56 protein-coding genes and 2 pseudogenes (1 of these 58 running past the window's edge) are annotated in these 57,671 nt (G+C 40.2%); 34 read left to right on the forward strand and 24 right to left on the reverse strand.

From position 1 onward, the window contains the following. The 5 genes from AC1DVB_RS02965 to AC1DVB_RS02985 form a co-directional block, all read right to left on the reverse strand. Positions 1–1,107: C40 family peptidase (locus tag AC1DVB_RS02965; protein WP_477588122.1), on the reverse strand; the 1,107-nt coding region annotated here is incomplete at its 3' end. Positions 1,108–1,393: 286 nt separating this feature from the next. After that, positions 1,394–2,230: a TIGR03943 family putative permease subunit gene (locus tag AC1DVB_RS02970; protein ID WP_063577236.1), complete on the reverse strand. Its 837-nt coding sequence runs from the start codon at positions 2,228–2,230 to the stop codon at positions 1,394–1,396. A 14-nt stretch (positions 2,231–2,244) separates the two neighbouring features. Then, complete coding sequence (locus AC1DVB_RS02975; protein WP_396020054.1) at positions 2,245–3,132, reverse strand: permease; 888 nt, start codon at positions 3,130–3,132, stop codon at positions 2,245–2,247. A gap of 356 nt (positions 3,133–3,488) precedes the next feature. Beyond that, on the reverse strand, positions 3,489–4,112 hold the full coding sequence (locus AC1DVB_RS02980; protein ID WP_454862058.1) for a DNA-3-methyladenine glycosylase: 624 nt from the start codon (positions 4,110–4,112) through the stop codon (positions 3,489–3,491). Positions 4,113–4,227: 115 nt separating this feature from the next. After that, entirely contained in the window at positions 4,228–5,793 is a 1,566-nt protein-coding gene (locus AC1DVB_RS02985; protein ID WP_057275643.1) for an MDR family MFS transporter, read from the reverse strand. A gap of 287 nt (positions 5,794–6,080) precedes the next feature. On the opposite strand from AC1DVB_RS02985, the gene proC reads away from it, so the two are divergent. Next, a complete protein-coding gene (gene proC, locus AC1DVB_RS02990; RefSeq protein ID WP_230134996.1) occupies positions 6,081–6,887 on the forward strand; it encodes a pyrroline-5-carboxylate reductase in 807 nt (268 codons plus the stop codon). Between the two features lie 82 nt (positions 6,888–6,969). Continuing rightward, complete coding sequence (locus AC1DVB_RS02995; protein WP_477588125.1) at positions 6,970–8,337, forward strand: FAD-binding oxidoreductase; 1,368 nt, start codon at positions 6,970–6,972, stop codon at positions 8,335–8,337. A 255-nt stretch (positions 8,338–8,592) separates the two neighbouring features. On the opposite strand, the gene ald is transcribed toward AC1DVB_RS02995, so the two are convergent. The 6 genes from ald to AC1DVB_RS03025 all read right to left on the reverse strand — a co-directional run bounded on the left by ald (position 8,593) and on the right by AC1DVB_RS03025 (position 15,027). Further along, the gene (gene ald, locus AC1DVB_RS03000; protein ID WP_034315093.1) at positions 8,593–9,726 is read right to left on the reverse strand and encodes an alanine dehydrogenase; all 1,134 of its coding nucleotides are present in this window, start codon (positions 9,724–9,726) and stop codon (positions 8,593–8,595) included. 171 nt (positions 9,727–9,897) lie between these two features. Further along, positions 9,898–10,719, reverse strand: a complete 822-nt coding sequence (locus AC1DVB_RS03005) for an EcsC family protein (RefSeq protein WP_053533926.1) — start codon at positions 10,717–10,719, stop codon at positions 9,898–9,900. Positions 10,720–10,771: 52 nt separating this feature from the next. Continuing rightward, positions 10,772–12,028 carry a PucR family transcriptional regulator gene (locus tag AC1DVB_RS03010; RefSeq protein ID WP_057275647.1) on the reverse strand — a complete coding sequence of 419 codons (1,257 nt, stop codon included), beginning with the start codon at positions 12,026–12,028 and terminating at the stop codon, positions 10,772–10,774. 128 nt (positions 12,029–12,156) lie between these two features. After that, the gene (locus AC1DVB_RS03015) at positions 12,157–13,155 is read right to left on the reverse strand and encodes an inorganic phosphate transporter (RefSeq protein WP_057275648.1); all 999 of its coding nucleotides are present in this window, start codon (positions 13,153–13,155) and stop codon (positions 12,157–12,159) included. A 15-nt stretch (positions 13,156–13,170) separates the two neighbouring features. Further along, on the reverse strand, positions 13,171–13,791 hold the full coding sequence (locus AC1DVB_RS03020) for a DUF47 domain-containing protein (protein ID WP_034315087.1): 621 nt from the start codon (positions 13,789–13,791) through the stop codon (positions 13,171–13,173). Between the two features lie 237 nt (positions 13,792–14,028). Further along, on the reverse strand, positions 14,029–15,027 hold the full coding sequence (locus tag AC1DVB_RS03025; RefSeq protein ID WP_057275649.1) for an inorganic phosphate transporter: 999 nt from the start codon (positions 15,025–15,027) through the stop codon (positions 14,029–14,031). Between the two features lie 397 nt (positions 15,028–15,424). On the opposite strand from AC1DVB_RS03025, the gene AC1DVB_RS03030 reads away from it, so the two are divergent. Together AC1DVB_RS03030 and AC1DVB_RS03035 are read left to right on the forward strand one after the other, a co-directional pair. Beyond that, a complete protein-coding gene (locus AC1DVB_RS03030; RefSeq protein WP_477588129.1) occupies positions 15,425–16,255 on the forward strand; it encodes an aldo/keto reductase in 831 nt (276 codons plus the stop codon). A gap of 473 nt (positions 16,256–16,728) precedes the next feature. Continuing rightward, complete coding sequence (locus tag AC1DVB_RS03035) at positions 16,729–16,983, forward strand: GlsB/YeaQ/YmgE family stress response membrane protein (protein ID WP_170946860.1); 255 nt, start codon at positions 16,729–16,731, stop codon at positions 16,981–16,983. A gap of 1,353 nt (positions 16,984–18,336) precedes the next feature. Here the strand turns inward: AC1DVB_RS03035 and AC1DVB_RS03040 are convergent. After that, on the reverse strand, positions 18,337–19,248 hold the full coding sequence (locus AC1DVB_RS03040; protein WP_377330976.1) for an RluA family pseudouridine synthase: 912 nt from the start codon (positions 19,246–19,248) through the stop codon (positions 18,337–18,339). Positions 19,249–19,480: 232 nt separating this feature from the next. Here AC1DVB_RS03040 and AC1DVB_RS03045 point away from each other — a divergent pair, with 232 nt between their 5' ends. Then, a complete protein-coding gene (locus AC1DVB_RS03045; RefSeq protein ID WP_057275650.1) occupies positions 19,481–19,888 on the forward strand; it encodes a DUF5365 family protein in 408 nt (135 codons plus the stop codon). Positions 19,889–19,955: 67 nt separating this feature from the next. Here AC1DVB_RS03045 and AC1DVB_RS03050 read toward each other — a convergent pair whose 3' ends face one another. Continuing rightward, positions 19,956–20,426: a thioredoxin family protein gene (locus AC1DVB_RS03050; protein WP_057275651.1), complete on the reverse strand. Its 471-nt coding sequence runs from the start codon at positions 20,424–20,426 to the stop codon at positions 19,956–19,958. Between the two features lie 124 nt (positions 20,427–20,550). Next, positions 20,551–20,850, reverse strand: a complete 300-nt coding sequence (locus tag AC1DVB_RS03055; protein ID WP_235568085.1) for a disulfide oxidoreductase — start codon at positions 20,848–20,850, stop codon at positions 20,551–20,553. 190 nt (positions 20,851–21,040) lie between these two features. Between AC1DVB_RS03055 and AC1DVB_RS03060 the strand changes: the two genes are divergently transcribed. Together AC1DVB_RS03060 and AC1DVB_RS03065 are read left to right on the forward strand one after the other, a co-directional pair. Beyond that, the gene (locus AC1DVB_RS03060; protein WP_034315073.1) at positions 21,041–22,588 is read left to right on the forward strand and encodes a carbon-nitrogen hydrolase family protein; all 1,548 of its coding nucleotides are present in this window, start codon (positions 21,041–21,043) and stop codon (positions 22,586–22,588) included. A gap of 157 nt (positions 22,589–22,745) precedes the next feature. Further along, positions 22,746–24,476 carry a phospho-sugar mutase gene (locus AC1DVB_RS03065; RefSeq protein ID WP_454862060.1) on the forward strand — a complete coding sequence of 577 codons (1,731 nt, stop codon included), beginning with the start codon at positions 22,746–22,748 and terminating at the stop codon, positions 24,474–24,476. A gap of 102 nt (positions 24,477–24,578) precedes the next feature. Here the strand turns inward: AC1DVB_RS03065 and AC1DVB_RS03070 are convergent. Continuing rightward, a pseudogene (locus tag AC1DVB_RS03070) lies at positions 24,579–24,928 on the reverse strand (transposase); the annotation flags it as partial. Positions 24,929–25,344: 416 nt separating this feature from the next. On the opposite strand from AC1DVB_RS03070, the gene AC1DVB_RS03075 reads away from it, so the two are divergent. Then, positions 25,345–25,872 carry an NADPH-dependent FMN reductase gene (locus AC1DVB_RS03075; protein ID WP_477588133.1) on the forward strand — a complete coding sequence of 176 codons (528 nt, stop codon included), beginning with the start codon at positions 25,345–25,347 and terminating at the stop codon, positions 25,870–25,872. Between the two features lie 130 nt (positions 25,873–26,002). Here AC1DVB_RS03075 and AC1DVB_RS03080 read toward each other — a convergent pair whose 3' ends face one another. Beyond that, positions 26,003–26,245, reverse strand: coding sequence for a YhdB family protein (locus AC1DVB_RS03080; protein ID WP_048689737.1), 243 nt, complete (start codon positions 26,243–26,245; stop codon positions 26,003–26,005). A gap of 132 nt (positions 26,246–26,377) precedes the next feature. Between AC1DVB_RS03080 and AC1DVB_RS03085 the strand changes: the two genes are divergently transcribed. The 16 genes from AC1DVB_RS03085 (at position 26,378) to arsC (ending at position 41,307) form a co-directional block, all read left to right on the forward strand. Then, positions 26,378–27,346, forward strand: a complete 969-nt coding sequence (locus tag AC1DVB_RS03085) for a M14 family zinc carboxypeptidase (protein WP_095678242.1) — start codon at positions 26,378–26,380, stop codon at positions 27,344–27,346. A gap of 49 nt (positions 27,347–27,395) precedes the next feature. After that, entirely contained in the window at positions 27,396–27,716 is a 321-nt protein-coding gene (locus AC1DVB_RS03090) for a DUF3889 domain-containing protein (protein WP_057275655.1), read from the forward strand. 228 nt (positions 27,717–27,944) lie between these two features. Further along, positions 27,945–28,826: a radical SAM/SPASM domain-containing protein gene (locus AC1DVB_RS03095; RefSeq protein ID WP_057275656.1), complete on the forward strand. Its 882-nt coding sequence runs from the start codon at positions 27,945–27,947 to the stop codon at positions 28,824–28,826. 584 nt (positions 28,827–29,410) lie between these two features. After that, positions 29,411–30,253 carry a MurR/RpiR family transcriptional regulator gene (locus AC1DVB_RS03100; RefSeq protein ID WP_057275657.1) on the forward strand — a complete coding sequence of 281 codons (843 nt, stop codon included), beginning with the start codon at positions 29,411–29,413 and terminating at the stop codon, positions 30,251–30,253. 63 nt (positions 30,254–30,316) lie between these two features. After that, complete coding sequence (locus AC1DVB_RS03105; RefSeq protein WP_057275880.1) at positions 30,317–31,465, forward strand: M20 peptidase aminoacylase family protein; 1,149 nt, start codon at positions 30,317–30,319, stop codon at positions 31,463–31,465. Continuing rightward, positions 31,458–32,252 carry a GNAT family N-acetyltransferase gene (locus AC1DVB_RS03110; RefSeq protein WP_477588137.1) on the forward strand — a complete coding sequence of 265 codons (795 nt, stop codon included), beginning with the start codon at positions 31,458–31,460 and terminating at the stop codon, positions 32,250–32,252. Before AC1DVB_RS03105 ends, AC1DVB_RS03110 begins: the two co-directional genes overlap by 8 nt. Before the next feature lie 13 nt (positions 32,253–32,265). Beyond that, complete coding sequence (gene menC / locus AC1DVB_RS03115) at positions 32,266–33,378, forward strand: o-succinylbenzoate synthase (protein WP_477588139.1); 1,113 nt, start codon at positions 32,266–32,268, stop codon at positions 33,376–33,378. Between the two features lie 130 nt (positions 33,379–33,508). After that, positions 33,509–34,588: a YkvI family membrane protein gene (locus AC1DVB_RS03120; RefSeq protein WP_454862063.1), complete on the forward strand. Its 1,080-nt coding sequence runs from the start codon at positions 33,509–33,511 to the stop codon at positions 34,586–34,588. A gap of 163 nt (positions 34,589–34,751) precedes the next feature. After that, positions 34,752–36,167 (forward strand): SpoVR family protein, encoded by a 1,416-nt coding sequence (locus AC1DVB_RS03125; protein ID WP_063577218.1) that lies wholly within the window; start codon positions 34,752–34,754, stop codon positions 36,165–36,167. 166 nt (positions 36,168–36,333) lie between these two features. After that, entirely contained in the window at positions 36,334–36,819 is a 486-nt protein-coding gene (locus tag AC1DVB_RS03130) for an arsinothricin resistance N-acetyltransferase ArsN1 family A (RefSeq protein WP_057275662.1), read from the forward strand. A 22-nt stretch (positions 36,820–36,841) separates the two neighbouring features. Then, positions 36,842–37,039 carry a hypothetical protein gene (locus AC1DVB_RS03135; RefSeq protein WP_239860415.1) on the forward strand — a complete coding sequence of 66 codons (198 nt, stop codon included), beginning with the start codon at positions 36,842–36,844 and terminating at the stop codon, positions 37,037–37,039. A gap of 71 nt (positions 37,040–37,110) precedes the next feature. Then, positions 37,111–37,566, forward strand: coding sequence for a MarR family winged helix-turn-helix transcriptional regulator (locus AC1DVB_RS03140; RefSeq protein WP_239860417.1), 456 nt, complete (start codon positions 37,111–37,113; stop codon positions 37,564–37,566). A 64-nt stretch (positions 37,567–37,630) separates the two neighbouring features. After that, positions 37,631–39,010 (forward strand): FAD-dependent oxidoreductase, encoded by a 1,380-nt coding sequence (locus AC1DVB_RS03145; protein ID WP_454862064.1) that lies wholly within the window; start codon positions 37,631–37,633, stop codon positions 39,008–39,010. Between the two features lie 187 nt (positions 39,011–39,197). Continuing rightward, positions 39,198–39,539 (forward strand): ArsR/SmtB family transcription factor, encoded by a 342-nt coding sequence (locus AC1DVB_RS03150; RefSeq protein WP_057275669.1) that lies wholly within the window; start codon positions 39,198–39,200, stop codon positions 39,537–39,539. Positions 39,540–39,556: 17 nt separating this feature from the next. Continuing rightward, positions 39,557–40,855 (forward strand): arsenic transporter, encoded by a 1,299-nt coding sequence (locus AC1DVB_RS03155; RefSeq protein ID WP_239860428.1) that lies wholly within the window; start codon positions 39,557–39,559, stop codon positions 40,853–40,855. 32 nt (positions 40,856–40,887) lie between these two features. After that, positions 40,888–41,307, forward strand: coding sequence for an arsenate reductase (thioredoxin) (gene arsC / locus AC1DVB_RS03160; protein ID WP_063596739.1), 420 nt, complete (start codon positions 40,888–40,890; stop codon positions 41,305–41,307). 82 nt (positions 41,308–41,389) lie between these two features. Here arsC and AC1DVB_RS03165 read toward each other — a convergent pair whose 3' ends face one another. Next, positions 41,390–42,166: a SurA N-terminal domain-containing protein gene (locus AC1DVB_RS03165; RefSeq protein ID WP_095678231.1), complete on the reverse strand. Its 777-nt coding sequence runs from the start codon at positions 42,164–42,166 to the stop codon at positions 41,390–41,392. A gap of 380 nt (positions 42,167–42,546) precedes the next feature. On the opposite strand from AC1DVB_RS03165, the gene AC1DVB_RS03170 reads away from it, so the two are divergent. Next, positions 42,547–42,744 carry a hypothetical protein gene (locus tag AC1DVB_RS03170; RefSeq protein WP_187050534.1) on the forward strand — a complete coding sequence of 66 codons (198 nt, stop codon included), beginning with the start codon at positions 42,547–42,549 and terminating at the stop codon, positions 42,742–42,744. A gap of 204 nt (positions 42,745–42,948) precedes the next feature. Continuing rightward, positions 42,949–43,287, forward strand: a pseudogene (locus AC1DVB_RS03175) (HD-GYP domain-containing protein). An 85-nt stretch (positions 43,288–43,372) separates the two neighbouring features. On the opposite strand, the gene AC1DVB_RS03180 reads toward AC1DVB_RS03175, so the two are convergent. Genes AC1DVB_RS03180 through AC1DVB_RS03190 form a run of 3 tightly spaced genes read right to left on the reverse strand, consistent with a single transcriptional unit; the run spans position 43,373 to position 45,909 of the window. Continuing rightward, entirely contained in the window at positions 43,373–43,927 is a 555-nt protein-coding gene (locus tag AC1DVB_RS03180; protein ID WP_239860429.1) for a TVP38/TMEM64 family protein, read from the reverse strand. A gap of 1 nt (position 43,928) precedes the next feature. After that, complete coding sequence (locus AC1DVB_RS03185; RefSeq protein WP_239860431.1) at positions 43,929–44,606, reverse strand: response regulator transcription factor; 678 nt, start codon at positions 44,604–44,606, stop codon at positions 43,929–43,931. Continuing rightward, entirely contained in the window at positions 44,584–45,909 is a 1,326-nt protein-coding gene (locus AC1DVB_RS03190) for a HAMP domain-containing sensor histidine kinase (protein WP_230136010.1), read from the reverse strand. Before AC1DVB_RS03190 ends, AC1DVB_RS03185 begins: the two co-directional genes overlap by 23 nt. A gap of 1,007 nt (positions 45,910–46,916) precedes the next feature. On the opposite strand from AC1DVB_RS03190, the gene AC1DVB_RS03195 reads away from it, so the two are divergent. After that, positions 46,917–47,387, forward strand: a complete 471-nt coding sequence (locus AC1DVB_RS03195) for an Lrp/AsnC family transcriptional regulator (RefSeq protein WP_187050538.1) — start codon at positions 46,917–46,919, stop codon at positions 47,385–47,387. Positions 47,388–47,421: 34 nt separating this feature from the next. Here the strand turns inward: AC1DVB_RS03195 and AC1DVB_RS03200 are convergent, their stop codons facing one another. The 4 genes from AC1DVB_RS03200 to AC1DVB_RS03215 all read right to left on the reverse strand — a co-directional run bounded on the left by AC1DVB_RS03200 (position 47,422) and on the right by AC1DVB_RS03215 (position 50,653). Then, positions 47,422–47,973 (reverse strand): chromate transporter, encoded by a 552-nt coding sequence (locus tag AC1DVB_RS03200; RefSeq protein ID WP_095678229.1) that lies wholly within the window; start codon positions 47,971–47,973, stop codon positions 47,422–47,424. Then, positions 47,973–48,560 carry a chromate transporter gene (locus AC1DVB_RS03205; protein ID WP_034315014.1) on the reverse strand — a complete coding sequence of 196 codons (588 nt, stop codon included), beginning with the start codon at positions 48,558–48,560 and terminating at the stop codon, positions 47,973–47,975. Before AC1DVB_RS03205 ends, AC1DVB_RS03200 begins: the two co-directional genes overlap by 1 nt. 424 nt (positions 48,561–48,984) lie before the next feature. After that, complete coding sequence (locus AC1DVB_RS03210; protein ID WP_454862065.1) at positions 48,985–49,857, reverse strand: DMT family transporter; 873 nt, start codon at positions 49,855–49,857, stop codon at positions 48,985–48,987. A 586-nt stretch (positions 49,858–50,443) separates the two neighbouring features. Then, positions 50,444–50,653 (reverse strand): hypothetical protein, encoded by a 210-nt coding sequence (locus AC1DVB_RS03215; RefSeq protein WP_057275681.1) that lies wholly within the window; start codon positions 50,651–50,653, stop codon positions 50,444–50,446. A 660-nt stretch (positions 50,654–51,313) separates the two neighbouring features. Between AC1DVB_RS03215 and AC1DVB_RS03220 the strand changes: the two genes are divergently transcribed. The 7 genes from AC1DVB_RS03220 to AC1DVB_RS03250 all read left to right on the forward strand — a co-directional run. Continuing rightward, positions 51,314–51,676 carry a group I truncated hemoglobin gene (locus AC1DVB_RS03220; protein WP_063577207.1) on the forward strand — a complete coding sequence of 121 codons (363 nt, stop codon included), beginning with the start codon at positions 51,314–51,316 and terminating at the stop codon, positions 51,674–51,676. A 282-nt stretch (positions 51,677–51,958) separates the two neighbouring features. Continuing rightward, the gene (locus tag AC1DVB_RS03225) at positions 51,959–52,630 is read left to right on the forward strand and encodes a GntR family transcriptional regulator (protein ID WP_057275683.1); all 672 of its coding nucleotides are present in this window, start codon (positions 51,959–51,961) and stop codon (positions 52,628–52,630) included. A 478-nt stretch (positions 52,631–53,108) separates the two neighbouring features. Next, entirely contained in the window at positions 53,109–54,575 is a 1,467-nt protein-coding gene (locus AC1DVB_RS03230) for a 4-hydroxyphenylacetate 3-hydroxylase family protein (protein ID WP_477588146.1), read from the forward strand. Positions 54,576–54,603: 28 nt separating this feature from the next. Next, positions 54,604–55,395: a carbon-nitrogen family hydrolase gene (locus AC1DVB_RS03235; RefSeq protein ID WP_053533966.1), complete on the forward strand. Its 792-nt coding sequence runs from the start codon at positions 54,604–54,606 to the stop codon at positions 55,393–55,395. Further along, positions 55,392–56,069 (forward strand): DUF2848 family protein, encoded by a 678-nt coding sequence (locus AC1DVB_RS03240; RefSeq protein ID WP_194719360.1) that lies wholly within the window; start codon positions 55,392–55,394, stop codon positions 56,067–56,069. Before AC1DVB_RS03235 ends, AC1DVB_RS03240 begins: the two co-directional genes overlap by 4 nt. A 1-nt stretch (position 56,070) precedes the next feature. Next, a complete protein-coding gene (locus tag AC1DVB_RS03245; protein ID WP_191929009.1) occupies positions 56,071–56,787 on the forward strand; it encodes a cupin domain-containing protein in 717 nt (238 codons plus the stop codon). A gap of 502 nt (positions 56,788–57,289) precedes the next feature. Continuing rightward, positions 57,290–57,671, forward strand: the beginning of a protein-coding gene (locus AC1DVB_RS03250) for an FAD synthetase family protein (protein ID WP_328119292.1). It continues 440 nt past the right edge of the window; only the first 382 of its 822 coding nucleotides appear in the window; the start codon lies at positions 57,290–57,292; its stop codon lies off the right edge, out of view.

The raw sequence follows: 57,671 nt of genomic DNA on the forward strand, positions 1-57,671 counted from the left end.
TGATACACCTTTAGATGTCGAAGCATTCAGCATTTGACCGTTACCGGCATAAATTCCTACATGATTGATTACTCCATCATTATTGGTATCGAAAAATACTAAATCCCCTTTTTGCAGGGCCTTTGAGGATACAGCTTTACCAACGTGTGATTGGGCCACTGAATTTCGAGGCAAGGAAATACCTGCACTTTGGAATGCTCTTAATGTGAATGAAGAGCAATCAAATACATCAGTGCGTGAAGTGCTCGCACCGTAAACATACTTGGCTCCCAAGTATTTAGCGCCAGCTGCCAAAACTTGATCTGCCTTGTTGGATTTGGACGGTTTATTAATTGCAGATGCCGAGGCCTTCCCTGAAATCCGGATGGTTTGGCCGATACGAATACGATCTGAATTGGAAATGTTAGGGTTTATTTTAAGTAAGGCACTAAGGGAAAGGTTATATCTTTTAGCGATTGTTGATAAGGAATCCCCTAATTTAACGACATAAACGCCTGTTGTATTTTTACCTTTATCCGGATTGCTGGTAATGGCATTAACCTTCAAGACCTGACCTGGAAAAATGAGAGTGCTAGTCAAATGATTCATAGACTTTAATTGTTGGACAGTCATATTATTGACTCTGGCAATTTTGCCCAGGGTATCCCCGGATTTGACTTTATATGTAGCATTTGAACTATTTTTAGCCGAAGGGCTGGATCCGGACGTTTGTCCGGAAACCCGGATGGTTTGGCCAATATATATCCGGTCCGAACTAGAAATATTAGGGTTTAACTTAAGCAGGGCACTAACGGATACATTATATTTATTGGCAATTTTAGATAAAGAATCCCCAAGTTTAACCACATATTTTTCGGTTTTATCTTTACTATTATCTGTATGGTTGTTAAGGGTATTAAATTTCAAGACTTGGCCGGGAAAAATAAGGTTACTAGTCAAATGGTTTTGAGATTTTAAGTGCTGGACAGTTGTATTATTGGCTTTAGAGATTTTATCCAGGGTGTCCCCTGATTTAACTTGATAAGAACCAGCATAAGCAGAAGTGCCGGCGATTAGGGTACCTATAATGGTCCCCGCAAGAATGAAAGAGTTTTTAGAATTGTTCATTTAGGAAAGTTCCTCCTGATGTGGTAAAAAAATATCTAGCATTTATATTATAAAGGTATGGAATATAAAAAACATGACCCATATAAATAAAATTCAACTTTTTCGTCATTTTTGGGTAATCTTGCTACAGGTGAATGGGCATTTATGGGATTTAGGTGGAGTGTTAGAGGGCCATGCTGTAATTTCGCATAAATGGATAAAAAGAGCATTTCATAAAAATGGAGGTTTTAGGTGATTAAAAAGAAAGGTAAGGATGGCATATCCTTACCTTTCCATGATTCATTTTTTAATATTGTCTATAAACATAGGGATCATCCGGTTCAGCGATTTTACTATGTGATGATACTTTGAGCAGGGGAATGGTTTTCTTGAATGGCTGATAATAAATGGATTCCAATTCACCTGTCACGGAATACCACTCATCATTTTTAGGATGCATTCCTTCAGGAAATTCGATTAACATACCGAATACCCCAGAGTCAGCGACACAATGAATGACCCCAAAACGAAACAGGAATACCTGGTTTTTGGCTAGCTCATCTGAATTGTACGAAAATCCGGTTAACGTTATTTGTTTGCCAGTGAACTTTCCAGGAGAGTAATAGATGGCTTCTAAATCGTTTAGATAGTTTTCATCTGTTAATTGGAGACTATCACGATCGACCAGGCCTTTGAGAGAGTTATCCATTAAAGTTAAATAGTCATCCTTGCCATAATAAAGACTCGTATCCGGCTGCAGGAATTGATGCTGGCTATATTCATCCGAGTCTTCATATACAGGGAAATGAAAACCTTTTTTTTCTACAATATTGGAGTCCATAGTGGCAACAGGCAAAAAGAGACCGGTTAAAATGGGAATGAAGTATAGGAAGTAAGTAAGGTTCCTTTTCCATTTCTTATTTTCCCGGGAGTGATCATGTCCGCACTGACAATCAACACCTTCTTCTTGATTACCTTCCTTAAAATATAAATAAGATCCCATTAAAGTGAATATTGCCAGTATATAGATAGCAATCTGTGAAACATATGAATATTCCATATTAATGTATTTCGATATATTCCCTGAGGCGTGTAAATGCATGAATAAAAAAGTAAGTCCAAGTAATATGAATAATCTTCCCATATAAAACACCCTCTTTAAGAAATAAACAATAAAGTTAGGCCTAAGACGGAAATAAATATATAGGCCATCAAACATAAAACGAATTTTGTTTTGAAGGTACCTAAAAGCATGATCGTATTTTTAATATCAAACATGGCCCCAAATACAAGAAAAGCAACTAGTGAAGAGGGAGAGAAGGTACTTCTAAAAGAACTTGCAACAAAGGCGTCCGCTTGGGAACACAAGGACATGACATAGGATAAAGCCATCATGACTGCATTCCCTGATAGTTTACCTTGACCGATTTCAAGCAATAGGGATGTTTTCAAAAAGGTTTGAATGGCAGCCGCCAGCAATGCACCAATGATTAAGTATTTTCCAACAGAAAAGAACTCTTCAATCGAATGTTTGAACATCCCCGTTATTTTGTCTTTAAATGTAAGTTTATGGTGATGTATTTGTATATGTTCGATATGTTCCTGTTTAAGCTGATTTGTCTTAAATTGAAAAGACAGGATGAATGCAATGATCAGGACGACCGCGAATGCAATTCCGCCACGATAGAAAACCATGCTCCAGCTATTGCCAAACGCTATATAGGTGGAAAACAGGACGATCGGATTGAGAATGGGTGCAGATAGCATAAAGGCAATGGCCGCTGAAAGAGGAACCCCTTTAGCGATCAAACGGCGGGTGATCGGGACGATCCCGCACTCGCAGGCAAGAAAAAAGACTCCTGCACCTATTGCGGATAGAACAGATAAGATCGGATTTTTCGGAATGATTTTTGCAATCATCTCTTCCGACACAAAAATTTGGATGATTCCAGATATAAGGACTCCCAGTAAAATGAAGGGAAGAGATTCAATTAGGATACTAATAAAAATTGTATTCATTTGCAAAAGGGCCTGAACGTTCATCATAAACCACCTTCCATATTGCTGACTTAACTATATTAGGTTCGTAATAGAAGGAAGTCAATTTATTATTACTGGGGAAATAGGCTGGAAGATGAATGGGTAAGGAAATTATGGAAATTGATTTATGGGATATTGAGGGGACTTGAATAATCTAATGTATAAGTTTGGCAGAAATTAAACTTCAATTAAAGTCTTGTTCCTTTTGAGGCTAGGGCTGTCATTAGCTATTTTCATAATACTTTCATATACGATACTTGATATGGATTTCGGGATGCTTACCGACAAAGCAAAATCCCCTCTAAGTTGTGTAACATACACAGAATTACAATGTTCGCTTAGAGGGAATAACATCATGGAGACTATTTTGGTCCCCTTTTATTAATTAAGTTCTTACGGGATATAAATGGATTGTCGGTAATCCAGAAACGCCAAGGGTAATCCTTTGCTTCCCCGGAGTTGTCGATTCCGACGCGGGGACCGCTGGATATGTGGCCAGGCCTTTTTCCGGCAGCCAGATATAACGGGGGATCGGTAAAAGATCGGCCATAATCATCCATGGTGATGCCTAGTGCCTTTGTTAGCTTCCCTGGTCCATCGGTCCATTTACGAATATCGGCAATTCCGCGTCTTTCATGCATTAACTCGAGCCCTGAATACGGTTCAATCGCGCGAATTAAAATGGCTTCCGGATTTTCAGGTCCGCCGCTTACGACATTGACCAGTGTATGTGTGTGCATGACGTATGTATAGATCAAACCGGAATTTCCGAACATCACTTCCGTCCGTTTTGTCCGTCTATTTCCAAAACTATGTGCTGCCCTGTCCCCAGGTCCCATGTAGGCCTCTGTTTCAACAATGAATCCAGAAGCGGTTCCTTCCGCTGTTTCTTTTACGATCAGGCAGCCAAGAAGGGATTTCGCCAGTTCAAGCGTGGGCTGCTGATAAAAATCAGCAAGCAAAATTGAATCGTTTATCTTGTCCATAGTATCACCCCATTTAGTCTCATATAGGTAAAATGCCCTTATCAATGAAAAAGAAACATAGGATTGAAGGGATGAAAAAGGCCGGCTGATTATATCAGCCGGTCCCGAGCCTGTTTTAGCCTAATTCTTTTTCCGTTTCTTGATCTCTTTTGATTCGGCCCGAACCCACGGAAAGTGCCACTAATATCCCTGCGGAAACGAAAAAGATACCGGTGATGAAAACACTGGAGAATGCATCGATCCAAGCATTTTCTATCGTTTTAACAAGGACATTGCTGACTTCTGCGGGCATTTTTAGGTTTTCGGGATAAAGCATGATGTTGAATAACGTATCCGTTTTATCGGCTAATGCTTTCAGTGCCTCATGCAATATAGGGTCTTTTTGACTTACGACCGCATCATCCATATTTTGCTGGAGATTGTGATTCATGACAGCATTCAAAATCGTGATGCCCATCGTTCCACCTATTGAGCGGAAGAAGGTTGAAGCCGCTGTAACCGACCCTAGCTGCGATTTTGGAAATTCGTTTTGAACGGCAATCATCAATGTCGGCATGACAAGCCCCATACCTATCCCAAGGATGGCCATGAATGAGTACGCAGTGAATATAGTCGTACTGCCGTCCATCATACTCATTAGGAAAAAGCCAAGCGTCGCAAAGGCCATTCCAAAGGTAAGCACGGTACGAAAACGGAATTTCAAAAGTAACCGCCCGCCAATGATGCTGGAAAGAATCATACCGATCATCATCGGAGTCATGGTCGATCCCGCTTTTGTTGGTGAAACTCCCAAAACGCCTTGCATGAACAGCGGGACGAACATGATTGCCCCAAACATGCCAAGGCCAAGCAGGAATCCTAAAATATTCGTGGTGGAAAAAACTCTATTTTTAAAAAGGGTTAAATCAAGGATCGGTTCGACCGCTCTTCTTTCAAAAATGATGAATAGGACAATGAAGACAATGGTGCTGCCGAAAATCAAGATAGATTCCAGTGATAACCATTCGAATTTATCACCACCGAAGGTCAAGCCAAGCAATAACAGGATAATACCAGGAATCAAAGTGAAGATTCCTAGATAATCGATATTCACTTTCTCAGTTTTCCTTATCGCTTCATGTTTCAATCCTACATAAATCAAAATGGCCGATAGTAAGCCTGTCGGTACATTGATCAAAAAAATCCAATGCCAGCTGATATGGTCAACGATCAGGCCGCCCAGAAAAGGGCCGATGACAGAACTTAATCCAAAAAGGGCTCCGAATACACCCTGCCATTTGGCTCTTTGTTCCGCAGAGAATATATCGCCGATGATTGTTTGGGACAAAGGCATGATCATTCCGCCGCCGATTCCCTGCAGACCTCTGTAGATGATCAATTGCTCCATCGAAGTGGCTGTGGCACATAAAAACGAACCGATCGTAAATATGATTGTGCCAAGCAGATAAAGGGAACGCCTGCCATATAAATCAGATAGCTTTCCAACAATGGGTACAACAGTCGTTGAGGCTATTAAATAGGCAGTCGTTACCCATGCAAAGATGGTGAATCCATTCAATTCCCCGATAATTGTCGGCATTGCCGTACCGACGATCGTCTGTTCCAATGAACTGAAAAACATTCCTATGATCAATCCTGTTAAGACAAGCTTGGTATTGACCGCTTTTTTTTCCATTTGCATAGCATTTCTCCATTTCTATAACTGTATTTCTTATTCGTTTGTGACTAATAGGTCAAAATTATAAATCTCTTATGACCAATTAGTCAACATTTTTTTTTTGCAAAAGAATTCAATTACTTGACTATAGTGGGTAAAGGTGAATATACAAATTCATCCATATCACTTTAAGTAATTCGACCAGAAACCACCAAATCCTTCCTGTTTAATATCTCCAACGTGTTTCCATTTATCATATCCGATATAATAAAGTGGGAACATAGATGAACTTATGATTGGAAGTGTAAGATATGAATAAAAAAATCGGGTTTATTGGATGCGGCAAAATGGGTGAGGCAATGCTTGAGGGCATGCTGCATGCAGAGGTCATTTCACCTGAAGGAATAATGGTCAGTACTTCGAGTGCGGAGACCAAAACTAAAATCACCACGAAATATAACGTTAGAGGTACTTTGGATAATAAAGAGGTTGCCGGTTTTGCCGATTTTCTCTTTCTGGGGATCCAACCTGCCATGCATAAGCAAGTACTTGAAGAAGTGAAGAATCATGTTAAAGAAGACACCGTTATCATTACTATGGCAGCAGGAATCACTGTATCTCTAGTTGAGAACAGCTTCGAAAAAAGAGTGAAGGTAGTCCGGACGATGCCAAACACTCCTTCGCTTGTCGGTGAAGGCATGACTGCCATGTGCATCAATGATGAAATTACCGATGATGATATAGAGGATGTGACTGCACTGCTGAATAGTTTCGGTAAAACGGAAATCCTGCATGAAGATTTGATGAACGCAGTTCCGGCCATCAGCGGTTCGTCGCCTGCTTATGTTTATATGTTCATCGAGGCGCTGGCTGATGGAGGGGTCCGTGATGGCATTCCACGAAAACAAGCATACCGAATGGCAGCACAAGCTGTAATGGGAGCTGCTAAAATGGTACTGGAAACGGAAAGACATCCTGCTGCTTTAAAGGATGATGTCTGCACGCCGGGCGGATCAACGATTTCTGCGGTAGCGGCTTTAGAAGAGAATCAGCTAAGATCCAGCATTCTGCAAGCAATGAAGGCCTGCACGGATAAAACGAAAGGTTTCAGTAAATGAAGAAAGATGGATTGCCTATTAGCGGGCAATCTCATTCGCGAACCATTTTCAGAATGTTCGGGGAAAAGAGGAGGCTGTAATAATGAAAGGTTATATAGAAGAATTAAGGAAGATACTTTCGGAAGAACAAGTAACGGTGAATGAAACTTTATTGGAACAGCACAGCCATGATGAATCATATCACAGCCCACATTTACCGGATATGGTCATATATCCAAGGGATACTGCAGAAGTAAGCGCAGTCATGTGTTATGCGAATGAGCGTGAAATACCAGTCATTCCTTTTGGGTTAGGATCAAGTTTGGAGGGACATGTCGTTCCAGTCAAAGGGGGTATTTCCCTGGATTTGTCCTTGATGAATCAAATATTGGAAATCAGGGAAAATGATTTCCTTGTTAAGGTCCAACCGGGTGTGACAAGGACGCAACTTAATAAAGAATTAAAAAAATACGGTTTGTTCTTTTCCGTCGATCCTGGCGCCKATGCTACATTGGGTGGGATGGCAGCTACGAATGCAAGTGGGACGACCTCGGTCAAATATGGGATAATGCGCGATCAAGTCAGGGATTTGGAGGTGGTTTTAGCAAACGGTGAAGTGATTCATTCCGGAAGCTTAGCGACAAAATCATCTTCAGGCATTCATTTGAATGGCTTATTTGTCGGCTCTGAAGGTACGCTGGGTGTATTTACTGAACTGACATTGAAGGTATATGGCATCCCTGAAGTCACAATGGCCGGAAGAGCCTCATTTCCAACCGTCGAACAGGCAGTATCTGCGGTTAATGGGATCATGCTTGCTGGAATCCCGATTGCACGAATTGAATTGGTGGATGCCGAGTCCATAAAAAAAGTTAATCAATTCATGGATAAATCCTATGATGTCCAACCAACTCTATTCCTCGAGTTTCATGGGAATTTTGCCGGACTGGAACAGGACGTCAAATTTGCCAAGGAAATCGTAAGTGATTTTGGCTGTGGAGATATCCAGTTTGAAACCGATTCAAAAGCACGGAACGCCTTATGGGAAGCGCGCCATAATCTCGCGTACGCTTTCATTCATAGTTCACCCGGAAAAAAGCTGATGGTGACCGACGTAAGTGTGCCACTACATGAATTATCGAATGCCATACTGGATACAAGGAAGAAAGTCGAACAATCCAAAGTGGAGGGGGCGATTGTAGGACATGTAGGTGACGGGAATTATCACGTATTGTTCATGATTGATTTGAAAAATCCTGAAGAAGTTAAAGAAGCGAAGAGGTTAAATGAAGAAATCGTCGAATATGCATTAACAAAAGGCGGTACATGTACGGGTGAACATGGGGTAGGACTTGGAAAATCGAAGTATCAGCGAAGGGAGCATGGAGCTGCTTATGAAGTGATGAAAACGATCAAACAGGCTTTGGATCCGAAAGGAATAATGAATCCTGGAAAGATTTTCATAGATTAAGAGGAATATTCTATTTTGTATGATTAGTAAGGACATCAACCGGGAAAAGGGCAGACTTGATCAAGAAGTGGCATATCTTATATCTCCGGAAAAATCGCCCGTCCGAGCAGATAATCCAACCCATATGAGGATAATTCGACCCTTGTGCGGAATATCCCGGCCTGATCCAGATATCATACGAAGAAGCTCAGCTTCATCGAGGCCCTCGACCAAAAAAAATAAGACTCCAGACAAGATTCTGGAGTCTTATTAATATTAAGCGTTAATGTTATTCGGGTTTAAGGCGTTTTCAACACTTACGTAATTGTAGCCAAGGTCTGTGGCAACTGCTTCGAACGTGATTTCACCGTTGGCCACATTGACGCCTTTTGCAAGAGCATCATTTTCAAGGATCGCTTTGATGGCACCTTTATTTGCAATTTGAAGTGCAAATGGTACTGTTACGTTAGTTAAAGCTACTGTAGAAGTTTGAGGCACTGCCCCTGGCATATTCGCCACTGCATAATGAACTACTCCATGTTTAACATAAGTAGGGTTATCATGTGTTGTTATGTGGTCGACAGTTTCAAAGATACCGCCTTGGTCGATTGCAACATCGACAATGACTGAACCTGGAGACATCGTTTTAACCATTTCTTCAGTAACGAGCTTAGGAGCTTTAGCACCTGGAATCAATACGGCACCGATTACTAAATCGGCATCTTTGACTGCTTCTGCAATATTATAAGGGTTGGAGATGAGTGTAGTCAGTTCATTTCCGAAAATATCATCAAGCTGACGAAGGCGGTCAGGGCTTAAGTCAAGAATGGTAACATCTGCGCCTAAACCAATAGCGATTTTAGCAGCATTCGTTCCAACCATTCCTCCGCCGATTACAGCGACTTTACCGCGTTTAACTCCAGGAACTCCGCTTAAGAGTATTCCTTTACCGCCGTTATTTTTTTCAAGGAACTGAGCACCGATTTGTGCAGCCATGCGGCCTGCAACTTCACTCATTGGTGTCAATAATGGAAGTGTGCGGTTTACTGCAACCGTTTCATAAGCAATGGCCAAGACACCGCTTTCTTTTAGTGCCTGAGCTAGTGCCGGTTCTGCCGCAAGATGTAAATATGTGAAAAGGATTAAATCTTTTCTGAAATATTTATATTCAGATGAGATAGGTTCTTTTACTTTCATGATCATTTCTGTACTTGCCCAAACGCTAGCAGCGTCCTCGACTATAACAGCACCAGCTTCTTGATATGCTTCATTTGTGAAACTGCTTCCTAGACCTGCGTTCATTTCGATTAATACTTCATGTCCTGCATTGACTAATGCCACGACCCCAGCTGGAGTGATAGCTACACGATTTTCATTGTTTTTAATCTCTTTTGGAATTCCTATTCTCATCTTAATCCCTCCAATAATATGTTTTACTATTTGTATCACAAGTATAGTTGGAAAAAGAAACAGTTAGTATGTGGAAATCAGAAAAATGAAAAAGGTGTATTTGTGGAATTCCACAAACGCAGTTTCAAAAACCATGGACTTGCGAGGATCAAGACCTTTGTAAAGCTGAAATCAATTCTTTGCAATAGGTTCTTGAATGCGCTCTAAAATCCTTCTTTTCTTGTAAAGCATGATTCCCGTATCGGCGATATCGGCAATCATCGAACGATTTGTAATGGCGCCAAATATTATTCCGGCAACAGGAACCATTTGCAAAAGCTTTTTCCAGCCAAACTGATCGCGGTATGTATAAACGACTTCTCGCCATCCCTGGAGTTCGGATGCTATTTCCCTTTTTGATTGGGAATCCGTCTGGTTCATTTTCGACAATTCATTTAATAGAGCCTTTTTGCCGACAACATCCGATGTTGTAAATTGCAGACATTTGACGATGAAAATACGTTCTTGGCGGTCTCTAGGATTGAAGCCATATGTGATGGCGATATCCTGAAGGGTTTTGATGGACATCCCGAGAAGAAGTGGGATATCGATGGCCAAGGTGAAGATTCCGCCAATCCCGGTAGTGGCACCTTGAACCGTTGCCAATTTGCTGCCTGAAGTTTTAATATCCTGACTCACGCTATCCATGATATGGAGGGGGATGCTTGAAACATCTTCCAGGTCATTAATATTCAACTCGGGAACCTTGGCTTGCAGCTGACTAAGTATATGGGCTTCTTTCGTTAAATATTTTCCGCCATTCTGAATGTAGCTGCCGATTTCATCAAGCATGACACCCAATTTTTTTTGAATGAAATCTGGTGTCAACTTATCCAATAGCTTGAAGGGGATGCGCCCAATCCGTTCCCAAAACCATAGTCCTTTCTGATCTTTCTCCCATTTTTCAATGATTGTTAATTCTTTTTCAAGTTCTTCTTTTGTTTCTAATTTCATATGATCAACCTTTCCACACTTCTTTTAGTATTCCATATCTGGGAATATATCATTAATTTTTTTTGGAAAATTCATCATATTGATTAAGTTTAATGTTAAGAAAGAGGGACATTTTTTGAATTGGATCTTTTAATCGAATATTTCCCACTTCAGAGATTCTTTTTAATCGGTAATTCAATGTATTTACATGAATATGAAGATTTTTTGAAGCTTCATTTGGGTTGCAGTCTTTCTCTAGATAGACGGTGAGTGTTTGCAGCAATTCCGTCTGGTTTTTCATATCGTATGCTTTAAGTTTAAGGATGGAAGGATGAACACGACGCTGTTTGTTGCTTGCGAGTGATTCAATCATTTGAAACATGCCAAGTTCTTCATAATGTAAAATGAGTGCCATGTCATCAGGGAATATATTCTTCATTTTTAGGGTGTATAGAGCTTCTTCGTAACTTGATTTAACATCCATTAAGTTTTTATACATATTGCCAGCCGTTCCAAGGATATGCTCAACACCGAAACGCCGTTTCATCTCCAGAATGAAAAAAGGGATGAACTCATAAATCGATGAAGTGAAAGAAGGGCTGTTTTCCTGGTTGGCTCCCGCGAAAAGAATGAGCTTGTTATGGTCAATGGCAAATAAGGAACTGTTTATCTTTTGAGTGGTCGTTAACATATATGAAATGTAGCGCTCCACTTCGCGATTGATCTCTTTAGGAAATTCGAATACCAATATGGAAAAAACCACTGGAACATGGATTGAGAATTTCTTGTAATTTTCAATTATTTCCGATTCTTCTTGGTAGTGCCCGGTCAACATGCGCCATAGAAACTCTTGATGACCTGCTTCTTTCCTTTTCTTTTTCAATTGCAATTGCTGTAACTGGTTCTTTGCCTCCTTGGCAGCGAATTGCAGAAATTTCATATCTTCTTCGGTGAAAGGTTCATTTACTTCCAAGGCCCAAATGAATCCAAGTACTTCATTATTTTTCCGGATGGAAACCGCAACCCTGTTACCAAGACCGACATCATTGATGGCCCCGATTTTAATGGGGGCATCTTCCTTCAATAACGCAGGGATGAAGCCATCTTTCCATAAACTGTTGATGACCTTTTCAGGGACACGTCTTCCGATTATGGTCATGATACGGGCCTGATCCGTCGTATCATCGTGAGTGCTATAGGCAAGTAAGCGGTGGTTACCGTCCTCGATTGTAATGGGGCAACCTAAAACAGAACTGATTCTATCGGCAAACTCCATCATATCTCCATAAAGGTCTTTAAAAATATCTCTATTTTTTTCGAATTCCTTCATTTTTATTTTGCCCCTCGCTAAAAAAAATTCCTTCTCCTTGAATTTTAAACGATTTCCTATTGATAAGCATAGATAAATCCTTGTAAAACAGAAAATCCCTACCGATGGAAACCGGAAGGGATTTTATTTTAGAATAAGAAGTTAATTAAAAGATAAAGCAAACCAGCTAATGTTGCCGAGATGGGAATGGTAATGAACCAAGTGATGATCATTCTTTTTGCCGTTCCCCATTTTACGCCCTTGACACGATGCGCAGACCCAACACCAAGGATTGAAGACGATATAACATGGGTTGTACTGACTGGCATGTGTATTACAGTCGCACCGAAAATGATAAAGGCTCCGGTTAAATCGGCTGCAACACCATTGACCGGGCGGATTTTCATGATTTTGCCGCCAACGGTTTTAATGATTTTCCATCCGCCGACGGAAGTTCCAAGTCCCATTGCGAGAGCACAGGAGAACTGAACCCATAAGGCGATATCGGTACTTGATGCATAACCATTTGCAATAAGGGCCATCGTGATGATACCCATCGCTTTTTGTGCGTCGTTCGTTCCGTGGGTATACGATTGAAGTGCTGCAGTAGCAATCTGTATAGTCCGGAATTTTTGGTTTGTTTTTGTCAGGTTATTGTTTTTAAAGACAACTTTAAAGATGCTGTATACGATAAACCCGATTACAAAAGCAATTAACGGGGAGAAGATCAAAGCTTGAAGAATTTTCATGAAACCTTCCCATTTAATTCCAGCGAATCCCGCTGCAGCAATGGCTGCACCAGCAATCGAACCGATCAATGCATGGGAGGAACTGCTTGGTATTCCGTAATACCAGGTTAGAAGGTTCCATATGATAGCGGCAAGCAGAGCAGCCATAATTACATATGAACCATTCGGAAGCGTGAACGGATCCACGATATCCTTCGTTATGGTCTTCGCCACTCCAGTAAATGTCATGGCACCGACGAAATTCATGACGGCTGCCATGATGATGGCATGCCTCGGCTTCAAGGCCTTTGTTGAAACGGCAGTCGCTATTGCATTGGCTGTATCATGAAAACCATTAATGAAGTCAAATGCTAAAGCAAAGAAAACGATTAATATTGTTATAATTAATAAAGTATCCATTTATTGGGGTACTCCTTAGGCGTTTTTCATTATGATTGTTTCAAGTGTATTGGCCACCGCTTGACAGTGATCGGCAATCTCTTCAAGGCTTTCGTAAATTTCTTTATATTGAATGATCCTGATTGGATCTTTTTCAACTGTAAACAAGTTTTTGATTGATTGACGTTGGATTCCGTCACAAACGGATTCAAGATCTTTAATTTTGATTGCATGTTCACGTATCAATGGCAATTTTTTAGTGGATAGTGTATCGACAGCATTTTCAATCTCATAAGTACACTGTTTGATTGCATCCACAAACTTAAGCATATACTCATCTGCATTTACAATTGAGTACATTTCGAATAATGCCGCACAGTGTTCCAAACCGTCTATGACATCATCCATTCTCATGGTTAATTCAAGGATATCCTCCCGTTCGATAGGAGTGATGAAAGCATTGTTCAGCTCTTTGATCACATTATGAACCATTGAATCGCCTTTATGCTCATAGTCTTTCATCGTATCTGAAAATACTTTTAGATCGGAGATATTTTTGAGTTTATAATCCGCGAAATAGTCAGCACCTTCTTTAAGGTTTTGAGCGATGTTAAAAAGCATTACAGCGAATTTGTCTTTTTTTGATTTAAAAGCCATGTTAAAGCCTCCCAATTAGTCATGCAAATTTACGCACTTTAGTCGTACGCTTAGTATTAACAAATTGATTGTAACGAATTCATGTAGGATCCGGGAAGGTTTTTCGACGAAAATTTACAAAATCTTAATAAAACTTTACATAAAAAAACAAGGAAAATTAAAAAAAGGGAAAAACCTGCATTTATAAGGGGGTATTTGTAAAAAAAAAGCCTTTCCGATATGGAAAGGCAAAAGGTTCTATAAAAATAAAGCAATCAAATAGTAAATGACTCCAGCTAAGGAAGCAGAAATTGGCAATGTAATGAACCAAGTGACCAACATGTTTTTTGCGGTTCCCCATTTTACCCCTTTGATGCGATGTGCAGAACCGACCCCAAGTATGGAAGAAGAAATGACATGTGTCGTGCTGACCGGCATATGCAGGAAGGTTGCACCGAAAATGATCGCTGCTCCAGTCATATCGGCAGCCACACCATTAACCGGGCGGATTTTCATGATTTTACCGCCAACGGTTTTGATGATCTTCCAACCTCCGATCGATGTACCAAGCGCCATGGCTATTGCGCAAGATAATTGTACCCAGAAAGGAACTTCAGAGGTAGAGGCATATCCGTTAGCGATCAAAGCCATCGTGATGATACCCATGGATTTTTGAGCATCATTCGTCCCATGTGTATAAGACTGGAGAGCCGCCGTGACAATTTGTATTCTCCTGAATCGTGTATTGGTTTTTCCTAAATTATTATTTTTGAATACTACCTTGAAGATACTGTAAACAATGAATCCAAGCGTAAAGGCAAGGATGGGAGATAGGATCAATGCTTGTACAATTTTAGTGAATCCATGCCATTTAATAGCATCGAATCCACTGGCCACGATGGCCGCTCCAGCTATTGAACCAATGATCGCATGGGAGGAACTGCTTGGAATGCCAAAATACCAAGTGATTAAATTCCATATTATTGCCGAAATTAGTGCAGCAAGGATAACATAAGAACCATTATTCAATGTGAAAGGATCGACGATATCCTTTGTAATGGTATGCGCTACACCGGTAAAGGTCAGTGCTCCCAATAAATTCATGACCGCAGCCATGATGATTGCATGACGTGGTTTAAGTGCCTTGGTTGATACGGCTGTAGCGATGGCGTTAGCCGTATCATGGAAACCATTGATAAAGTCAAAGACCAAAGCAAAAATAATAATTAGCACGGTTAAGATGAGAATGCTATTCATACATGGAGGACTCCCTTGATTTCAAGTATGTAAAGTGTATATAGATTATGGCCGATGAATGGGCACAGGACAGCTTGCCACTCCTCAATATATAGCATGGGAGTTTTAGTTTTGATTATTCTTAAAAGATGGCACCTTCTTTTTTACATGGTTTAAAGTCGAACTATACTATTGTAACGAATTACATACCTATTAGGATAGATGTTTCGTCATTTTTTTACAAAATATTTAACTTAATGAATGATTAAAAGGTAAAAATGCATCCTTTAATACATATAAATGGTATTTAAGTGTTGTTTTCGCGCTCAAGGGACTTTATAAATGCCGATGCTTATGGTTAGAAATAGAAGGTGGAGGGATGTATAATTGGTAAATAAAAGTAAGGGGGAATGATGGAATGATTTCGAATATTGGGGAAACGATCACCTTACATAATGGAGTTAAAATGCCACAGTTGGGTTTCGGTGTATTTAAAGTGAAAAACGGCAATGAAACGGTTGAGTCCGTCAAAAAAGCGGTCGAAGTCGGTTATCGTGCGATTGATACAGCGGCCATTTATGAAAATGAAGAAGGTGTAGGCCAAGCGATTCGGGAATGCGGAGTGCCACGTGAAGAATTGTTCATAACCTCCAAAGTGTGGAATACCGAGCAAGGATATGATACGACGCTCAAGGCATTTGAAGATAGTTTAAATCGACTTGGATTGGAATATTTGGATTTATACCTGATCCACTGGCCGGGAAAAGATAAATATCCGGAAACCTGGAGGGCCTTGGAGAAGCTTTATAAGGATGGAAAGGTGAAATCAATCGGTGTAAGTAATTTCCATATTCATCATTTGGAAAATTTACTTGCAAACAGTGAAGTGAAGCCGGTCGTCAATCAAATTGAATTGCATCCACTTTTGACTCAAGTCGAAATTCGTGATTACTGTGCAAAACATGAAATAAAGGTAGAATCTTGGAGCCCGCTAGGCAGAGGGAACCTTTTGGAAGAGCCGACAATTAATCATATAGCAAAGAAGCACGGGAAAAGTCCAGCACAAGTGTTGATTAGATGGCATTTGCAACATGATCTAGTTGTAATACCTAAATCGATTACGCCATCCCGTATCAAGGAAAATGCACAGGTATTTGATTTTTCATTGAGTTTAAATGAAATGAATCAAATAGATGCCTTGAACAAAAATGAACGTTTCGGCAGCAATCCCGATGAACTTTTGTTCTAAAAAGAATACTGCAAATGATAGGAGGGTGTCCCGATAATGGGGCATCCTTTTTCTTTTTGCTTTATGAACATAATTGAGACGAATGCTGCTTATACTAACTATGTGACAAAGTTAAGCCTATGGTATACCCGTTTAATATATCTGATAATCCTGTTTTTATTGCCAAATATTTTTAAAAAAAATTAGGTTTTAGATTAATTAAACGGGGAAAATAATGAGTACAGCAGCAAACAAAAAGAAAAAAATCACTAACACGAGGATTGTCCAATCAGTTACTCAAGGGCATAGCTAGCTAACACTACCCAATAACTAAACATTCACATTCATTAGATATTGTGCGAATCGGCATCATACCATTTGAATGTAAAGGTTAAAAGTACTGAAAAAAAGCATGACAATATGGAAGTGATTTAATTTCTTGGAGTCTGCTGCAGAAAATCAAAAAATAACTAATTTGAAGGAGGAAATATATTATGGGATTTTTATGGTCATTAATTATCGGAGGTATCATCGGTTGGTTAGCAGGTATGATTGTTGGACGTGACGTACCATTTGGAATTATCGGTAACATTATCGCTGGTTTTGTTGGTGCATGGTTAGGTTCATTAATTCTTGGGAACTGGGGACCTTCAGTGGCAGATTTCGCTATAATTCCAGCATTGATTGGTGCAATCGTATTTGTCTTCATCTTAAGCCTTATCTTAAAAGGCATGAGAAAAGCTTCATAAATACAAAAATAAAGCTGGCCCAAGTGGCCAGCTATTTTTTTATGCCAAAATGAACGGATTTCGTCCCAACATGTGTATATTTCGGCCGTGTAGCGTAAAAAAAACTCGACCCAACATGCAGAAAATCTGTCCGCTGAAAAAAAGTATGAGCGACAATTGGGATAATATTAATGAAGAAATAAGAACACCGTCCCGGTATGTTACGATGTTACTGTCACAAATTCGAAATTAATGGAGTTTGCAAAAAAGTGTTGATCTCCACTTCAGGCACTCGCTTTCCGCGGGCGGTCCGGGAAGCCTCCTCGGCGCACTTGCGCCTGCGGTGTCTCCCCTGGACACGTATTCCCGCAGGAGTCTCGTACCTTACGCTCCAATCAACTTTGTTTTACCTTTTAGATAGAGCTCCATTTGACTAAAAACTCGATAATAATTGATTTTTCCTACAGCACATTTTTGAGTATTTATATAATTGAAATGTTGATTTCCTCTCCAGGCACTCGCTTTCCGCGGGCGGTCCGGGAAGCCTCCTCGGCGCTTTGCGCCTGCGGTGTCTTCCCTGGACACGATTTCCCGCAGGAGTCTCGTACCTTACGCTCCAATCAACTTTGTTTTACCTTTTAGATAGAGCTCCATTTGACTAAAAACTCGATAATAATTGATTTTTCCTACAGTATTTTTGAGTGTTTATAGAATTGAAATGTTGATTACCTCTCCAGGCACTYGCTTTCCGCGGGCGGTCCGGGAAGCCTTCTCGGTGCTTTGCGCCTGCGGTGTCTTCCTTGGACACGTATTCCAGCAGGAGTCTCGTACCATACGCTCCAATCAACTTTGTTTTACCTTTTAGATAGAGCTCCATTTGACTAAAACTCGATAATAAATGATTTTTCCTACAGTATTTTTGAGTGTTTATAGAATTGAAATGTTGATTTCCTCTCCAGGCACCCGCTTTCCGCGGGCGGTCCGGGAAGCCTCCTCGGCACTTTGCGCCTGCGGTGTTTTCCCTGGACACGATTTCCCGCAGGAGTCTCGTACCATACGCTCCAATCAACTTTGTTTTACCTTTTAGATAGAGTTCCATTTGACTAAAAACTCGATAATAATTGATTTTTCCTACAGTATTTTTGAGTGTTTATAGAATTGAAATGTTGATTACCTCTCCAGGCACTCGCTTTCCGCGGGCGGTCAGGGAAGCCTTCTCGGTGCTTTGCGCCTGCGGTGTCTCCCCTGGACACGTATTCCCGCAGGAGTCTCGTACCATACGCTCCAATCAACTTAGTTTTGAAATTTTTAGCTAGATCTCTTTTGTGCAAGCTCGAACACCGTCCGAAATGGCACGGTGTTTTTTATTTCTGTTTAAATGTTGAGATTGAATATTTCAGGTCTATCAATGAAAGGAGCTTCAACGATCATTTTTTCTTCTGAAATGGGATGGATGAATTCGATTTTCCTTGCATGCAGGGCTTGACGTGGAAATGTCTTTTTTCCGCCATACAATGTATCTCCGGCCAAGGGATGGTTCAAATGACTGAAATGCACCCTGATCTGGTGGGTTCGGCCGCTTTCCAGGGTGCAGCTGACGAGGGTCAAGTTTTTCTTGGAATCACGGTTAAGCACCCGATAATGGGTGACTGCCGTCTGGCCAGTAGGGGAAACCCTTCGTCTAGTGGCATGGTGGCGGTCACGTCCAATTTTTTCTTTGATTTCTCCTTCATCCTTTTTAATGTTTCCTTCGACTAAAGCTAGGTAAGTCCGCTTGATTTCCCTTTCTTCCAACATTCTATCCAGCATGGACCCAATGAGGCGGTTTTTGGCAAAAAGGACCGCACCGGTGGTATCTTTATCAAGCCTATGAATATGCTTGATCATACAGGTCTGGCTGGTTTTTTGAAGATGGTGTGCGACTCCATTGAGGAGGGAGTGTGCATCACCCGGTTGAGAAGGGTGGGTTTCCATTCCAGCCGGCTTATTGGCTATCAACAACACATCATCTTCATATAAGATGGTAATTCCTAAGTCTGCAGCTTGAACTGTTTCATTTTCAGCGTGATCCAATAAGGGGATGCTGATCGTATCTCCTTCATTGAGGATAGTTGACCAGGTGACGTAATTCCCGTTCATTGACACTTCTTTACTCATCCTCCATTCATGCACTAATTTTTTCGGGGCCTTCCAACGCTCCCTGAAAAGCTTTTCTAATGTTAATCCATTCCAACTTTGGAGAACATCAATTATTAAATGTTGGTTAGTTATTTTGAAATTTTCCAATTTAACTCCTACTTTCGACTCGTTTGGTTGTGCCTGAATGAAAAAAATCTATAATAATTATGGATATGGTATAAAAAAGTAACCTTGGGCCTATTGCTAAGATTTTCGGTGGTGGAAATTACCACATATTTTTTACAATATTTATGTTATTCTATGGGGAAAGAAATCCCTTGTCCTAGAATATACATATAATAGATAGGTCTAACGGATCTGAAAAAAGGTGGTTTTTTTAGTGAAGACGGTCTTTTCTTCAACGGAAGAACAAGAGCAAGAAATAGCGAGTCTCGTGTCTCGTTTCTACGAATCTGTATTTCCAAAGTACTTTACGGAAAGTGAAATCCTTCATTTTCGTGAGATTGGCGTTTTAGAGCCCAATCAAAGTTCTGTTACTTACTTGGCAACATTAAGAGACGCATTTCAAGTAATGACATGTCTTCAAGTCCTTATGTCGATATTAGACAAACAAAAGAGGGTGATGGAACCTAAGTCTGAAGAATTGTTCCAACATAACATCACTCTATTGAATGAATGCGGAATATTCTTCCCCTTTTATTATGACCATTTTTCAAGTATAAACCTTGAAGCGAATAATGAAATGCAGATGATGGACATCCAGGTGGCGAATCAATATTTAGTATAAGGTAAAAAAAATGAGCCGGCTATAACGGGAGAAGCATTTCCGTTAGGGCCGGCTCATTTTTTCATCCTTAATTAATATCGTGGTCCTCGAACCATTTCTCGAACGTTACTTCATCTTTAAATCCGACGATTCGTTCTTGTTCTTTGCCATTTTTATAATGAACGATGGTAGGAGTCTTTTTGATGCCATAGTCGCTCCATCCTTGTTCAAACTCCAAAAGATTAAATTGAACAAGATCAATACCCAATTTCTCTGCCAAAGGTGCCACGACTGGTGTGGTTTTTTGACTGATTGAGTTCGTAGGACTATAGAAATAAACGGTCACGTCTTTACTATCTTGGAGGTCCTGCTCCAACTCTACAGGAAGAATCAAATTTTGATAATTGGGGTCATCCAGCTGATCGACAGTAGCGGGTTTAAGCTTATCCTTGCCGTATGGATTTCCTTTTGATTTTTCTTCTTTTTTCAAGTTTGTAAAAACGCCCAGCAGGACAAAAAGGGCGACGATTATCACTAAAAATATAGCCATTTTCTTCATTAAGCTGCAACCTCCTTGGATCTTGTCCATACGATGTAAAAATAATGACGAATGCAGTCAAGGCTAGAACGTGATGGTGATGAAACCAATACGTTTATATATTATCCTGTACCAGGAACCCTTCTCATGCAAGGGTGTGGTCGGGAAAGAATGAATCCTTTTGTATCAAGTAATGGTACGTGGAAATGAATGCACCGATAGCGGACGATATCATGGTATAAAAACTGATCCAATAATCTTTTCGAATGATTGCAATTCCTGATATGACCGTAAAAGGATACATGATGATCCGCTGATACCAACAGAGTGCACAAGGTTCGTATTGCTTAATTTCAGAAAAATATAAGCTTCCAAACATCGCAATGATGGAAGCAGCCCAGGCTGCAAATAATAAGTTTTCCACACTGCGTTTTGTATTGTTCATGGTTCCTCTTCCCCATCTCTTTTTACTCTCATGAAAAGTATAGTATGTAAGGACCGCGTCTGTAAAATATATATTCTTTTAACGGACATTCAGAATGTTATTATTTGAAATCAATGGGTAGGTTCGGTTGTTTTAATTTTTGAATAAGGGGTATAATTCTTATGGAAGAGATTAAAGGAGTCTGAGGAAAATGCCTAATTTGGACCTGCATAAATATGAAAAAATAATGGAAATACGTAATATGAGGCTAGGAGACATAGATGAAATAATTGCTTTGCAGTCGAGTTGCTTTCCGGGAATGGTTCCCTGGAAGCGAGATCAGCTTGAGAGCCATCTGGCAATTTTTCCAGAAGGGCAGTTTGTGGCTGAATATGATGGAAAAGTGATTGGCTCATGTTCCAGCCTCATTATTAATTTTGACGAATATGATGACCGCCATACATGGGATGATGTAACCGATAATGGGTACATCACGAATCATAATCCGGACGGTTATAATTTATATGGAATCGAAGTCATGGTCCATCCTGAGTTCCGCAGGATGAAAATTGGTCAAAGACTATATGATTCAAGGAAAGAACTTGTTGCCCACTTGAATTTAAAAAGCATCATAATCGGGGGCAGGATTCCCAATTACCATAAACATGCGGAGGAACTCTTACCAAGGGAGTATGTAAAAGAAGTTCAATTGCACAAAATATATGATCCGGTTCTTTCGTTCCAGCTTTTAAATGGGTTCACGCTTATGAGGATCAATCCGAATTATTTGCCGGACGATCTGCAATCCAATAAGTATGCTACGCTCATGGAGTGGAATAACGTTGATTATCAGCCGAAAACAAAACGTTATTATAAAACATCGGAACCGGTACGGATTTGCGTCGTGCAATACATGCTGCGTAAAATCGATTCATTCGATGACTTCGCTAACCAAGTCGAGTATTTCACCGACGTTGCTTCGGATGCCAATGCAGATTTCGCCGTGTTCCCGGAGTTGTTCACAACCCAGCTGATGTCTTTCTTGAATGAAAGATCACCAAGCTTGGCTGTCAGGAAACTGTCGGATTTCACGGAGCAGTACATTGAATTGTTTACCACTTTAGCTGTAAGGTATAACGTCAATATCATCGGCGGTTCCCATTTCGTTAAAGAAGATGATGATAATATCTATAATATCGCTTATTTATTCCGCCGCGATGGAACGATTGAAAAGCAATATAAAATTCATATTACACCGAATGAAAGAAAATGGTGGGGGATTAACGCAGGTGACCGCGTTCGTGTCTTTGATACGGATTGTGGTAAGATCGCCATACAAATTTGTTATGATATTGAGTTCCCGGAACTCGCCCGGATTGCTACCGACATGGGAGCCAAAATCATATTCACTCCATTTTGTACAGAAGACAGGCAAGGCTACCTGCGAGTTCGCTATTGTGCCCAGGCCCGTGCCGTGGAAAACCAAATTTATACCGTCATTTCCGGAACGGTTGGAAATCTCCCGCAAACGGAAAATATGGATATCCAATATGCCCAATCGGGAATCTTCTCTCCTTCGGATTTCGAATTTGCACGTGACGGCATAGTCGGGGAAACCAGCCCGAACCTTGAGATGGTCCTGATTGGCGATGTCGATTTGGAGATCTTAAGGCGGGAGCGTCAGTCCGGTACTGTAAAGCAATTGAAAGATCGCCGTCATGATATTTACCATCTGCATTACAAAGATGGCGGGAAATAATTAGGAAGAAAACAGCTCGTGATGTGAAGAACACTGGGATTAGGTTCTTTTCATTACGAGCCTTTACTTCATTTATTGGAATAAATATGATAATTTTGTATATGTAAGGCAGATACATAATAATTACAAATAAGGCGTTTGGGAGGAGATGTTGGAGATGGATTGGAAATCTTTATACACTACTTGGGCAGGGTACCAGAATTTAAATGAGGAATTACGTGTCCTCCTTGAGGAAATGCAGCGGGATGAAGCACAACTCGAAGATGCCTTTTATAAAAATTTAGAGTTTGGAACAGGCGGAATGCGTGGGGAAATCGGAGCGGGAACGAACCGGATGAATCTTTATACTGTAAGGAAGGCAACGGTTGGGTTGGCTCAATATATCTCTTCGTTTGGGGAAGAAGCAAAAGGAAGAGGGGCTGTGATTGCTTATGATTCGAGACATAAGTCCCCGGAATTTGCACTCGAAGCGGCTAAGACCTTGGCTACATTTGGGGTGAAGGCTTATTTATTCGATGAATTGCGTCCAACTCCAGAATTGTCATTTGCGGTTCGCGAGCTGAATGCTTTTGCTGGAATCGTCATCACGGCGAGCCACAATCCGCCTGAATATAATGGTTACAAGGTTTATGGGTCAGATGGGGCACAATTGCCACCGGAAGCAGCAGATCAGGTGATCGGCTATGTGAATGCCATTGAAAGTGAGCTTGAAATTCAGGTTGAAGAAGCTGAAGTCCTTAAAGGGCAGGGCCTCATCGAAATGATTGGTGAGGAATTGGACGCTGCCTATAATCGTGAGCTGCTGACGGTTCCCGAGAACCCGCAGCTTGCCGAGGAAATAGATGTGTCAATCGTCTTTACGCCGCTTCATGGAACGGCAAATAAATCCGTTAGGCGGGCACTGCAAAGCTTAGGATATCAAAATTTGCATATCGTTAAGGAACAGGAATTGCCGGATCCGGATTTTTCGACAGTTCAGTCTCCAAATCCAGAGGAACCAGCTGCATTTGAAATGGCCATTGAGCTTGGAAACAAGGTGGAGGCGGACTTATTGATAGCAACGGACCCAGATGCCGATCGGCTTGGAATTGCCGTTAAAAACGAGATGGGTCAATATGTTGTCCTGACTGGAAATCAAACAGGTGCACTTTTCCTGGACTATTTACTGTCCCAGAAAAAAGAGAAAGGAAAGATTCCCCAAAATGGAGTCGTCTTAAAAACCATCGTCACTTCGGAAATCGGTCGGACGATTGCCGAGTCATATGGATTGAAGACGGTTGATGTACTTACCGGGTTTAAGTTCATCGCCGAGAAAATAAATCAGTATCATGAAAGCGGGGAAAGTAGCTTCTTGTTCGGATATGAAGAAAGCTACGGTTATCTGATTAAAGACTTTGCACGTGACAAGGATGCCATTCAAGCTGCAGTGCTTGCTGTCGAGGTCTGTGCCCATTATAAAAAGCAGGGATTGACACTATATGAAGGGTTGCTGAATGTGTTTGAAAAGTACGGATTTTACTTGGAAGGTTTGCGTTCATTGACTTTAAAGGGCATTGAGGGAGCGAAACAGATTCAAGGAATATTGAATCAATTCCGTCAAAATCCTCCTTCCCGAATAGCTGGCATTCCGGTAGTCATTGAAGAAGATTACCAAAGCAGCAAGAAGCGGACATTACTTTCAAATGATGAAGAGTTGATCGAGCTTCCGAAATCAAATGTATTAAAGTATTTCCTTGAGGATGGTACATGGGTTTGCCTGCGTCCTTCAGGCACCGAACCGAAAATTAAATTCTATTTCGGTGTCCAAGGCAAATCAATGCAAGAAGCTGAGTCCAAGTTATCGGGAGTCATGGAAGATTTCATGAGCAAGATTGAAGCATTGGTTTAAATGTATGAAAGCTAAACGAAAGACTTCCTCGGTCTTTCGTTTCAGTTTGTAGACAAAAGGGGTTCGGAATTAAAAATTCCGGACCCCTTTTAAAATTCCCTTTTTAAAGCGTCGTTCATAATTTTTCCCGAACGTTGAGAAATGAGGTGCTTTATAATGGAAACCCATAGCCTAAGAACCAACGGTAAGCCATATTTGTTTCAACTTCTTCAATCGTTTTACGCATGGAACGAATACTGAAGGTATATTGAAAAACGTCAGAGTTTAACTAAAATACCTGGATCAATACTAGGGCGTCCTACCTCTGAATACATATCTATCACCAAGTCATAAATAAAAGTGAAGTCAATGGAAGCCTCCATTTTACGAACCAAATGATTCGCCGGCACCAGTTGATCTAAAGTAATTATTTCAAGTTGATCTCGCTGATTAGAATGATGTTTCGAAAGCATCCTCATCATCTCAAGTTTTAATAGTTCTATTTTAAAACAAAAAAGACTGTAGGCAAATGAAGTCCTATCTGAAATTTTAAACATAGTGATTGGAGCGGGTGTGCGAGACTCCTGCGGGAATAGCGAGTCCAAGGGAGACCCCACAGGCGCAWGTGCGCCGAGGGCGGACCGCCTGCGGAAAGCGAGTGCCCTACGTTCCAATCAACGTCAAAATTTGTACAAGTAAAAAAAACTGTAGACAAACTCGATTTTCATCGAGCTTGTCTACAATCTGAACGAAAGACTTCCTCGGTCTTTCGTTTTTTTTGATTTTTAGTTGAATGAAAAATCAAAATTCTAGGAAATTCCGTTTCGGTTTTGGTATACTGTATTGGCGACTGATCTCGGAAACATCGGGAATAATGGAGGTTTAATTCATGAAATTAGTAATCATTAATGGTTCACCACGTAAACAAGGGCGTACAGGGATTGCCTCACGCTACATATCCAAGAAATACGGAGCGGAACTTATTGATTTAATCAATAGCGAAATCCCTTTATATTCAGGTGAAGGTGAGCAATATCAATTGGAAGTGATTCAAGGGCTCAGGAAAAGCATCGAGGAAGCTGATGGCGTAATTCTGACCTCTCCGGAATATCATGGTTCCATGAGCGGAGCCTTGAAAAATGCCTTGGATTTTTTAAGCAGTGAACAATTCACGCATAAACCTGTCGCCCTATTGGCTGTCTCCGGGGGAGGAAAAGGCGGGATCAATGCCTTGAATTCCATGAGGACAGTGGGTCGAAGCCTTTATGCAAATGTGATCGCCAAACAATTGGTTCTGGATCCGCATTGCTTCGATTACGAAAATGATGGTTTATTTGAAGAGTCTGCGGTACTTGTTGAAGGTATGATCGAAGAGCTTAAAATGTATTCAACTGCATATGCTACAATGAAAAAATGATGAAATGAGGGTCAGGTATTCAATACCTGACCCTTCCTTGTTTTTATAGGGTTTCACCAGCCAAAGTTATATCCCCGATAATTAATCCTCTTGTATAAATTTTCCCGATTTGCAAAAACTATAGTTGATTTTAGCTTGGAAGTTCACTTAAATAATCACTTGTTTTTTCTGCCGCATGATCCAGATAACGAAGCAGTGCATACAGCTGGGATTGAACGATTTGATAATCATGCTCAAACCTGTAAGCGTGCAAAAAATGTTCTATTTTTTTCGAAAGAAAATGATCTTTCGTCCGAACCATCAATACTAACAAGCTGTCCCAATCAGAACGGTGTGTGTGAAACAATGCCTGATCATAATCCGCAATCCTCATGTTCTTCTCCCCCTTAATAAGGAGCTATTTGTATTTTGTTCAGATCTGACAGAACATTTCCTTACAATAAGTGGCGATGTATTTGGACCGCGGTTGTTGCTTTTTACCTGAATAAAAATAAAAGGTGAGTACATGAGAAAAATAATGGTAATTGGAATATTGGTGCTTCTTTTTTTCCCTGAACCATCGCTGGCAGCAGAAGTGTATTCCCCTGAACAGATGGAAATGGATTTGCAAGGAATCCAAAAGCAGTATGAATTGGACGTTCGAATAATCGGACAAACTGAAAAGGGGAAAAATATAAAGGCAGTCAAGTTAGGGAAAGGAAAAAAATCGATTTTGCTGGTGGGATCACATCATGGACGGGAATGGCTCAGTTCCATACTTTTGATGCGTATGCTTGAAGGGTATGCAGCCGCCTATCGAGCGGGCAAACCTATTGGAGAATTTCCGTCGGAATCATTGGATGAAGTGAGCATCTGGTTCATCCCGATGCTTAATCCAGATGGAGTGAGCATCCAGCAAGGAGATTTATCCAATTTAAATGTTCTTGAAAAGGCTGCAGTATGGAAAATGAACCGATATAGCAGGAATTGGTCCAGGTGGAAAGCCAACGCTAAAGGCATTGATTTGAATAGGCAATATCCGGCTGGATGGAAAGAAGTAATGAGTCGTGAAACAAAACCGACGTATCAATTTTATAAAGGCGGACAACCACTGGAAGCAGCCGAAGTAAAAGCGCTTACGGATTTCACGAAGGAGATCGATCCCCTTATTGCTGTTTCCTATCATACTTCAGGAAGGGAAATCTTTTGGCATTACAAAAATAAACGGAAAAATATGGTGAGGGATTATGGGATTGCCAAAAAGACTGCCGAAATGACGGGGTATGAACTGACCTTTCCGGAGAAAGAAGCGGTAGGAAGCGGATTTACTGATTGGTTCATAACTGAATTCAGCCGCCCGGGAATGACGATCGAACTTAGTTATTTAGTGGATGAAACCAATCCGCCGTTGACTGTGTTTCCTGAGGAATGGAAGAGGAATCGATTAGTTGGCATCATGCTTGTAAAAGAAGCGGAGCAGCTGCATAACAACTGAACATTTTTACATAATAATACTAAGCGGAAAGTATGAGGAGGAAAAGATTTTGAAAAAAGTCATCGTGATGCTAATGGGGATTTTTTTGATCATACAAGCAGGATCCATTTCAGCACAGGCCCAAAAACCCGATTACGAAAAATACGGAAAGATTGCGATTACGGTAGTGCAGGCAGATTATCCTGAAGTTGAGATTACTGACTACGAATATAAAGGCAGAAAAACTGTAGCGAAAAATCTCATCGAAGACGATTTCAGATTTTTGGTCGAGGATAAAGGTCAGGACTTCAATGTCATCGTGACCGTACAACATGATTTGAAAAATGAAAAATTACTTAGTTTGAAGGTTACGGAGCAAAAAGGAAAGTGAGATCAGGACAAACCGAAATTCCAGGTAGGCACCTTACCGAACATCTTCACCTCGAGAAGATGTTTTTTTCTGATTTCTTTTAAAAGTTGTCCGGAAAAGGGGATATCGGATTCGTTGTTATTCCAATACGGTCAGCTACCATGAAGTTTTCATTGCATTTATGGGCAGCTAACCAGTATAGTTAGTATCAGATTGAAACTATAAGCTTGATTGTAGGGGTATTAGAAAATGAGAAAGTTTAAGAAAGTTTATGTGGAAATTACGAATATATGTAATTTGAAGTGTAATTTTTGCCCAAGTTCCAGCTTGCAAAGGACCCTTAAATTCATGGATCCCGAAGGGTTTACGGATGTTATCAAGAAAATCAAACCACACACCGATCATATTTATTTTCATCTGATGGGTGAACCGTTTTTAAATAAAAATTTGGGTACATTCCTGGATATCAGTGCTGAAAATGACCTGAAGGTTAATATTACAACGAACGGTACTTTGATTCAAAAGGTCAAAGACAAGCTGCTCTCCAAAAAAGCCCTCCGGCAGGTGAATATTTCACTTCATAGCTTTGAGGCAAACGATACGACCAATAGTCTTGACTCTTATGTCAGTAATATTGCCGATTTTATAAATGAAGCAAATGAAAAAAGTGAAGTGATCTGTGCCATTCGTTTATGGAATATGGATACGGCTGAATTAAAAGCGAGTAATGGCCTGAACGATGATATTCTGAGCATGCTGGAGAAGAAGCTTTCATTGGACATTCGCTTAAGTGAAGCTCTTCAGCAAAAGAATAATATTAAGTTAAGGGACCGGGTTTATATAAATATGGCCGAAAAATTCGAGTGGCCGGAATTGGACCGTGACATTATCGATGAAAATATTTTCTGCTATGCTCTTAGAGATCAGTTAGGTATCTTGGTGGATGGTACAGTCGTACCTTGTTGTTTGGATAGTGAAGGGAAAATACCGCTTGGAAATATATTCGAAACATCACTTGAAGACATTTTAAATGGTGAACGGGCTAAAAATATGTATGATGGTTTCTCAAGAAGATGTGCAGTTGAAGAATTATGTAAACGATGTGGCTACGCAAAGCGTCATAAAAAATAAAATTACGGAGTTCATTTCGTGGTTTCAGACTGTAGACAAACTTGATGAAAAATCAGTTTGCCTGCAGTTGTTTTATTTAAAAGTGCAGTTGATTTCAGAAATCCGCTCCCTTTCCGCCGACTGTCTGCCAAGCCTCCTCAGCGCAAGCGCTTGTGGGGTCTCGGCTAGCCAGTAATTCGGCAGGAGTGTCGCAAATTTCTTCAATCCAATGAGAATTACAGTAAAAAACCATCCTCACTATTCGGTTCGAACCCCATTTTGTCGCCAAACCTCAGGCATGGAGTCCATCTCCATGCCTGAAGTTTTATATTTAAAAGGTTCAGAAACCCGCTCCCTTTCCGCCGACTGAAAACCATCCTCGTACTCCGAACCCCATCTTATTTCACCAAACTGAAATCATGGAGTCCATCTCTGTTTTTTTTATGCTTGAAGGACATTGCCACCATCTTATTGTAAAAATTCAGAATATTATTGTTTTATTAAAAGTCCCGTGATAAAATACTCACTATTATTAATGAAGTTTATACTTCATATTGTCATATAAAAAGTATTGGATTCATATCTTGCTTCAGAGGGGATGTTTTATGGATTTACAGCAAAAAGTTAAAGAAGTATTCCCTGGTTTATCTACTGGTCAAAAAAAGGTAGCAAAATACTTGTTGGTGCATTCACATACATTTGCAGTCACTTCAGCTCAAAAGCTCGGAAAAGACATTGGGGTGAGTGAAACGACCATCATCCGCTTTTGCTATTCATTGGGGTTAAGCGGATATGCAGAGCTTCAAAACCTTATTCGAAATCAGTTGATATACGAGAGCAGCAGTTTGAATGAATACCATTCTTCAAAACTTGAAGCCGCGAGTCAGCCAAACTTCATGGCTCAGGTGATGGGGCAGGACATCATCAGCATCGAAAAGACCATGAAAAATTTATCAACCGAAGATTTCGCCAAAACAGTCGATAAATTGGCGGCAGCTGACAATGTTTTGATTTCTGGACACCGTTTATCATTTTCGGCAGCACATTGGTTAACCTTTACGCTTAGGCTTGTTAGGGAAGAGGTTCATTTATATCGGCCTGATACTGATGATATATTTTTAATGTTGAATAAAATGACTGAAAATTCCGTTTTTGTAGCCATTTCATTTCACCGCTATGTTAAAGAGACTGTGAAAATAACCGAAATGGCCAAAAAAGCGGGTGCATTTGTAATTGGGGTTACGGATTCCGACCTGGCTCCGATTGCGGAATACACTGACATTTTATTGCCCATTTCAACACCAAGGACTTCCACGATCGATACGGCACCAGTGTTATTCTCTTTATTGAATAGTTTAGTCGCTGGTGTAACGATTAAGGATGAACAAGGGTTCAAAGAAAGAAAAGCTATATATGATGGGTTCAATCAAGACGATTATTTCTTTTGAGATAAAACATCCATCAGTTGGTGAACATGCCCAATAAACCGGTAGGGGGAGACAGAAATGGATATCACACAAACTATCGAAAAATTAAGACCGCGTATACTCGATATTTTTGACCATTTACACGCAAATCCAGAAACGAGTTGGAATGAGGTGAATACGACAGCTTTCATTTCAAGTATTTTAACGGGGAATCAGTGTACGGTAAAAACATTCGAGGACTGTACAGGTGTGGTAGGCGAAATCGGGGATGGGGATTTCACGGTCGGATTACGATCGGATATCGATGCACTTTGGCAGGAGGTGCAAGGGACGTTTCAAGCCAATCATTCCTGTGGACACGATGGTCATATGACCTTGGCATTGGGAGTATTCCTTGTATTGAAGGAAATGGGCTTTCGTCCAAGAGGCAAGCTGAAATTCATTTTCCAACCTGCTGAAGAAAAAGGTACGGGCGCCTTGAAGATGATTGAAGAAAAAGTATTGGATAATGTCGATTTCCTTTATGGAGTGCACCTAAGACCGGTTGAGGAAGTGAAAGATGGGCAAGCGGCGCCAGCCATTGTGCATGGAGCCGCTCAGTTCATTAAAGGTGAAATAGCGGGAACTGATGCGCATGGAGCAAGACCGCATCAAGGGCAGAATGCCATCGAGATAGGAGCGGCATTCATCACTTTGTTAAATGGAATCCATCTCAATCCGTCCATCCCTTATTCCGTAAAAATGACGCAGTTTTTTGCTGGCGGCGAAAGTTCCAATATCATCCCAGGGAGAGCCACTTTTTCATTGGATTTACGGGCACAGGATAATGCAGTGATGAAAGAGCTCACCAAAAAGGTGGAAAAGGTTGCAGAATCTTTGGCCATTGTCCATGGAGTCGAAGTGAAACTCGAACCGGGAACCTGTGTTGCTGCAGCAACCGTGAACGATCAAGCCCAGGAAATAATGTCTGAAGCGATAGCCGATACGCTTGGAGAAGAAAATTTGGTAGCGCCTGTCATTACAACAGGAGGAGAGGATTTTCACTTTTATACGTTGAAAAGACCTGAACTCAAAGCTACGATGCTTGGATTGGGCTGTGATTTGGCACCAGGGCTCCATCATCCGAACATGACATTCAATAAAGAAGCTTTGTTATCGGGAATTGAAATCCTGGCCAAAGCCATCATACTCACTTTTGAGAAATATGGAGGGGAGGGCCACTTACATGACTGAAGAATTTATCATAAAATCCCTATCCGGACTAGAGGATCTACAAGAAGTGCAGCGGCTGGAAGCCCTTGTATGGGGCATGGATTGCGTTCCCATCCATCAGACGATTACGGCTGTCAAAAACGGCGGGCTTGTATTAGGCGGCTATATCAATGGCCAGTTAGTCGGGTTTCAATACAGTTTCCCGGGATTCAAGGACGGAAGGGGATATCTTTGTTCACATATGTTAGCCATCCATCCGGCCCATCAAAAGAAGGGCTACGGCAGATTACTTAAACTTGCACAAAAAGAGGAAGCACTTAAAAAGGGCTACGACTTGATCACATGGACATATGATCCATTGGAAAGTGTGAATGCAAACTTGAATATCGGTAAGTTAAAAGCTGTTTGCTCTACATATATGGAAGATTGTTATGGAAATATGAAGGATACCCTCAATGAAGGACTTTCCACTGATCGATTCATGGTGGAATGGAATATACGGCAGGAAGCAAAGGAAGAGACTCCGCTTCCTGATAAAGCCATACACATCGTAACGACAGGAATGAATGACCAAGGCTTTCCTTACATCAAGGATTATCATTTCGAAACCAATGCCGAGGTGATCGCAATCCCCATTCCGACGGATATTCAACAAATCAAAAAATCTGATCTTCGCCTTGCGATTGATTGGCGGTTAAAAACCGGTGAATTATTCAAAGCTCTTTTTGCCAAAGGATATGTTGCAGCCGGGATTGAATGGGAACAAGGTGAAAACATTCAAAACTATTTATTAAAAAAACAAGAATAAGAGGGGAATCGGGATGAAAATAACGGAAGTGCGTTTACGTCATTTAAATATGGATTTGGTAGCTCCCTTTACAACAAGCTTTGGAACGTTTTTGGATAAGGAGTTCATTCTTGTGGAAGTGAAAAATGGAGAGGGACTTTCAGGCTGGGCTGAATCTGTGGCATTTTCAGCACCTTGGTATAACGAAGAAACGATAAAAACCAATTGGACCATGCTGGAGGATTTCCTGATTCCGCTTGTATTGGATAAAGAAATAGAGCATCCTCGTGATGTATCGGATATGTTCTCGCATATCCGTAAAAATAATATGGCAAAATCGGCTATCGAGGGAGCCATCTGGGATTTATACGCAAAAGAAAAGAATATCCCTTTAAGTATGGCTTTAGGCGGGGAGCTGGAAAAAATCGATGTTGGGATCAGTATCGGCATCCAAAAAACGGTACCTGAATTACTGGCAAAGATAGAAGCTGGATTGAAGGACGGATATAAAAGAATCAAAATGAAAATTCAACCAGGTTGGGATGTAGACGTAATCAGGGAAGTGCGCAATCGATATCCCGATATCCCGATCATGGCAGATGCAAACTCCGCTTACCGGCTGAAAGACATTGAATTACTCAAACAACTTGATCAATTTGATTTAATGATGATCGAGCAGCCTTTGTCATCGGATGATATTGTCGATCATGCCACATTACAAGCGGAAATCAAAACACCGATTTGCTTGGATGAAAGTATACATTCCGTCGAAGATGCTAGAAAAGCCCTTGAATTGGGAAGCTGTAAAATCATTAATATTAAGATTGGCAGGGTTGGCGGTTTAACGGAAGCAATGAAAATACATGAATTATGTAAAGAAAGGAATGTACCGGTTTGGTGCGGTGGCATGTTGGAATCTGGTGTGGGTCGTGCCCATAATATCGCATTGACAACACTTGATAACTTCACGATGCCTGGTGATACGGCAGCATCCGCGAATTATTGGCATAAAGACATCATCCAACCAGAGGTTACAGTGAATGATGGGGTCATAACCGTTCCAAAAGCGGCAGGCATTGGCTATGAAGTCGATTACACAGCGGTCGATGAATTCACTTCCTATAGTAAAAGATATACAAATAAATAAGAGTTGGAATTAAAGGACCTTCCGGCTTCATGGGCAATTGCCCCTGAAGCCGGAAGGATAATGAAGAAAGGAAAGATATTCTCATAACTTAAATTGTCAGAATAATCATATAATTAGGGTGGTATTTGATATGAAAAACAGTATAAATCTTGCGGGAGCATATATTGGAATCATCATTGGAGCAGGTTTTGCTTCAGGACAAGAAGTGTTACAGTTCTTCACGAGTTTTGGAATCTACAGTGTATTGGGAATTGTGGTGGCGACAGTTTTATTCGCGTTTTTGGGCATGCAAGTTACCCAGTTGGGGAGCACTCTCCAGACACGTTCCCATAAAAGCATCATCGATCATATTTGCGGCCGCTTTATAGGCAGGGTGGTCGATATTATCATCACGTTTTTCTTGTTTGGCGTTACGGTCATCATGATTGCCGGCTCCGGAACGATTTTTGAGGAACAATTCGGGATTCCAAGCATGGTCGGTGCAATCGTCATGACGGTGCTCACGATTGGTACGCTTTTACTTAATGTTAATAAAATAATGTCCATCATTAGTGCCGTCACACCGTTTTTATTCGTTATCATGATCATTATTTCAGGTTATTCATTTTTCACATCCAATCTAAGTTTCAATCAAATCATTTCATCTTCAAGTAAAGGAACGGCTGCTACCGGAAATTGGTTGATGGGTTCATTACTTTATGTTTCATATAATATGACTGCCGGAATTGCCATGCTGGCCGTAATGGGCGGGACCTTCAAGAATAAGAAACAGGCTGGAATGGGAGGAATCCTGGGGGGTATCGGATTGGGGATCCTGTTATTTTTGATCAATTTGGGGATGATGTCCGACTTGAAGGGCATAGAAGGCTCTGGTATGCCTACCCTTCATTTAGCGAATCAGATTTCTCCATGGTTGGGATATATCCTATCAATCATCCTTTTAGGAATGATTTATAATACAGCTGTCGGGATGCTGTATGCATTCACCGCCAGGCTGGTGCCTGCGGAAACGAAACGATTTAAATTATCCGTGATTATAGTCGGGATTCTCGCCTTCCTTGCAAGTTTCGTTGGCTTTATTAAATTGGTTGGGACGGTATACCCAATCACAGGATACTTAGGTTTTGTCATCATTGCAGCGCTCATCATTTCCTGGATCCGTTCAAAAATGAAAAAAGAGGTTGTGAATCCGGAATTAGCAAAATTTTAATATCAAAGGGATTGAGTGCAGAACTGCATGAAACATTTGGCCTGACATCTTCTTCATGGAGGTGTTTTTTTTCTGTTATCGAGGACCTTTACTCATGATCACGGCATTTTTCCTCCTTTTTTTCATACATTAGTTTAAAGGCGGAAGACAAGGGGGATATCGGATGAATGAAGCGGAGCAAAAGGCTCTGGAATATGCCATTAGTGAAATTACAGAAATAGCAACGGGGTTCGGGTTGGATTTTTACCCGATGCGCTATGAAATTTGCCCTTCAGAAATCATTTATACATTTGGTGCCTACGGGATGCCGACCCGTTTTTCTCATTGGAGCTTTGGAAAGCAATTTCATAAAATGAAGCTGCAGTACGACTTTGGATTAAGTAAAATCTATGAACTGGTCATTAACTCTGATCCTTGTTACGCTTTTCTGCTGGACTCCAATTCACTTGTACAAAATAAATTGATTGTTGCCCACGTTTTGGCGCATTGTGACTTCTTTAAGAATAATGTACGTTTCAATAATACCAAGAGGGATATGGTAGAAAGTATGTCGGCAACGGCAGAAAGAATCCGTGAATATGAAATCCTTCATGGCAAAAAGGAAGTGGAAACCTTCCTGGATGCACTTTTAGCCATTGAAGAACATATCGATCCGTCGCTGATGAGACCGAAGCTTGCCTGGACGATGGAAGATGAGGAAGAAGAAGAGGAAATAAAACCGACAGCCACACAATACGATGATTTATGGAATCTTGATAATAAGGATAAACCGCAGAAATCCAACATTAAAAAAAGAAAGAAATTCCCGCCAAGGCCAGAAAAGGATATTATGCTTTTCATAGAACAGTACAGCAGGGATTTAACCGATTGGCAGCGGGATATCATGACGATGATCAGGGAAGAGATGCTGTATTTCTGGCCGCAGCTGGAAACGAAAATCATGAACGAAGGCTGGGCATCCTACTGGCATCAGCGCATTATCCGTGAATTGGATCTATCCTCAGGGGAAGCCATTGAATTCGCGAAACTGAACGCAGGTGTCGTGCAGCCTTCACGGACCAGCATCAATCCTTATTATCTTGGATTGAAAGTGCTTGAAGATATTGAAGAACGCTATGATAATCCGACCGAAGAAATGATCAGGCTCGGCGTCAAGCCAGGATCTGGCCGGGAAAAGATGTTCGAGGTCAGGGAAATCGAATCGGATATTTCCTTTCTCCGCAATTATTTGACGAAGGACCTGGTCATGCGGGAGGATATGTACCTATTCCAAAAGCAGGGCAAGGATTATAAAATCGTCGATAAGGCATGGGAACATGTTCGTGATCAACTTGTGAGCATGAGGGTTAACGGAGGTTTCCCTTATATCACAGTTAACGATGGGGACTTCATGCGTAATGGGGAACTTTATCTAAAACATTGGTATGAAGATATTGAGCTGGATCTGAAATATCTCGAAAAAGTCATGCCATATATCCATCAGCTTTGGGGCCGCTCCGTGCATATGGAATCAGTCATAGAAGGAAAAGAAGTCCTGTTTTCCTATGATGGAAAAGGCATTCACCGTAAATATTTATAAAGCTGAAAACTGCCGGTCATTCGGCAGTTTTCTTGTTTCAAGCACTTTTATTCGTATAGTGATCCTGTAAAAAAACAAAATATTTGCAACTTGCAACTATTGATGTTATAAATCAACTAAGAATATTAAAGAAATCATTTGGCAAACGAAAGGAGAAAGGTATGTTATGATCATTCGTGAAGCGATTGAAGCAGACTTGGACTCGGTCAAAGATATATACAATCAGGGGATTGAGGATAGAATTGCCACGTTGGAAACGGAAACGAAGGATCAAGCCTACATGGAGGAATGGTTTGCCAAGCATATCGGGCGATATAAGCTGATTGTCGCCGAGCAAGATGGGAAAATTGTCGGTTGGGCTTCCTTGAATCAATATAACAGCCGTAATGCTTATAAAGGGGTTGCCGATTTATCCGTATATATCTCGAGAGATCATCGAGGAAAAGGGATTGGCGGTTTATTGCTGCAATCCATCGAAAAGCACGCAAAAGAAAATGACTTCAATAAGATTGTGTTATTCACTTTTCCCTTTAACCAGATTGGGCAAGGATTGTACAGAAAACGGGGGTATAGAGAAGTGGGAGTGTTTAAGAACCAGGGAATATTAGACGGTGAATTTGTCGATGTGATGGCTATGGAGAAATTACTGTAAACAATTAGGGGGTAGGAGTATTATGACAGTGAACCATTCAAGCGTATTGTCTGTCAGTTATTTTGATGCCTATTTCAAGCTTGTTTTAGCATCGCGTGAACCTGTGGAGGATAATGCAAAGAAATACATCAAAAAGAACTTTTTCAAAGGAGAAGCGTGCTATTACGGCGAGGAAACTCACCGAAATTTCATGACGGCTTTTAACAAGCTAAAAGGATAAATAAAAAATAATTGAATCGAATAGTTGCAAAATGCAAACAATTAGCGTATAAATAAAGCGAGGTGAAAGTAATGGAAAATGAAAACCTTAGAGGTCTCTTCCAACTCTTGACAAGACGGTTTGGATTATTGAATAAATATTGCTGTAGCGCTGATGGAATTGAAATTTCACTCGTTCAAAGCCATATCCTGTATGAAATACATCGACAAAACAAGGCTTCCATCCAGCAAATTGCAGAAACATTGGGAACGGACATTACGACGTTCAGCCGACAAATCCAATCCCTGATCAAATTGAATTTGGTCACAAAAACGCAAGATGCTGAAGATCGGAGAATTTCCATCCTTTCTCTGACCGAAGAAGGAATGAAGGTCAATCAAACCATCGATCAGCAAATGAATGATTACTTGAATGAGGTCTTCAAGACGATGAATGAGTTTGAAAAGGAATCCGTCGTGCGTTCCCTGAAATTGCTTAATGATAAAATGCTGAAGTCTTCCGTATGTTGTACTACTCCTTGGGGGTAGTATATTTTTCAACAATACTTGCAAATTACAACTTTTTTATAAAGATAAAAATATAGGAGGGATCATGATGGGTCAATTCGATAAAAATGCATTACCCGTAGCAATTATAGGCGGAGGTCCTGTGGGGCTTGCAGCTGCAGCTCATTTACTAAAAAAAGGGGAGAAGTTTATCGTATTGGAAGCGGGGGACTCGGTTGGTTCGAGCATGTTGGAGTGGGGACACGTTCGAATGTTTTCTCCGTGGCAATATAACATCGATAAAGCAGCAAAGGAATTACTGGAGAACGCTGGCTGGACGTCACCTGACGAAGAAGCTTTGCCGACAGGTCGCGAACTGGTTGAAAAGTACCTTCTGCCTTTAAGTAACCTTCCAGAAATAAAAGAACAGATCATGTTGCAGGCAAAAGTAGTCGGAGTTGCCAAAGAGGCTCACGATAAATTAAAAACAGGAAAACGGGACACGGTTCCCTTTCAACTCTATGTAGAAGCGAATGGTGACACAACAGTCATTGAAGCGAAAGCGGTCATTGATTCATCAGGTACTTGGACCAATCCAAACCCTATCCTTTCAAATGGGATATGGACGAATGCGGAGAGACAATTACACAATCAAATCCACTATGGCATTCCTAACGTCGTACAACTGGAAAACAGATATCAAAATAAAACCACCTTGGTGATCGGGAGCGGCCATTCTGCCATCAATGCTTTATTGGATTTGGCCACCTTACAGCAAAAATATTCGGATACAAAGATCTACTGGGTTCTTCGTAAAAAACAGATTCATGAAGTGTACGGTGGGCAAGAAAACGACGGGTTGGCGGCTCGTGGAGAGTTGGGCATAAGAATTCAGCAATTAGTGGAGTCTGGACGAATCAATATTCTTACACCCTTTCATATTAATGGAGTGTACCCAACAAACGATAAAATCACGGTAGTAGGAGAAGAACTAAACGGAGAAGAATTCACAATCGGTGACATCGATGAAATGGTGGTGAGTACGGGTTTCAGGCCCGATACAAGCTTTTTAAATGAAATAAGGATAAACCTTGATTCAGCTGTGGAAAGCATAGACACGCTTGCTCCGCTAATTGATCCCAATATTCATAGCTGTGGAACCGTGAGACCGCATGGTGAACAAGAGTTACGGCACCCTGAAAAGAATTTTTACATTGTTGGGATGAAGAGTTATGGAAGAGCACCAACCTTCTTACTGGCAACAGGCTACGAACAAGTCCGTTCCGTGGTGGCTTATCTCACAGGGGATGTAGAGGGGGCAAAAGAAGTACACTTGGAACTGCCTGAAACAGGAGTTTGCAGTGTGAATCTTGCATCTAATTCCTGCGATTCTGATATTCCTGCAACTGAAACAAACGATCGTTCTTGCTGTGGCAGCCCCGTTCTAGCGAGATTGGAAATGAAAAATAATTCCTGTTGTGAATGAAATAGAAGGACCAGTCTGAAACAAGGCTGGTCTTTTATAATTTCTTTGAAGTGCTGAATATTAAAGTAAGGAAATTATATGGTTGAATATTTAATGGTTGATTAAATAAGAATATGCTTATACAATAATGTTGAATAATCACATAAGCATATACTTATTTAATTTGGGCCAGGAGGGGTGAAAGGCAATGAATGGGGCGTTGGATATAGAAACCACGGCAAACATTCTTAAATTATTAGGTGATAAAACCCGTTTGACCATGATTAAGATCATGTCTGAGCATGAATGCTGTGTCTGTGAATTTGTGGATCTTTTCGAGATGAGCCAGCCGGCTATAAGCCAACATTTACGAAAGTTGAAAGATAGCGGAATTGTGAATGAAGCGAGAAGGGGACAATGGATATTCTACTCGTTAAACCAATCATCCTCGTATTACTCATTTATTCAAACGGTCATCAAGGACTTGCCGAGTCAAAACTTTAAATTAGAAGAATTAACAGCACAAGGAAAACGGATTTGTTGTGACTAACGAGGAGGAGAACATCAGTGGGTACAGTTATATTAGCTAGTATCATCTTTTTGCTGACGTTGACATTCGTCATCTGGCAACCCAAGGGATTGTCAATCGGCTGGTCAGCATGCGGGGGGGCGGTACTTGCCTTACTATTTGGGGTTGTTGACCTCAACGATGTAATTACTGTTACAGGTATTGTATGGAACGCGACGTTGGCGTTCATTGCTATTATCATTATTTCTTTGATTTTAGATGAAATTGGTTTCTTTGAATGGGCAGCCCTGCATATGGCTAGAGCGGCTAAGGGAAATGGAGTAAGGATGTTTGTGTATGTGAGCATTCTCGGTGCTCTAGTCGCTGCGTTCTTTGCAAATGACGGAGCCGCTCTCATTTTAACTCCGATTGTATTGGCGATGGTTCGAAACTTGAAGTTAGAAGAGAGAATGATCTTTCCATTTATCATCGCGAGTGGGTTTATTGCAGACACTACATCCTTACCGCTTGTGGTAAGTAATCTGGTCAACATTGTTTCTGCTGACTTTTTTGATATCGGGTTTATTGAGTTCGCATCTAGAATGATCGTTCCCAACCTGTTTTCATTAGCAGCAAGCATCCTGGTATTATATTTGTACTTCAGAAAGAGCATTCCGAAGAATTATGATATGGCTCAATTGAAGAAGCCAGTCGATGCCATTCGGGATGTGAAAATGTTTCGCCTGTCTGGGATTGTTTTAGGCATTCTGTTGGTAGGCTACTTTATCAGTGAATTTTTGAACATTCCTGTATCCATCATTGCAGGTGTTATCGCCATATTCTTCTTGTTTATGGCAAGACGAAGTCCAGCTGTAAATACCAAGACCGTTGTAAAGGGCGCACCATGGGCGATTGTGTTTTTCTCCATTGGAATGTATGTCGTGGTGTATGGATTGAGAAACGTTGGATTGACGAACATTTTAGCTGACCTTATACAAGTAACAGCTGATCAAGGATTATTCGCTGCTACTGTCGGGATGGGCTTCATCGCAGCCATTCTTTCATCGCTTATGAATAACATGCCTACGGTCATGATAGACGCTCTTGCCATTTCCGACACCCATACAACTGGAGCAATAAGAGAAGCCTTGATTTATGCAAATGTCATCGGTTCGGACTTGGGCCCGAAAATTACACCGATTGGTTCTTTGGCTACGTTATTGTGGCTGCATGTCCTTTCATTAAAAGGCGTGAAAATCTCATGGGGAACTTACTTTAAAACAGGAATCATCTTAACCATCCCAACATTGTTCATCACATTGGCCGGCTTATATATATGGCTGCAAATTATTCATTAAACCTTACTTTACAAACAAAGGAGAGAAACCGCATGGCTAAGAAAACGCTATACTTTTTATGTACTGGCAATTCTTGCAGAAGCCAAATGGCAGAAGCATGGGGGAAGAAATATTTAGGTGACGAATGGCAAGTGCTTAGTGCAGGAATCGAGGCCCATGGGTTAAATCCCAAAGCAGTAAAAGCAATGAATGAAGTTGGATTGGACATCTCCAATCAAACATCGGATATCATTGACCCAGATATATTGAATAATGCTGATTTTGTCGTTACATTATGTGGCGATGCGGCTGACAAATGTCCTATGACACCACCGCATGTCAAACGTGAACATTGGGGCTTTGATGACCCGGCAAAAGCGGAAGGAACAGATGAAGAGAAATGGGCAACCTTCCAACGTGTTCGAGATGAAATAGGTGAAAGAATTGCTCGTTTCTCTAGAACTGGTGAATAAATAATTGAAAATGCGTGGATGTTAGCATGCGGACCAAAGACCATAAAGAAAGAGCTGCCAAATTCGGCAGCTCTTTTCATCATTAAATCTTAATATCGACCTTAGCATTTTTCTGAAGTTCTTCGACATGCTTCACAAGCTTTTCTTGTTTCTTTTGCTGCTCTAGTTGTTCCTTGATTTGCGGCTTCATTTCTTCGAGTTTCTGTACCTTCTGTCCGCTTGTTTTAGCTTGCTCCGCAACCTGGTCGTAATACTTTTGGATTTCTTCATCAGTTGCTTCTTCCACTTTAATCTCTTTTTCAACGTACTTCGTATATGGGATGTTCTCTGCAATCTGCGCATTCAGCATTTCCGAATTCAGACCTGCTTGCTTCAATGCCGCCTTGAATTTCTCTTCACTCTCATATTGCTTCTTGATTTCGGCAAGTTGCTTTTCAATTTCAGCCTTGGAAGCTGTGTAGCCCTTTTTATCAGCTGCTTGAAGCAGCAATTTTTGCCCCACTAAAGAGTTGAGCGTTTGCTCTTTAATTTGTTTGGCGCCCTCCTTGGATGTTGGGTCTTGTCCGAATTGCTGCATCTGCATTTGTGTGGTGGACAACACGGTATTATATTCCGCACCTGAAATTTTTTCGTCATTGACGATGGCTACCGTTTTCTTTTCATCAACCTTTTGCTTGTCCAATTTCTTCTTCATTTCTTCCATCTGTTTTTGCTGTTCCTCAGTTGCTTTAGCCGTTTCTTTCTCAGTTGTTTTAGTCTCTTTCTCGTCATTTTTCTTATCAGCTTCATCGTTCGAACCACAAGCCGTTAGAACAACTGCCAATAATCCGATGATGATTGGGTACAATAGTTTCTTCATATTTCAGTCTCCTCTCGAATTCAATGCTAAAAAATCATCTAATGCGCATTATAAAGGAATTTCCCATTAAAACACAATAAATTCATTCTTTTTTTCCAGAAAACAGGAAGATAGTATAGGCATCATCTCATTATATAAGTGTAACATTCGCGGAAATGAACCCATTTACCCTTCGTCATGCAATATGCTTAAAGGAATGCGAAGGCTGATCCTGTTACAGTCAGAAACTAATCCATCTCTTACTCATGCTTAGTAACTATTGTATATAAAAGTTGTATGGTATTATATACCTTATCATCCGGATATAGTTCATTTAACCTATCTTTCAAATCGTGAACGGAGTGAGCCGTGACAATGAGAATAGTGACTAAGAGACAGAGTTGGAAATCCAGCAGATTACTGGAGGTATAGATTTTGAAAGGGAAATCAAGGCTGTCATGCGAATTGGCAGGGTATTCCAGGGACAGCATCATTGGGTTCAAAGTGAAGCGCATTTATTGAGAGTTCAAAACCTGACCAAGCAGCTTGTTATCGTTCATAATCGAAGATGCCAGCTGAACTATCTAAAAGCTATATGAATCATATCGTCCATTCAAGTATTCTGCATGATATCAGGAAAGCGGAGATTCCTGAGGGGATTTTATAAAAATCTGGCCCGTTATCCCCATATGAACGAAAAATCATCGAGATGCACCCGTTAATGGGATCCGATTTTTTGAATAAGACTTCAAGGGAAATAAACAATGATGTGATCAGCAGCCTGGAAGTGGCTGAAAACCATCATCCCCCATCATCATGAAAAATGGGATGGAACGGGATATCCCCACCGTTTGAAAGGGGAGGAACTCCCATTGGAAGCTTGAATCGTAGCCATTGTGGATGTGTTTGATGCATTGACCAGCAGAAGGCCGTATAAAGACTCCTGGTCAGTGGAGCGGGCATTATCTTTCATAAACGAACAAAAAGGAAAGCATTTCGACCCATCCATCGTGCTGTCTTTCTTTTGCCATTTTGATGAAAAGGCGGCGCAGAAAAAAGGCTGGATACCATTCGCAGCACAGAGATATAGTAAATTGCGAACTCGTCGCCTTCTGGATCTGGTCGTTAACCCTTGGAGATAAAGGGTTAACGATTATTGAAAAAAATAAGGAATTTGTAAAATGGTAAATGAATCGTTTCAATTTACCAAAAAAATAGTGAAGCTCTTTACTCCCTTTCTTTTTTCTTATTTCTATTAAAATGATAAACGACTGAAATTACGAGAATCAACAGTATCAAAACAATCCTTATATCGTCCGATGCCTTCAATACCTGTGTTACCGAATATGCCTCGAGAAGGAGGGCGGGCAGTTTTCCGATGGATGTCGCGAGGAAGAAAATCATCATTCCCGTCTTGCTTAATGCTGCTGTAAGGTTGATTGCGCCGGATGGTATAAAGGGAAGGAGCCTAAGCATCAGGATCACCCAAAATGCATGAAACCCTTGTGACTTTTGAAGCTTCTTGACCCACCGGTTCTTCATGAACTTGGGTTTGAATGTTTGAAAGCCCTTTCGATATAACCAAAAGCTGACCACTGCACCGGCAATTTCTCCCATGTAAGAAAGGATCAATCCCTTTTCAAATCCAAATACACTGATATTGGCGGCCGTGATGAATACACTTGGAATAAAACCAAGCACGCTGATCAATATATTGAATACTAAACTTACAGCAATGGAGAAAGGGCCGCTGGATAGTAATGCCTCTGAAATGAAATTCATATCAAACCACAGTACTCCATTTATACCCGATGCCCCAGACCGTTTTCAAATGTTGATCTGCTGGAAAACCGGCATGACGCAATTTCTCTCTTATATTTCGAATATGGGAATCGATTGTCCGATCTTCGGTATCCGTTTTAAATCCCCATATGGTCGAAAGCAGGTGGTCTCTGGAATACACTTGATCTGGGGATTTTAAAAACAAGCACAGCAGTGAGAACTCTTTCGGTGTAAATGGAATTGTGTTGGTATCATAATGTGCTTCATAAGCGGATTCATTTAATTTTAGCCCGCTAAAGGTCAAAGAGTCATCCTGATTATGCACCCGCCGCGTCACTGCTTCTATTCTGGCAAGTAAAACATCTTCATGAAAGGGTTTCGTAATATAATCATCTGCACCCTTTTTCAACCCTTTCACCATATCTTGTGCAGCATCCCGGGCGGTGAGCATGATTATGGGAATGCTGGAAAACGCACGGATCCTTTCGCACGTTTCCCACCCATCCATTTCAGGCATCATTACATCAAGAAGTACTATGTCCGCATGTTCATGCGCTAAGAACTGTAAGACTTCATGTCCAGATTTCATCTTCAGGCATGTATATCCGTGAGGTTTAATGTATAGCTCTAATAGATCAAGCATTCTCTGTTCATCATCAACCAGAACTACTGTCTTCATTTGTTATCTCCTTAAATGTGATAGTGAAGCACGTTCCTTGCTCCAAGTTGCTTTTAACCGAAATGGTTCCACCTTGTATCTCCACTAATTGCTTGACGATGGAGAGCCCCAATCCGAAACCGCCGGTATCTCTGGCGCGTGATTTCTCGACACGATATAAACGATCAAAGATATGGGGGACATCTTCAGGTGGAATGCCAACCCCTTGATCGATTATGGAGATGGAAATCCAGCCATTGCATTCAGTGGCTTTGATGGTAGTGACTGTATATTCGTTCGAGTACTTCAGCGCATTATCCAACAGGTTAAGAATGACTTGCTCAAACCGTGAGGGATCTATAGCTATAAATAAATCATCCTTGCATTCCAGATTCAATTGAATTCTTTCATTTGCAAAAGCCGGTAACACTTTTTCATGAATGTTTTGCAGGAATGAAGAGAGCTGGACGATTTCTTTTGATATGGTGAATGTATTTACATCCATTCTAGCCATATTGAATAGTTCGTCCAATAATCTGTTTAATCGTTCGGATTCATCATGGATGATCTCTAAGTATCTTGTTCGTTCGGATGCATCCAACTCTTTACGGCGGGTTATATCAGCATATCCCTTGATATAAGTTAGCGGCGTGCGCAGTTCATGGGAGATACTTGCCAAAAATTCATTGCGTTCCTTCTTTAAATAGTTCAATTCATTAGCCAAGCTTTGAATGGATTGGGCAAGCTCCCCGAGTTCATCATGAGATCGTACCGGCACAGCCACTGAAAAATTCCCTTTGCTGAGTTTGGTTGTCGCTTCCTTCATCGAAATAAGCGGTCTAGTCAAAGCTTTTGATAGAAAATAGATGGTGATAAGCATGAATAAAAGGAGCAATGCAGTCGCAAAAAGGAAATGCCTATTAAGTTGTGCGATTAAATCCTCAACATCCCTAGTATCTTTGAACATATAAACATAGCCTTTCTTTTCTTTATCACTGATAAATGGCGTAACGGTGGCTATATATCTTTCATCCTTCCAACTTGATTGGAGGACCATACCTTTTCGGGGTACTTGGGAGATGTTTTTTGCCAAGATTTTGTTCATTCCCCCATTTACCTTTGCGGAAGATATCAGAATATCTCCTCTTGTATTCGTAATCACGACATCTGTATCGGTATGGTATTCCATCAAGCCGATATGCTTAAGGGTAGAGTCGGAATACGTGATTTCCAACACATCACGATGACTATTGCCACGGGCCTTCAGTGATTCCAATTCTTGATTGATACGGGAATGGATCACTTTATTATGCAAGTAAATCATGGAGACGGTTTCCATCAAAAAAATGCAAATAAATATAGATAGTCCGAGTTTAAAGGAGATTTTCAGGATTATTCACCTTCTTATTGAATAAAGTCAGTTTAGCGAAAAAGTATGAAGAAAGTATGCAGATTTTTTCAATTTCTTCGCATCTATTAAACAACGATAATCCGAATGATGACTTGTTGCAAGAGAGGCAATAAGTTAATGGGCCAAAACTGTCATTTTTTTAAGTCCTGTGCAGGGGGGGAATCAGGTAGTATTTAGCAACTCCTCCCCATAAACATATACGTAGGATTGCTATGCGGCAACCGTGGAAAAACATAAGTTCCCACGCGAAACCATTAAACATAACTCTTTTCGAAGTTGTTACTAATTTTTCATATAGAACTTATTTTAAGTACACCTCTAAGCGTGAAATGGACCGTTTCTTTACTTAGTTTATACAAAATGTTTTGTATTAAGGAAACATTTTGTCGTCAATGAATACTATGTAAAAAAGGAGCTGATCCATATGAATTGTACAAACCGTACGCAGAAAAAAATAATGGCATATTCCGCATTATTCAAAAAAATGGGCATTCTCAATGATGAGGAATACAAAAATATCGCAAAGACCTTTCAATCAAAGGGTTGAGGAAGTGTCCCTTGGATATTCATAAACTTTTATCATGCAGTATACGGTCTGTAAAACCCCCGCCTTTCATTCTTAGAAAAGGAGGGGGATTGCAGACTATTAGGATATCAAGGAAGTGTGGGCGATGTTGTCAATTTGTCCGGTTCTAAGTCTATCGATCTTTTTGGCGGCTGCACCCAGCTAGTTGAATTGATGCACCTTAAGTTTGAAAATTACATAAACGATGGACATTTCTTGGCAAGTAGGAGGGAGTTCATTGAAAAGGGATACGAAAAAATTTCTTGCGTTATGCGATGTGAAAAGGAAGATTGTTGTGATCTGATGGTGTTCTCTGCGATAATGGAGTAAAGAAATTGAAAAGGAGTTACGTAAGATGGACTTTAAGATTCCCAGCTTGAAAGTTGATGAGATCGATAAGAAAATCATATCGGTTTTACATGAGGATGCACGAATTTCATATACCGAATTAGCGAAGAAAGTGGAGCTTTCCAGAGTTGCGGTTCAGATGAGAATTAATCATCTAGTTGAAAACGGTGTGATCGAGAGGTTCACTGCGGTCATAAATCCAGCTAAGGTCGGCATCCATGTTTCGGCATTCTTTAACGTGGAGGTTGAGCCAAAATATCTGGAATCGGTCGCGCAGCAATTAGAAAGTGAACCGGCTGTTACGAGTTTATATCATATGACCGGTCCGAGTAAACTCCATATGCACGGAATCTTTACTGATAATCAAGAGATGGAACGCTTTCTTAATGAGAAACTGTATGCGGTCGTCGGTGTTGTCAGCGTTGATTGCCAAATTCTCATTAAACGTTATAAAAGCCGGATGGGCATGAAGCTTTAATAAAAAAATCCCCCTAAATAGGCGGATTTTTTATTTATGTGAGCGGGATGATAAAGCCGCCATACGCAAAGGCAAAAATGATTACGAATGCAGGGTGGATCTTGAATTTACCTAAAGCCAAGAAGGCCAATCCAGCGATGAAGATTGAATGGATGTAGCCGATGGACCCGATCGCGTCCGCGGCCATATTCCAGGTGAGCAATAACATCATGATCGCGATCACGGGCTGTACAAGTAGTGACATGCCTTTTACGATAGGCGATTGCTTGTATTTTCGCAGGATTTTTAATAGATATATCAAAGCCACGGCTGAAGGGATGATCGTGCCTGCCAATGCAGCTAGAAATCCTGGCCAGCCATATACATCATATCCGACATATGCGGCTATTTTCGTGGCGATGGGTCCAGGGAGTGAATTTCCTAACGCGAGCATTTGTGAGAACTCGGTATTATCTAGCCAGCCATAACGGGTGACGATTTGATCATACATAAGCGGAATCGAAGCCGGACCTCCGCCGTAACCAAGAATATTGGCAATGAAAAACGCTAGAAAAACAGTAACTCCTATTGGGATAATAATACCCATTAAGCGGATTCCTCCTTCCTATCAGTCTTTTTATTTTTCAATCTATCCTTTAATTTATAATGAAACGCCCCATATAAAAGAAACATCATAATGACGATACCCGGATGCAGGGAAATGACCTGCAGAAGCAAAAAGGAAATCGCAAAAAAGGTGATACCGAGCACCTTTCCTAACCCTTTTACCGCCTTTTCGCCAAACTCATAAGCCATTTGACCAAGCATGACAGCGACAACCGGCATGACAGCAGCAATCATATTACTGATCATTGCCGAATTACTTAGAACATTAATGAACGCAATCAAGAAAACCATTGCAATGCATGAAGGTAACACGTGAGCGGCCACACTTACGATGGCTCCCGGCCAGCCTTTTAATTTATAACCAAGATATGCTGCCATCTTCGTGGCAATCGGTCCAGGGAGTGTATTGGCAATCGCCAATGTGTCCCCGAATTCATCATCGTCAAGCCAGTGATAACGGGAAACTGCTTCGTGGCGGATGAGCGGGATGACAGATGGCCCGCCGCCGAATCCTAATATCCCCGTTCTCATCATTCCAATCGTCAATTCCGTATATGGATTTTTCAAAAACGATTCCTCCTTTGTTATAAAATTCAGCATTCATTTCCAAGATTATGAATTAATGATAACAAAAATTCTTTCGAAATGTACATGAAATTATGATAATAATTACGTAATGAATGTATTTTAGGGGATTTTCGATATAATGGGTTGAAATAAACAAAAGAAAGTATCTTTTTGCCTTGAGGAAGGAAGTTTGGATTACATTAGACAAACAAGCTAGTATAATGCTATTCACTCTAGTGCGATAGGTTATTGGATTCCGCCTTATTAAAGGGGGATAAGAAGGAGAAATTATAAACAAAAAAACAACTTTTCTGCAAGCCCCCTTTTTTAAACCTAAAAAAGAACCCTATGGGCAGCCTGTTTCAGAGTGACTGCTCTATAAGGTACATTTTTTAATATATAATTCTAATAAATTTAATGTGGGTCATTCTTCCCGAATGACTAATAGCACACCGATAAAAATTAAGATTGTACCGATCCAAAAGGACAAGCCGATTTGTTCACCTAGTATTAACCAACCTAAAAAAGTACCGACTATAGGCTGTAAAAAGAAAAATAGTCCGCCACTTGAAGCTGTCAGCATTTGCAGTCCGCGATTCCACAGTAAAAAGGCACATGCTGTTGAAATAACGCCCAAGTATAGAAGGCCGCCCCATATGGATGGATGCATGATGGCTTGAAAATCAAGCTCATCCAATCGACTAATCGTAAAAGGTGTTAAAAGGACAATTGCCACAAGCACGGCATAGGTCGTTATAACAATTTGTGAATATTGTCCTGGTACACGTTTGATTAGAACAGACATAAGGGCCCAAGTTAACGCAGCAATAAGCAGTGATACGCCCCCAAGTTGGTGAGATGAGCCAATATGGGCATTTCCGACAATGATACCGACACCGATTGTCGCTAAAATAACAGAAATTGATTTTTTAAAAGTGATCTTTTCTTTTAAAACGATACGTGCAAATATCACCATGAATGCAGGTGTTGTTGAAGTGATGATGGCTCCCATTTGCGCAGAAGAAAGTAGTGTACCAACTTCCTGGGTTACGATGGAAATGGTGTTCCCAACAAGTCCTATAATGAAAACCAACAGCCAGTCCCGTTTGTCGATCCGCCAAGATTGTTTTGTTATTAAACCAATTGTCAGCAATGCTAAAATCGCAATTACATATCGTAATAATACTAATTCAAGCGGCGGAACAACGTCTACCACAACTTTTACCACAACATACATCCCGCCCCAAATGCTGGCAGCAAGTGATAAATATAAAGAACCTAATATAGTGTTTTTCATTTTTGTACCCTCCGTTTTAACTTAACATTTCCAGTCCTTAACGGAGATGCAGTTTTTCTGCCGTCAAGGAAGAAAAACTGCAGGTACATCATTTTCGAATAGTGGTGACCACAACATCAGCTTTCAGCTCACTTTCCAAAAATATTTATTTTCATGATGTTAGCTAATTAAAAAGCTATTCGGAGCTGCTACCGATCATTCGTTTCAAACGTCAGTAAGTTATTACCATACTCATTTAAATATACAAGATTTTAGATTAATAAAACAACAAATTATAGTATTTAACCTATCGTACCATTAAGATCATTCGCATTATACTAAAACTTAAAACACAGGAAAAACCCCAACCTTAAAAACTGGTCGGGTTTCTATTTGGTTCATGGATTCTAGTTGGAATAGAAAGAGGGAATTTTAGGGAAGGGAATCAAATGGTACAGTAATTATGCTGATCAAATTGCCAGCAGCGGTAATGATGTAAATAATAATCTGGAAAGAAAAGGTGGATTAGGATTAATAGTCCCTTAAAGAGTTTAATCCTAATCCACCGTTAAGGTGAATTTAGTGCATGTCCTTTCCGGAAGCATCACTATCCGTTATATTTTCTTTCGATTTTCCTGAACTCATCTGATAGTTCAAATAACGTGTGTAAGACTGCTGTTTGAATATATAGATTCATATAATTATCATTGCTCTTCTTTTGAAAAGATAAATCATGTTTTTCATTGATTTTCCGAGTTATACATTCATTAATTTCGCTCCACATTTCTTTCGTTCCTTCTTTAAATTTAGTCTCCATAATCTCCCACTCCTTTTTTATTAGTTTATCCAATCTATTACATTCTTATACTTATTTTTTGGCCAAACTGGTAAAATTTTTATCTTAAAATTAATATCTCGGGTATGGGTATCCTTCTGTTTGAGTGCACACTCGAAAAATAGGAGAAGTCATTACCCAAAAGGAACGCTTCGCTCAGTTTTTAGACAAAAGGGTTCTATCTAAAAGTTAAAAAAGTTGATTGGAACGGATGGCTGCCCCCCGCGGAAAGCGGATGCCTGGAGGCAACGTTCGAATTGTACAATCCCTAAAAGGGGGCAGGGTGTCATTATCGCATTCCTTCTCTATAGTTACTTTAATTGAGCCATATTCTTGAGTGATGTATTGTACAAATGACAGGAGTTTGGAATAATTAGCATAATGATATTACATATAAACTTTTATCGATTCATGAGCAGATTTTCAACGAAAACCATTCGAGTAATCTGGCTTCCTTTCATACCTAGCTGCAAGTAGAGTCCAAATTCCATCTTCTAATCCAATTCCAGTAATTTTACGCCTTAATGGGACAGGTTAGTTGCAAGGGTACTAGAGCAGAAGGAGATATTATTGAAAGATAAGGAATAAAATCAAATTTTCTACAAAGAATACTTCTATTAATTACAAATTAGGAGTGTGGATATGGAACAAACACTTTATGAAAAAGTCGGCGGAGAAGAAGCGATAGCAAAAGTTGTGGACTATTTTTACTCCGAATTGGTCCTTAAAGATGAGACAGTTAATCATTTTTTTGAAAAAACGGATATGGAAAAGCAACGAAGTCATCAGACAAAATTTATTAGTTTTGCATTAGGCGGCCCAAAACAATATTCTGGACAATCCATGGCAAAGGCGCACCAAGGATTGAATCTACAACCTGCCCATTTTAATGCCATTGTCAAACATCTTAATGATGCGCTTGCTCACTTTGGGGTGAATGAAGCTGACAGAGATACAGCTTTGACTAAAGTTGCTTCACTAAAAGATGATATTTTGAATAAATGAATATCGATCCATCCCCCATCTGGGGGTTTTTTATTTGGATTTTTTTATCCTTTTGTTACATGTTTTTGACTTCCATAATAATGATTTTTATATGAAGTTGCGTTTTAAGAAAATTACAAAGATAATGCCCGTTTTGTAAAATTCAGAAAAATGGAAAATATATTATTGACTTATGTCTGTAGTATTATGTATTATGTATACATAACACATATGGGGATTTAGCCAATCATATAGATTCAAGTTGTTCGAATTGTAAAGACTTATCAAAAAGGACGGATTAATATGGCAGGAATTCATTTAAAACCAATCGAAAAGGAAAGAACAACACAAGATAAAGTTTATAATCAAATAAAAAAAGCCATTTTATTTGGTGGTATTACCAGTGATGAAATATTTACCGAAGTTCAATTAGCGGAAAGGTTAGATACTTCAAGAACTCCGGTAAGAGCAGCTATTCAAGATTTGGTGAAGGAAGGATTACTTGTTTCCATTCCGAGGAAGGGTTTAACTGTAAGAAAGATTACTCCAGAGGAACAAGATGAAATCTTTTTACTAAGAAGTGCCATTGAAGTTGAATCAGTGAAAAAACTAACAAAAGAAATTACATCACCTGAACAACTGAGGTTGCTTAAATTAATTCTGAAGCAGCAAGAAGAAGCATTGCAAAATGATGATGCTATTAGTTTTATCAGGCTAGACCATGAGTTTCATCTCTCGTTGACAAGACTGGCAAACTTCACCATAATAGAGCAAGTTTTGAACAATCTTCATAACCTTACTCAGCTAATGGGGTTAAAAGCAGTCAGTAAACTTGGGAGAATGAAAAATGTTTTAATGGAACATACCCAGATTATCCAGGCTTTAGAGGAGAAAAATCCCGAACTGGCTTCACAGGCGATTTTAAACCATTTGGAAAAAACAAAAGAAACATTGATTATTGTTGATAATTCCTGATTTTCTATCAAATGCTTGAAGGGAGGGATTGCTCCAAGTAAAAGGTAGTTTACTATATTTCTAGGGGACAAAAAATAATGGTTTTGAATAAACTTGCCTATGAAATGGAAGATTTACAGCAAGGTCAAACCAATTCTCACGTTTAGAGCAAAAACCTTGGAGAAATTCTTCCGTATGCTTTTTCCTGGGTTTTTGCTTAAATAGTAAGCCATAGTGTTGAAAGATACGACTATAGTTCATTGCAAATGAAAGCGTTTACCCGTTGTTAATGTTCATAGGTGAAGAGGAGAAAATATTTAAGGGATAAACCTTAAAATTCAATATGACTTTACCGACCATAATTACATGATAGGAATTGGCAAAGTCTTTAATGTATACACAATACATAATACATCATACAAAATACAATTAAGGTTTGCCTTTTAGCTGTTAAATCGTTAAAACATGTACTTATTCAAACATATAGGAGGAATCAGGTATGGTTAGAACAGGTAAAGAATATTTACAGACATTGAAAGATGATAGGGCAATCTACATAAATGGGGAACGAGTAAAGGATGTGACGACCCACCCAGCTTTTACGGGAATTACCCATACCATTGCAGGCTTATACGACCTAGCATGGGATGAATCTCAGAATATGACATACAAAACTGAGGACGGTACGCTAGCAAATAAAATTTATATGATTCCAAGGAGTCGGGAAGAACTTAGAGAGAGAAGATTGGCGATTTCTAAATGGTCTGAAGCAACTTGTGGATTTGTCGGAAGAAGCCCTGATCACGTTGCCAGCTTTTTGGCTGCTTTTGCCAGTTCACCCGAAGTGTTTGATCGTGGAGGAGAAGGTTATGGAAAGAATGTTTTGAATTTCTATAAACATGTGCGAGATCAAAATCTATATGTAACCTACGTTATTATTCCGCCACAAATTGACCGAAGTAAAGCAGCTCATGAGCAGGAAGATAAATTTCTCCCAGTTGGAGTGTACGAAGAAAGGGAGGATGGAATTATTGTTCGAGGTTCTCAAATGCTCGGTACTGCATCAGCCGTATCCGATTACCTATTCGTAAGTTGCCTTACACCACTCAGACCTGGTGATGAAGATTATGCTTTGTCTTTTGTCCTGCCGATTCATGCAAAAGGATTAAAATTTTATGCGAGGCCTGGTTATGCTGAAAAATCACCAAGCACATTTGATTACCCATTGTCCTCCCGTTTTGATGAAAGTGATTCGTTAGTTGTTTTTGACGATGTATTTATTCCTTGGCAAGATATTTTTGTTTACAAAAATATTGACATCGTTAGAGCTCAGTTCCATGAAACACCAGCTCATGTATTAGGAAATAATCAAGCGCAAATAAGATTTAGTACTAAATTAAAATTTTTGATTGGTGCTGCCCGAAAAGTTTCTGCGATGAATGGAATCGATAAAATCCCATCAGTCCAAGAGAAGTTAGGGGAACTCGCTTCTATTGCGGCTTCTGTAGAAGGTAATCTTTTAGCTTCGGAATATAATTGTATCATCGACAAAAACGGTGTGGCACGACCAAATCCACGTTTTCTTTATGGTGTAGTCGGTCAACAGGAAACCATCTATGCTTCCACTATTAAAATTTTACGGGAGTTATGCGGTGGAGGCGTTTTACAATTACCATCCTCATATAAAGAGCTCATCAATCCTGAAACGAAAGATGATATGTATCAATATATACGTTCTACGGGAGTTGGGGCTGAGGAGAAAATTAAACTATTTAAGTTAGTATGGGATATCATTGGTTCAGAATTCGGTGGCAGGCATCAACAGTATGAAATGTTCTATAATGGTGCACCTTTCGTCACGAAAGGCTTTTCATTTAGAAATTACGGCTATGATGAGCCGGTTCAAATGGTGGATAAATTTTTAGGAAGCTATTCACTTCCCACTCAAGTGGAAGAACTAATATAAAAAATATAAATGAAAGGGTGGTGCAGAAATGAAAATAGCATCGATACAATTGGAGATTAAAGATAGTGAGTCTAAATCTGCTCGCATAGATCGTGTGGAGTCAATGATTGATGGATTAAAAGGACAAGATTTAATAGTTTTACCAGAAACGTGGGCAACGGGGTACTTTTCTTTTGATCGCTATATAGACGAATCAGAAGAATTGAATGGCGATTTTGTCCAACGTTTCTCCGCAAAGGCCAAAGAAGTTAAGTCATATATATTTGCAGGTAGTTTTATAGAAAAAAATAATGGAAAATACTACAACACAAGTGTTCTATTTTCTCCGGATGGGACACTAATAGGAACCTATCGAAAAATGCATTTATTTCGTTATGGTTCAAAAGAAGGTCAAATATTGACGAGAGGAAATGAAACAACTGTAGTCGATACAGAATTCGGGAAAGTTGGCTTATCAACTTGTTATGATTTGCGATTTCCTGAATTGTACCGTGCAGAAGTGGATTTAGGAGCAGAGTTACTTCTTGTTACATCTGCTTGGCCGCATAGAAGACTGGAGCATTGGAAATTATTCAATTCAGTTCGGGCATTGGAAAACCAGTGTTTCTTGATTTCGAGTAATTGTGTGGGAAATACTAATGACGTCCTTTTAGCTGGTCATAGTCAAGTGGTTGACCCATGGGGGATTGTTGTGGCTGCTGGAGGAGATGAAGAAACTATTATTAAAACAGAGATTGATCCGGCTCAGGTTGCTAAAATTCGTGATGTATTCCCTAATTTGAAGCACCGGGTATTAGATAGGCAGGAGGAATTCAGTTGATAAATATTAATGTTTGTGGAAGAAATATTGTCGCAGACCCTAAACGATTACTTATTGCCGGCTATACGGGAAAAGACCAGGAATCTGTAAAAAAACATATTGATGAATTGAAGGAGATCGGCGTTCCGGCTCCTCCACAAGTTCCGATGATTTACGATCTTTCAACAAATCTCATTACGACAAATAACTCAATTTCAGTTATCCAAGAAAGCAGCAGCGGAGAAGCAGAAGTGGTCATCATGAAAATTGAAGGGAAATGGTATTTAGGACTAGGCAGTGACCACACGGACCGCGGGCTTGAAAAAGTGTCTATTCAGAAATCCAAACAAGTATGCAGCAAACCTATTTCAACACAATTTTGGGCCTTGGATGACGTAAAAGATCGATGGGATGACATTGAAATGAGAAGCTGGATGATTGTCGATGGGGTGAAAAACGAGTACCAAGCAGGCAAGCTAGGAGAATTCTTGCATCCTGAAGAATTGCTCAAAATTATCGAAGAACGTGGCTATGATAGTGAGGATATGATTGTGTTTTGCGGAACATTACCGATTATAAATGGCGAATTCATTTATGGGGAAGCATTTTCAGCAGAATTATATGATCGTTTAACAGATAACAAAATTCAATTGAATTATCAGGTTCATATTTTAGTGGATGCGGAGGTAGTTTGAAATGGAAAAATCAAAAATGAAAATTGATAGAAAACCAGAGTTGGAATTTGTTGAGTATAAAACCTTTGAGGCCGTTCCTTCAAAAACTGTAGAAGGTGCATCTCAACGAATTATTGCGCAGATTCCAGATACTAATGTAGCAACTCGTATCCTTGAACTGGAAGCAGGTACTGATACATCGCCTGATGGCGTACAAGTCCATGACTTTTGGGAGGAATTGTATATTATTGAAGGATCCTTAATCGATTTACGTCTAAATGAGGAATTTACAGCAGGAATGGTTGCATGCCGTCCTCCAGGGATGGAGCATGGTCCATGGAAATCACCTAATGGCTGCAGGATTTTCGAAGTTCGCTATTATGCAGATCAGAAAAAAGAAGAACATGAATTTGTCGATCATACCACTTTTGAAGCGCAGCCTTTTAGTAAAGTTAAGAGCCTTTCTGAAAGAATCATTGCTTCTGACCCTACTACAGGGGTCGCTACAAGAATTCTTCATAACGGTCCAGGGACAGATACATCTCCTAATGGCGTGCAAGTCCATGATTTTTGGGAAGAATTATATATTATTGAAGGATCTTTAATCGATTTGCGTCTAAATGAGGAATTTACAGCAGGAATGGTTGCTTGCCGCCCTCCAGGTATGGAACATGGACCGTGGAAATCACCAGATGGCTGTAAGATTTTCGAGGTCCGCTATTACTCCACGGAAAAATAAAGAGGCATGTACCGGGATTCTGCATTCCTATAGCAATATGGCAATCCATCAAATGGCTTCTCGTGACATCAAACAACGAGGAGCCTTTTATCTCTGATATATTCTTCCACAGGGACCAAGTGCTGAATGCTCAAATTGATAATTGGGTATCACAGGAAGCAGGTATGTGAATGTTCTGTGTGATGGATTATGTATACAGAATTCATTACACAGAACCCTTTAATCGTTAAAAAATGAGTGCACATTCAAGATTATTTGGAAAGTTGTTGATTCCGCATGAATGGGTAATACCCGTCCACCGGGCACGAAACTTGGTCCTTGGTTAGCAAACGGATGCAAGGTTTTTGAAGTCCAGTATTCCATTAAATAAAATCGACAACACCATTTTTTCCCCTTTGACAAAATTTTATTAACTTAATGACGGAGAAGGTGAAGCAAGTTGGAAGTTTACCATTTAACACATCCACTAAAGGGATCCCTATATCCAAGGGAGCCTCATGTAATGGCATTAGGTTTTTTTGACGGTGTTCATTTAGGTCATCAATCTCTGTTAATGCAAACCAAGAAAATAGCTGAAAAGAACAATCTTAAATTCACGGCGATGACCTTCGATCCACATCCAAATGAAGTAATCAAATTGGAGAAAGATTGGAGATATATAACTCCCCTGGCTTTAAAGATTGAAAGAATGGCTGCCATTGGAGTGGATAAACTTTTTGTCATAAAGTTTAATTTATCATTTGCTTCCCTTTTGCCATCTGATTTTATTAAACAATATGTTTTAGGTCTTCAAGCTAAACACTTAGTTGTGGGCTTTGACTTTACCTTTGGTAAAAAAGCTCAGGGGACTGCTGATTATTTGCAAAAAATGAGTAAAAATAACC

It is taken from the genome of Peribacillus sp. P4_D6 (assembly GCF_056401795.1).

Bases quoted from the DNA above. Each gene is read 5' to 3' on its own strand.
- AC1DVB_RS03235 (WP_053533966.1), top strand. From the start codon at position 54,604: ATGAAAATAGCATCGATACAATTGGAGATTAAAGATAGTGAGTCTAAA.
- AC1DVB_RS03010 (WP_057275647.1), bottom strand. From the start codon at position 12,028: ATGAAGGAATTCGAAAAAAATAGAGATATTTTTAAAGACCTTTATGGA.
- AC1DVB_RS03200 (WP_095678229.1), bottom strand. From the start codon at position 47,973: ATGGGTATTATTATCCCAATAGGAGTTACTGTTTTTCTAGCGTTTTTC.
- AC1DVB_RS03065 (WP_454862060.1), top strand. From the start codon at position 22,746: ATGGATTGGAAATCTTTATACACTACTTGGGCAGGGTACCAGAATTTA.
- AC1DVB_RS03185 (WP_239860431.1), bottom strand. From the start codon at position 44,606: ATGAAGACAGTAGTTCTGGTTGATGATGAACAGAGAATGCTTGATCTA.
- AC1DVB_RS03055 (WP_235568085.1), bottom strand. From the start codon at position 20,850: ATGAACAATACAAAACGCAGTGTGGAAAACTTATTATTTGCAGCCTGG.
- AC1DVB_RS02980 (WP_454862058.1), bottom strand. From the start codon at position 4,112: ATGGACAAGATAAACGATTCAATTTTGCTTGCTGATTTTTATCAGCAG.
- AC1DVB_RS03210 (WP_454862065.1), bottom strand. From the start codon at position 49,857: ATGAAAAACACTATATTAGGTTCTTTATATTTATCACTTGCTGCCAGC.
- AC1DVB_RS03085 (WP_095678242.1), top strand. From the start codon at position 26,378: ATGAGAAAAATAATGGTAATTGGAATATTGGTGCTTCTTTTTTTCCCT.
- AC1DVB_RS03020 (WP_034315087.1), bottom strand. From the start codon at position 13,791: ATGGCTTTTAAATCAAAAAAAGACAAATTCGCTGTAATGCTTTTTAAC.
- AC1DVB_RS03180 (WP_239860429.1), bottom strand. From the start codon at position 43,927: ATGAATTTCATTTCAGAGGCATTACTATCCAGCGGCCCTTTCTCCATT.
- AC1DVB_RS03165 (WP_095678231.1), bottom strand. From the start codon at position 42,166: ATGAAGAAACTATTGTACCCAATCATCATCGGATTATTGGCAGTTGTT.
- AC1DVB_RS03140 (WP_239860417.1), top strand. From the start codon at position 37,111: ATGGAAAATGAAAACCTTAGAGGTCTCTTCCAACTCTTGACAAGACGG.
- AC1DVB_RS03245 (WP_191929009.1), top strand. From the start codon at position 56,071: ATGGAAAAATCAAAAATGAAAATTGATAGAAAACCAGAGTTGGAATTT.
- menC (WP_477588139.1), top strand. From the start codon at position 32,266: ATGAAAATAACGGAAGTGCGTTTACGTCATTTAAATATGGATTTGGTA.
- AC1DVB_RS03030 (WP_477588129.1), top strand. From the start codon at position 15,425: ATGATTTCGAATATTGGGGAAACGATCACCTTACATAATGGAGTTAAA.
- arsC (WP_063596739.1), top strand. From the start codon at position 40,888: ATGGCTAAGAAAACGCTATACTTTTTATGTACTGGCAATTCTTGCAGA.
- AC1DVB_RS03145 (WP_454862064.1), top strand. From the start codon at position 37,631: ATGATGGGTCAATTCGATAAAAATGCATTACCCGTAGCAATTATAGGC.
- AC1DVB_RS03005 (WP_053533926.1), bottom strand. From the start codon at position 10,719: ATGAAATTAGAAACAAAAGAAGAACTTGAAAAAGAATTAACAATCATT.
- AC1DVB_RS03135 (WP_239860415.1), top strand. From the start codon at position 36,842: ATGACAGTGAACCATTCAAGCGTATTGTCTGTCAGTTATTTTGATGCC.
- AC1DVB_RS02975 (WP_396020054.1), bottom strand. From the start codon at position 3,132: ATGATGAACGTTCAGGCCCTTTTGCAAATGAATACAATTTTTATTAGT.
- AC1DVB_RS03195 (WP_187050538.1), top strand. From the start codon at position 46,917: ATGGACTTTAAGATTCCCAGCTTGAAAGTTGATGAGATCGATAAGAAA.
- AC1DVB_RS03110 (WP_477588137.1), top strand. From the start codon at position 31,458: ATGACTGAAGAATTTATCATAAAATCCCTATCCGGACTAGAGGATCTA.
- proC (WP_230134996.1), top strand. From the start codon at position 6,081: ATGAATAAAAAAATCGGGTTTATTGGATGCGGCAAAATGGGTGAGGCA.
- AC1DVB_RS03150 (WP_057275669.1), top strand. From the start codon at position 39,198: ATGAATGGGGCGTTGGATATAGAAACCACGGCAAACATTCTTAAATTA.
- AC1DVB_RS03130 (WP_057275662.1), top strand. From the start codon at position 36,334: ATGATCATTCGTGAAGCGATTGAAGCAGACTTGGACTCGGTCAAAGAT.
- AC1DVB_RS03215 (WP_057275681.1), bottom strand. From the start codon at position 50,653: ATGGAGACTAAATTTAAAGAAGGAACGAAAGAAATGTGGAGCGAAATT.
- AC1DVB_RS03125 (WP_063577218.1), top strand. From the start codon at position 34,752: ATGAATGAAGCGGAGCAAAAGGCTCTGGAATATGCCATTAGTGAAATT.
- AC1DVB_RS03035 (WP_170946860.1), top strand. From the start codon at position 16,729: ATGGGATTTTTATGGTCATTAATTATCGGAGGTATCATCGGTTGGTTA.
- AC1DVB_RS03025 (WP_057275649.1), bottom strand. From the start codon at position 15,027: ATGAATAGCATTCTCATCTTAACCGTGCTAATTATTATTTTTGCTTTG.
- AC1DVB_RS03100 (WP_057275657.1), top strand. From the start codon at position 29,411: ATGGATTTACAGCAAAAAGTTAAAGAAGTATTCCCTGGTTTATCTACT.
- AC1DVB_RS03080 (WP_048689737.1), bottom strand. From the start codon at position 26,245: ATGAGGATTGCGGATTATGATCAGGCATTGTTTCACACACACCGTTCT.
- AC1DVB_RS03075 (WP_477588133.1), top strand. From the start codon at position 25,345: ATGAAATTAGTAATCATTAATGGTTCACCACGTAAACAAGGGCGTACA.
- AC1DVB_RS02970 (WP_063577236.1), bottom strand. From the start codon at position 2,230: ATGGGAAGATTATTCATATTACTTGGACTTACTTTTTTATTCATGCAT.
- AC1DVB_RS03095 (WP_057275656.1), top strand. From the start codon at position 27,945: ATGAGAAAGTTTAAGAAAGTTTATGTGGAAATTACGAATATATGTAAT.
- AC1DVB_RS02985 (WP_057275643.1), bottom strand. From the start codon at position 5,793: ATGCAAATGGAAAAAAAAGCGGTCAATACCAAGCTTGTCTTAACAGGA.
- ald (WP_034315093.1), bottom strand. From the start codon at position 9,726: ATGAGAATAGGAATTCCAAAAGAGATTAAAAACAATGAAAATCGTGTA.
- AC1DVB_RS03015 (WP_057275648.1), bottom strand. From the start codon at position 13,155: ATGGATACTTTATTAATTATAACAATATTAATCGTTTTCTTTGCTTTA.
- AC1DVB_RS03050 (WP_057275651.1), bottom strand. From the start codon at position 20,426: ATGAAGAAAATGGCTATATTTTTAGTGATAATCGTCGCCCTTTTTGTC.
- AC1DVB_RS03060 (WP_034315073.1), top strand. From the start codon at position 21,041: ATGCCTAATTTGGACCTGCATAAATATGAAAAAATAATGGAAATACGT.
- AC1DVB_RS03120 (WP_454862063.1), top strand. From the start codon at position 33,509: ATGAAAAACAGTATAAATCTTGCGGGAGCATATATTGGAATCATCATT.
- AC1DVB_RS03220 (WP_063577207.1), top strand. From the start codon at position 51,314: ATGGAACAAACACTTTATGAAAAAGTCGGCGGAGAAGAAGCGATAGCA.
- AC1DVB_RS03225 (WP_057275683.1), top strand. From the start codon at position 51,959: ATGGCAGGAATTCATTTAAAACCAATCGAAAAGGAAAGAACAACACAA.
- AC1DVB_RS03230 (WP_477588146.1), top strand. From the start codon at position 53,109: ATGGTTAGAACAGGTAAAGAATATTTACAGACATTGAAAGATGATAGG.
- AC1DVB_RS03190 (WP_230136010.1), bottom strand. From the start codon at position 45,909: ATGATTTACTTGCATAATAAAGTGATCCATTCCCGTATCAATCAAGAA.